This is a genomic window from Streptomyces sp. SCUT-3, assembly GCF_014083985.1.
GTDB lineage: Bacteria > Actinomycetota > Actinomycetes > Streptomycetales > Streptomycetaceae > Streptomyces_H > Streptomyces_H thermolineatus.
Window position 1 is genome coordinate 5263187 of sequence record NZ_CP046907.1, and the last position, 56765, is coordinate 5319951.

49 protein-coding genes and 7 tRNA genes (2 of these 56 running past the window's edge) are annotated in these 56765 nt (G+C 74.8%); 39 read left to right on the forward strand and 17 right to left on the reverse strand.

The window, feature by feature from the left end; all coding sequences use genetic code 11:
* Positions 1–767: the 3' portion of a MetQ/NlpA family ABC transporter substrate-binding protein gene (locus GQS52_RS23185; protein WP_182315267.1), read on the forward strand. It extends 67 nt beyond the left edge of the window; the window shows 767 of its 834 coding nt (coding positions 68–834); its start codon lies off the left edge, out of view; the stop codon is at positions 765–767.
* A 94-nt stretch (positions 768–861) separates the two neighbouring features.
* On the opposite strand, the gene GQS52_RS23190 is transcribed toward GQS52_RS23185, so the two are convergent.
* Positions 862–1632, reverse strand: coding sequence for a class I SAM-dependent methyltransferase (locus tag GQS52_RS23190; protein WP_182315268.1), 771 nt, complete (start codon positions 1630–1632; stop codon positions 862–864).
* A 137-nt stretch (positions 1633–1769) separates the two neighbouring features.
* Between GQS52_RS23190 and GQS52_RS23195 the strand changes: the two genes are divergently transcribed.
* The 5 genes from GQS52_RS23195 to GQS52_RS23215 all read left to right on the forward strand — a co-directional run bounded on the left by GQS52_RS23195 (position 1770) and on the right by GQS52_RS23215 (position 10910).
* Entirely contained in the window at positions 1770–2366 is a 597-nt protein-coding gene (locus GQS52_RS23195; protein WP_182315269.1) for a GNAT family N-acetyltransferase, read from the forward strand.
* Positions 2367–2565: 199 nt separating this feature from the next.
* Positions 2566–3786: a precorrin-6y C5,15-methyltransferase (decarboxylating) subunit CbiE gene (gene cbiE, locus GQS52_RS23200; RefSeq protein ID WP_182315270.1), complete on the forward strand. Its 1221-nt coding sequence runs from the start codon at positions 2566–2568 to the stop codon at positions 3784–3786.
* A gap of 306 nt (positions 3787–4092) precedes the next feature.
* A complete protein-coding gene (gene cobT, locus GQS52_RS23205; protein WP_182315271.1) occupies positions 4093–8379 on the forward strand; it encodes a nicotinate-nucleotide--dimethylbenzimidazole phosphoribosyltransferase in 4287 nt (1428 codons plus the stop codon).
* 334 nt (positions 8380–8713) lie between these two features.
* Positions 8714–9949: a uroporphyrinogen-III C-methyltransferase gene (gene cobA / locus GQS52_RS23210; RefSeq protein ID WP_182315272.1), complete on the forward strand. Its 1236-nt coding sequence runs from the start codon at positions 8714–8716 to the stop codon at positions 9947–9949.
* A gap of 115 nt (positions 9950–10064) precedes the next feature.
* Positions 10065–10910 (forward strand): RNA methyltransferase, encoded by an 846-nt coding sequence (locus GQS52_RS23215; protein WP_182315273.1) that lies wholly within the window; start codon positions 10065–10067, stop codon positions 10908–10910.
* A 40-nt stretch (positions 10911–10950) separates the two neighbouring features.
* Here GQS52_RS23215 and GQS52_RS23220 read toward each other — a convergent pair whose 3' ends face one another.
* The gene (locus GQS52_RS23220; protein WP_182315274.1) at positions 10951–11424 is read right to left on the reverse strand and encodes an Rrf2 family transcriptional regulator; all 474 of its coding nucleotides are present in this window, start codon (positions 11422–11424) and stop codon (positions 10951–10953) included.
* A 91-nt stretch (positions 11425–11515) separates the two neighbouring features.
* Here GQS52_RS23220 and GQS52_RS23225 point away from each other — a divergent pair, with 91 nt between their 5' ends.
* Positions 11516–12268: an NAD(P)H-binding protein gene (locus tag GQS52_RS23225; protein ID WP_182315275.1), complete on the forward strand. Its 753-nt coding sequence runs from the start codon at positions 11516–11518 to the stop codon at positions 12266–12268.
* A gap of 91 nt (positions 12269–12359) precedes the next feature.
* Here the strand turns inward: GQS52_RS23225 and GQS52_RS23230 are convergent, their stop codons facing one another.
* Together GQS52_RS23230 and GQS52_RS23235 are read right to left on the reverse strand one after the other, a co-directional pair.
* Positions 12360–12551, reverse strand: a complete 192-nt coding sequence (locus tag GQS52_RS23230; protein ID WP_182315276.1) for a DUF1059 domain-containing protein — start codon at positions 12549–12551, stop codon at positions 12360–12362.
* An 83-nt stretch (positions 12552–12634) separates the two neighbouring features.
* Positions 12635–13948, reverse strand: a complete 1314-nt coding sequence (locus GQS52_RS23235; protein ID WP_182315277.1) for a serine/threonine-protein kinase — start codon at positions 13946–13948, stop codon at positions 12635–12637.
* Positions 13949–14150: 202 nt separating this feature from the next.
* Here GQS52_RS23235 and GQS52_RS23240 point away from each other — a divergent pair, with 202 nt between their 5' ends.
* From GQS52_RS23240 to GQS52_RS23260, 5 genes are all read left to right on the forward strand, one after another.
* Positions 14151–14432, forward strand: a complete 282-nt coding sequence (locus GQS52_RS23240) for a hypothetical protein (RefSeq protein ID WP_182315278.1) — start codon at positions 14151–14153, stop codon at positions 14430–14432.
* 82 nt (positions 14433–14514) lie between these two features.
* Positions 14515–16356, forward strand: coding sequence for a penicillin-binding transpeptidase domain-containing protein (locus GQS52_RS23245; RefSeq protein WP_182315279.1), 1842 nt, complete (start codon positions 14515–14517; stop codon positions 16354–16356).
* 285 nt (positions 16357–16641) lie between these two features.
* Positions 16642–16845 carry a hypothetical protein gene (locus GQS52_RS23250; RefSeq protein WP_182315280.1) on the forward strand — a complete coding sequence of 68 codons (204 nt, stop codon included), beginning with the start codon at positions 16642–16644 and terminating at the stop codon, positions 16843–16845.
* Between the two features lie 174 nt (positions 16846–17019).
* Entirely contained in the window at positions 17020–18021 is a 1002-nt protein-coding gene (locus tag GQS52_RS23255) for an aminoglycoside phosphotransferase family protein (protein WP_259371185.1), read from the forward strand.
* Positions 18022–18060: 39 nt separating this feature from the next.
* The gene (locus GQS52_RS23260) at positions 18061–18342 is read left to right on the forward strand and encodes a zf-TFIIB domain-containing protein (protein WP_182316671.1); all 282 of its coding nucleotides are present in this window, start codon (positions 18061–18063) and stop codon (positions 18340–18342) included.
* Positions 18343–18468: 126 nt separating this feature from the next.
* Here GQS52_RS23260 and GQS52_RS23265 read toward each other — a convergent pair.
* The 5 genes from GQS52_RS23265 to GQS52_RS23285 form a co-directional block, all read right to left on the reverse strand.
* Positions 18469–18543: transfer RNA gene (locus GQS52_RS23265), tRNA-Val, on the reverse strand.
* 28 nt (positions 18544–18571) lie between these two features.
* Positions 18572–18643: transfer RNA gene (locus GQS52_RS23270), tRNA-Val, on the reverse strand.
* Between the two features lie 4 nt (positions 18644–18647).
* Positions 18648–18719, reverse strand: a tRNA-Val gene (locus GQS52_RS23275).
* 25 nt (positions 18720–18744) lie between these two features.
* Positions 18745–18815: transfer RNA gene (locus tag GQS52_RS23280), tRNA-Cys, on the reverse strand.
* Between the two features lie 24 nt (positions 18816–18839).
* Positions 18840–18912: transfer RNA gene (locus GQS52_RS23285), tRNA-Gly, on the reverse strand.
* A 145-nt stretch (positions 18913–19057) separates the two neighbouring features.
* Between GQS52_RS23285 and GQS52_RS23290 the strand changes: the two genes are divergently transcribed.
* From GQS52_RS23290 to GQS52_RS23300, 3 genes are all read left to right on the forward strand, one after another.
* Complete coding sequence (locus GQS52_RS23290) at positions 19058–20119, forward strand: chorismate-binding protein (protein WP_182315281.1); 1062 nt, start codon at positions 19058–19060, stop codon at positions 20117–20119.
* The gene (locus tag GQS52_RS23295; protein ID WP_182315282.1) at positions 20116–20937 is read left to right on the forward strand and encodes an aminodeoxychorismate lyase; all 822 of its coding nucleotides are present in this window, start codon (positions 20116–20118) and stop codon (positions 20935–20937) included. Before GQS52_RS23290 ends, GQS52_RS23295 begins: the two co-directional genes overlap by 4 nt.
* Positions 20938–21021: 84 nt before the next feature.
* Entirely contained in the window at positions 21022–21861 is an 840-nt protein-coding gene (locus GQS52_RS23300) for a GNAT family N-acetyltransferase (RefSeq protein ID WP_182315283.1), read from the forward strand.
* Positions 21862–21937: 76 nt separating this feature from the next.
* Here the strand turns inward: GQS52_RS23300 and GQS52_RS23305 are convergent, their stop codons facing one another.
* Complete coding sequence (locus GQS52_RS23305; protein ID WP_182315284.1) at positions 21938–22456, reverse strand: DsbA family protein; 519 nt, start codon at positions 22454–22456, stop codon at positions 21938–21940.
* A gap of 196 nt (positions 22457–22652) precedes the next feature.
* Here GQS52_RS23305 and GQS52_RS23310 point away from each other — a divergent pair, with 196 nt between their 5' ends.
* Positions 22653–23135 carry a hypothetical protein gene (locus GQS52_RS23310; RefSeq protein WP_182315285.1) on the forward strand — a complete coding sequence of 161 codons (483 nt, stop codon included), beginning with the start codon at positions 22653–22655 and terminating at the stop codon, positions 23133–23135.
* A gap of 340 nt (positions 23136–23475) precedes the next feature.
* On the opposite strand, the gene GQS52_RS23315 is transcribed toward GQS52_RS23310, so the two are convergent.
* Both GQS52_RS23315 and GQS52_RS23320 read right to left on the reverse strand, forming a co-directional pair.
* Positions 23476–24057 (reverse strand): CGNR zinc finger domain-containing protein, encoded by a 582-nt coding sequence (locus GQS52_RS23315; RefSeq protein WP_182315286.1) that lies wholly within the window; start codon positions 24055–24057, stop codon positions 23476–23478.
* 243 nt (positions 24058–24300) lie between these two features.
* The gene (locus GQS52_RS23320) at positions 24301–24714 is read right to left on the reverse strand and encodes an SsgA family sporulation/cell division regulator (protein ID WP_003959770.1); all 414 of its coding nucleotides are present in this window, start codon (positions 24712–24714) and stop codon (positions 24301–24303) included.
* Between the two features lie 189 nt (positions 24715–24903).
* Here GQS52_RS23320 and GQS52_RS23325 point away from each other — a divergent pair, with 189 nt between their 5' ends.
* Together GQS52_RS23325 and GQS52_RS23330 are read left to right on the forward strand one after the other, a co-directional pair.
* Positions 24904–25353: a TIGR02611 family protein gene (locus GQS52_RS23325; RefSeq protein WP_182315287.1), complete on the forward strand. Its 450-nt coding sequence runs from the start codon at positions 24904–24906 to the stop codon at positions 25351–25353.
* Between the two features lie 48 nt (positions 25354–25401).
* Positions 25402–25473, forward strand: a tRNA-Val gene (locus GQS52_RS23330).
* A gap of 112 nt (positions 25474–25585) precedes the next feature.
* Here GQS52_RS23330 and GQS52_RS23335 read toward each other — a convergent pair.
* Entirely contained in the window at positions 25586–28612 is a 3027-nt protein-coding gene (locus GQS52_RS23335; protein ID WP_220472787.1) for a collagen-like protein, read from the reverse strand.
* Between the two features lie 229 nt (positions 28613–28841).
* Here GQS52_RS23335 and GQS52_RS23340 point away from each other — a divergent pair.
* From GQS52_RS23340 to GQS52_RS23350, 3 genes are all read left to right on the forward strand, one after another.
* Positions 28842–28913 (forward strand) — tRNA-Val (locus GQS52_RS23340).
* A 257-nt stretch (positions 28914–29170) separates the two neighbouring features.
* Complete coding sequence (gene thrS, locus GQS52_RS23345; RefSeq protein WP_182315288.1) at positions 29171–31153, forward strand: threonine--tRNA ligase; 1983 nt, start codon at positions 29171–29173, stop codon at positions 31151–31153.
* A 134-nt stretch (positions 31154–31287) separates the two neighbouring features.
* Complete coding sequence (locus GQS52_RS23350) at positions 31288–31866, forward strand: HIT domain-containing protein (protein ID WP_182315289.1); 579 nt, start codon at positions 31288–31290, stop codon at positions 31864–31866.
* A gap of 84 nt (positions 31867–31950) precedes the next feature.
* Here GQS52_RS23350 and GQS52_RS23355 read toward each other — a convergent pair whose 3' ends face one another.
* Positions 31951–33579 carry a hypothetical protein gene (locus GQS52_RS23355; protein ID WP_330166922.1) on the reverse strand — a complete coding sequence of 543 codons (1629 nt, stop codon included), beginning with the start codon at positions 33577–33579 and terminating at the stop codon, positions 31951–31953.
* Positions 33580–33875: 296 nt separating this feature from the next.
* The gene (locus GQS52_RS23360) at positions 33876–36074 is read right to left on the reverse strand and encodes an elongation factor G-like protein EF-G2 (protein ID WP_182315291.1); all 2199 of its coding nucleotides are present in this window, start codon (positions 36072–36074) and stop codon (positions 33876–33878) included.
* A 329-nt stretch (positions 36075–36403) separates the two neighbouring features.
* On the opposite strand from GQS52_RS23360, the gene pgsA reads away from it, so the two are divergent.
* The 15 genes from pgsA to GQS52_RS23435 all read left to right on the forward strand — a co-directional run bounded on the left by pgsA (position 36404) and on the right by GQS52_RS23435 (position 52083).
* Positions 36404–37072: a phosphatidylinositol phosphate synthase gene (gene pgsA, locus GQS52_RS23365; protein ID WP_182316673.1), complete on the forward strand. Its 669-nt coding sequence runs from the start codon at positions 36404–36406 to the stop codon at positions 37070–37072.
* Positions 37069–38004 (forward strand): phosphatidylinositol mannoside acyltransferase, encoded by a 936-nt coding sequence (locus GQS52_RS23370; protein ID WP_182315292.1) that lies wholly within the window; start codon positions 37069–37071, stop codon positions 38002–38004. Before pgsA ends, GQS52_RS23370 begins: the two co-directional genes overlap by 4 nt.
* Complete coding sequence (locus GQS52_RS23375; RefSeq protein ID WP_182315293.1) at positions 38001–39155, forward strand: glycosyltransferase family 4 protein; 1155 nt, start codon at positions 38001–38003, stop codon at positions 39153–39155. The genes GQS52_RS23370 and GQS52_RS23375 overlap by 4 nt, the downstream gene beginning before the upstream one ends.
* A gap of 196 nt (positions 39156–39351) precedes the next feature.
* A complete protein-coding gene (locus tag GQS52_RS23380) occupies positions 39352–39906 on the forward strand; it encodes a hypothetical protein (protein WP_182315294.1) in 555 nt (184 codons plus the stop codon).
* Between the two features lie 122 nt (positions 39907–40028).
* Positions 40029–40943, forward strand: coding sequence for a pyridoxal 5'-phosphate synthase lyase subunit PdxS (gene pdxS / locus GQS52_RS23385; protein WP_182315295.1), 915 nt, complete (start codon positions 40029–40031; stop codon positions 40941–40943).
* Between the two features lie 118 nt (positions 40944–41061).
* Positions 41062–41673 carry a pyridoxal 5'-phosphate synthase glutaminase subunit PdxT gene (gene pdxT, locus GQS52_RS23390; protein WP_182315296.1) on the forward strand — a complete coding sequence of 204 codons (612 nt, stop codon included), beginning with the start codon at positions 41062–41064 and terminating at the stop codon, positions 41671–41673.
* A 48-nt stretch (positions 41674–41721) separates the two neighbouring features.
* Positions 41722–42474 carry a YebC/PmpR family DNA-binding transcriptional regulator gene (locus GQS52_RS23395; RefSeq protein WP_182315297.1) on the forward strand — a complete coding sequence of 251 codons (753 nt, stop codon included), beginning with the start codon at positions 41722–41724 and terminating at the stop codon, positions 42472–42474.
* A gap of 205 nt (positions 42475–42679) precedes the next feature.
* Positions 42680–43228 carry a crossover junction endodeoxyribonuclease RuvC gene (gene ruvC / locus GQS52_RS23400; protein ID WP_182315298.1) on the forward strand — a complete coding sequence of 183 codons (549 nt, stop codon included), beginning with the start codon at positions 42680–42682 and terminating at the stop codon, positions 43226–43228.
* Between the two features lie 101 nt (positions 43229–43329).
* Positions 43330–43953 (forward strand): Holliday junction branch migration protein RuvA, encoded by a 624-nt coding sequence (gene ruvA, locus GQS52_RS23405; RefSeq protein ID WP_182315299.1) that lies wholly within the window; start codon positions 43330–43332, stop codon positions 43951–43953.
* An 85-nt stretch (positions 43954–44038) separates the two neighbouring features.
* Entirely contained in the window at positions 44039–45106 is a 1068-nt protein-coding gene (gene ruvB, locus GQS52_RS23410) for a Holliday junction branch migration DNA helicase RuvB (RefSeq protein WP_182315300.1), read from the forward strand.
* A gap of 179 nt (positions 45107–45285) precedes the next feature.
* Complete coding sequence (gene yajC, locus GQS52_RS23415; RefSeq protein WP_182315301.1) at positions 45286–45744, forward strand: preprotein translocase subunit YajC; 459 nt, start codon at positions 45286–45288, stop codon at positions 45742–45744.
* Positions 45745–45876: 132 nt separating this feature from the next.
* Entirely contained in the window at positions 45877–47712 is a 1836-nt protein-coding gene (secD, locus tag GQS52_RS23420; RefSeq protein ID WP_182315302.1) for a protein translocase subunit SecD, read from the forward strand.
* Positions 47712–48797: a protein translocase subunit SecF gene (gene secF / locus GQS52_RS23425; RefSeq protein ID WP_182315303.1), complete on the forward strand. Its 1086-nt coding sequence runs from the start codon at positions 47712–47714 to the stop codon at positions 48795–48797. The genes secD and secF overlap by 1 nt, the downstream gene beginning before the upstream one ends.
* A gap of 25 nt (positions 48798–48822) precedes the next feature.
* A complete protein-coding gene (locus GQS52_RS23430; protein ID WP_182315304.1) occupies positions 48823–49383 on the forward strand; it encodes an adenine phosphoribosyltransferase in 561 nt (186 codons plus the stop codon).
* 150 nt (positions 49384–49533) lie between these two features.
* Entirely contained in the window at positions 49534–52083 is a 2550-nt protein-coding gene (locus GQS52_RS23435) for a bifunctional (p)ppGpp synthetase/guanosine-3',5'-bis(diphosphate) 3'-pyrophosphohydrolase (RefSeq protein WP_182315305.1), read from the forward strand.
* A gap of 97 nt (positions 52084–52180) precedes the next feature.
* On the opposite strand, the gene GQS52_RS23440 is transcribed toward GQS52_RS23435, so the two are convergent.
* Positions 52181–53413, reverse strand: a complete 1233-nt coding sequence (locus tag GQS52_RS23440; RefSeq protein ID WP_182315306.1) for a DUF349 domain-containing protein — start codon at positions 53411–53413, stop codon at positions 52181–52183.
* A 264-nt stretch (positions 53414–53677) separates the two neighbouring features.
* Positions 53678–54535 (reverse strand): peptidylprolyl isomerase, encoded by an 858-nt coding sequence (locus GQS52_RS23445; RefSeq protein ID WP_182315307.1) that lies wholly within the window; start codon positions 54533–54535, stop codon positions 53678–53680.
* Between the two features lie 179 nt (positions 54536–54714).
* Here GQS52_RS23445 and GQS52_RS23450 point away from each other — a divergent pair, with 179 nt between their 5' ends.
* The 3 genes in view from GQS52_RS23450 to aspS are tightly spaced (at most 13 nt apart) and all read left to right on the forward strand, a layout consistent with a single transcriptional unit that may run on beyond the window.
* The gene (locus tag GQS52_RS23450) at positions 54715–55425 is read left to right on the forward strand and encodes an MBL fold metallo-hydrolase (protein WP_182315308.1); all 711 of its coding nucleotides are present in this window, start codon (positions 54715–54717) and stop codon (positions 55423–55425) included.
* A 13-nt stretch (positions 55426–55438) separates the two neighbouring features.
* The gene (hisS, locus tag GQS52_RS23455; RefSeq protein ID WP_182315309.1) at positions 55439–56698 is read left to right on the forward strand and encodes a histidine--tRNA ligase; all 1260 of its coding nucleotides are present in this window, start codon (positions 55439–55441) and stop codon (positions 56696–56698) included.
* On the forward strand, positions 56695–56765 hold the 5' end (the start) of the coding sequence (aspS, locus tag GQS52_RS23460) for an aspartate--tRNA ligase (protein WP_182315310.1). It continues 1726 nt past the right edge of the window; 71 of the gene's 1797 nt are visible here — the first part of the coding sequence; the start codon lies at positions 56695–56697; the stop codon falls past the right edge of the window. Before hisS ends, aspS begins: the two co-directional genes overlap by 4 nt.

Here is a 56765-nt window from a genome sequence, read left to right on the forward strand (position 1 = left end):
CCTGCGGCGCCGGCTCCGGCTCCGGTTCCTCCGACGCGGCCGACGGCCCGCTCGTCGTCGCCGCCACCCCCGTCCCGCACGCCGAGGTCCTCACCTACATCAGGGACAACCTGGCGAAGGACGCCGGACTGGAACTGGAGGTGAAGGAGTTCCAGGACTACGTCGCCCCCAACACCGCCACCGACGAGGGCTCGGTCGACGCCAACTACTTCCAGACCGCCCCGTACCTGGAGGAGTTCAACAAGGAGAACGGCACGAAGCTGACCCCGGTCGCCGAGGTCCACCTCGAGCCGCTCGGCCTGTACTCCGACAGCATCCGGTCGACCGGCGACCTCAAGGCCGGCGCGACCGTCGGCATCCCCAACGACGGCTCCAACGAGGCCCGCGCCCTCAAGCTCCTGGACGCCAACGGCCTGATCGAGCTCAAGGACGGCGCGGGGGAGAACGCCACCCCCAAGGACATCGCGAAGAACCCGAAGAAGCTGGAGTTCAAGGAGCTCGAGGCCGCCCAGCTGCCCCGCTCCCTGGCCGACCTCGACGCCGCGGTGATCAACGGCAACTACGCGATCTCCGCCGACCTGAACCCGGCCAAGGACGCCCTGGTGCTGGAGAAGGCCGAGAACAACCCGTACACCAACCTGCTGGTGGTCAACAAGGGCAACGAGGACGACCCGCGGGTGAAGAAGCTGGCGAAGCTCCTGACCTCCGAGGAGGTCCGGAAGTTCATCGAGGACAAGTACGACGGCTCCGTCGTCCCCGCCTTCTGATCAACCAGCTCCCGAGCAACCAGCTCCCGGCCGCCGCCGGCTCACCGCCGGCGGCGGCCGGGGCCGTGCCCGCTGCCCCGGGCCGGGGCCGGCCTCAGCCCAGCCGCCGCAGCCAGTAGACGTCGGTGGTGCAGGGCATCTCCAGCCGGTCGCGGCCCCTGGTCTGCGGATCGCCGTCCAGCACCGCCTCGACCTCCGCCCGCACCCGCGCCCGCCGCTCCTCGTCCAGCACCGCGATGTGGCTGGAGGACATCATCCGCTCCACCACGTCCCGCCGGGTGGTGGAGTGGGGGTTGGGCAGGTGCCGCTCCTGCATCGCCGACCAGCCCGGACGGCCCTCGACGGCCCGCCGCCAGCGGTCGTCCAGCGGGCTGGGCAGGTCCCGGGGCGCCAGGCGGAAGAAGACCTCCTGGTAGGCGCGCACCCACGGCACCGAGGTGTCCCAGGTGTTCCACACCAGGCCCAGCCCCCCGCCCGGCCGCAGTATCCGCTCCACCTCGGCGAGCGCCTGCTCCTCGCGGAACCAGTGCCACGACTGCGCGGCCACCACGGCGTCGGCGGAGCCGTCGGGCAGTCCCGTGTCCTCGGCCGTGCCGGCGGTGACCGCGACCCGCGGCAGGAACTCCGACAGCCGGGCCCGCATCCGCTCCACCGGCTCCACCGCCACCACCCGGGCGCCGGTCAGCGCCAGCAGCCTGGTGAACTTCCCCGTGCCCGCGCCCAGGTCGGCCACCCTGGCCCCCGGCACCAGCCCCAGGCCGTCCGCCAACTCCGCCAGCGCCGCGATGGGATAGGAAGGCCGCGAACGCTCGTACACGTCCGCTGCCCGCTGGTACCCGACTCCTGCTGCGTGGTGGACCGTCACGCGGGCAGACGGTAGCAGGAACCGACGATCACGGCGCGGGTGCGTCACCGCCGCCGGACCGGCGGTCCCATGCACTGCACAGGCGGCCGGACTTGGTGCCATGCTGTGCGTTCCCAGCAGATCGGTGAGGAGAGCACATGTCGTCAAGCTTCCCGGAGATCGCCATCACCACCGAGCGGCTGGTGTTGCGCGCCTTCGAGGACGATGACGTCCCCGCCCTGGTGGAGATGATGAACGACGAACTCGTCACGGCCTGGACCTCGGTACCGCACCCCTACACGGAGGAGCACGCCCGCGACTGGGTGCACCGGGGATCGGTGCTCGAGCGCACCGAGGGCAGGGGGATCGTCTTCGCGGTCACCGAGTTCCTCACCCAGCGGCTGGTCGGCACCGTCCACCTGTGCAACACCGACTGGCGCTGCCGCACCGCCGAGGCCGCCTACGTCGTCGCCCCCTGGGCCAGGGGCGAGGGGTACGGCTCGGAGGCGGTCCACGCCGCCGCCCAGTGGCTCTTCGACGACCAGGGGTTCGAGCGCCTGGAGATACGCACCGCCGCGGGCAACACCGCCTCCCAGCAGCTGGCCCAGAAGGTCGGCTGCACCAGCGAGGGGGTCCTGCGCAACGCCTGGATCGTCCGCCAGCCCGAACCGGACGGCAGCTGGTCCGAGGTGCGCACCGACCTGATCGTCTGGAGCCTGCTCCCCGAGGACATCGAGTCCGACCCCGTGCGCTGACGCCGCCCGCGCCCGCACCCCGCACCCCGCTGCCCGCGCCCGCGCCCGCGCCCGCGCCCGACGGGACCGCCGCCCGCCGCCGTACCGGCCCCGCCCGCCCGTCGACGCGCCACAGGGTCCGTCGCCGCCCCGTCGGGATACCCTCCTTCCCTACGGACAGCACTGCCGGCACCCGACACTTCCAGGAGACGCGACACACATGGCGGACCGGGTCACGGTCATCGGCTGGGACGGGACACCGCTGACCGCCGCGGCGCGGTCCGCGGTCGCGGCAGCCACCCTCGTGGCCGGCACCCGCCACCACCTCGCCCTGCCCGACGTCCCCGCGGCCGCGGAGCGGGTGCTCGTCGGCAGCCTGGAGCTGGCCGCCCGCAGGATCGCCGCCCACCGCGGCACCGCCGTCGTCTTCGCCGACGGGGACCCCGGGTTCTTCGGCGTCGTACGGGCCCTGCGCCGCCCCGAGCACGGGCTCGAGGTCGAAGTGCTCCCCGCGGTCTCCTCGGTGGCCGCCGCCTTCGCCAGGGCCGGCATGCCCTGGGACGACGCCCGCGTCGTCGTGGCCCACCGGCGCACCCTGCGCCGGGCGGTCAACGTCTGCCGCGCGCACACCAAGGTCGCCGTCCTGACCGCGCCCGGCGCCGGCCCCGCCGAACTGGCCCTGCTGCTCGGCGAGGTGCACCGCACCTTCGTCATCTGCGAGGAACTGGGCACCGACCAGGAGCGGGTCACGGTCATCACCTCGGACAAGGTCGCCGACCACCTCTGGCGCGACCCCAACGTGGTCCTGGTCATCGGGGGCAGCAACACGCCGGCCGGGCAAGCGGGCTGGATCTCCGGCCACAGCCCCGAGTACCCCGGCGACGTCCGCGGCTGGGCCCTGCCGGCGCACGAGTACGACGGTGAACCGCACCCGCGCACCCCGGCCGACGAGGCGTCCTCGCCCCAGTTGCGCGCGCTGCAACTGGCCCGCCTGGGCCCGCGCACCGGCGACCTGCTGTGGGACGTCGGATCCGCCGGGGGAGCCGCGGCGGTGGAGGCCGCGCGGTTCGGTGCGGCCGTCATCGCCGTCGAGCCGGACGCCGCCGCCTGCGCCCGGACCACGGCCAACGCCCGCCGGTTCGGCGTGCAGGTGCAGGTCGTCCACGGGACGGCGCCCGCCGTCCTGGAGGACCTTCCCGAACCCGACCTCGTGCGGATCGGCGGCGGGGGCGCGGCCGTTGCGGCGGCCTGCGCGGCCCGCAGGCCCGAACGCATCGTCGCCAGCGCGCTGACCAGGGACGAGGCCGAATCCGTCCGGGCCGCACTGGAGTCCGCCGGCTACATCACGGAGTGCGAACTGCTGCAGTCCGTCGGCCTGGACGGGCAGTGGGCCGAACGGGAGCGCAGCACCGCCTTCCTGATCTGCGGCCAGCGCGGCTGAGCCCCCGTCCGCAGCACGGACCGGGGACCGGACGCGGCCCGCCTGGCGGTAGGCTGGCGGATCGGCGTGGAAGGGGGCCGGCCGGTACTGCTGTACCGGCCGTACGGTGCGGCCGCGGGCCGACGTGGCGCACCCCACAGCACGGGGCGAGCGGTTCGGTTGGCCGCAGGACCCTGCGGCCAGGAAGAATGCAGGACATCTCGGGACGGTCGTGCCGGTTACCGTGCATGCTCGTTGTTCATGAGGGCGGCGCGTGCGCCGCGGCCGCCCCGTCGGAGGTGCGAGACGGATGGGCGAGGGGCACGCATGACTGACACCGGTCAGTTCCCGGTAGAGGGGCAGCCGGAGGGCGCAGGCGGAGAGCCGGTTCCGCAGCATGGCGGGCTTCCCGCCGCCGAGGCGGAGCCGATGGGCCCCGGATGGGCGCCCGACCCGGCGATCCCCCCGGCAGCCCCCGCCTACACCTTCCTCGACCAGCCGGACGAGGAGGACGACCTCCTCCTGATGCCCGGCCCGCAGGGATCGTGGGGCGACCCCCAGGCGGCCCCGCCCGCGCCGGGGCAGGCGGGCGGCCCCGTGCACCCGCAGCACACGCCCTTCGAGGCGGACCCGCACGGCACCGGCGCCTACGCCGCCGGCCCCTACGACACCGGTGTCCACGACTCCGGTGTCCACGCCGCGGGACCGGCCGGCTTCGGGACCGTTCCGATGCAGCAGCCGTTCCCCGGGGCCGTCCCGCCCCCCGTGCAGCTGCCGGAGCAGCCGGCGCCCTACGGCGACCCGCTGAACGACCCCCTGCCCCCGCACGCCTTCGAGCAGGGCCAGGCACCGGGAGCACCGGCGCAGCAGGCGCCGGCGCACGGGCTGCCGCCCGAGATCCCGGCGCCGGACTTCCAGAACCCGGACTTCCAGAACCACGGCTTCCAGACGGCCCCGGCCCCGGTGCCGCAGCCCTGGACCGCGCAGGCACGCCACCCCCAGCAGACGGCCCAGCCCGCGCCGCGCCGTCCGCTCCACATGGGCCCGCCCATCCCCGAGCAGAACACCGGGGGCGTCGCCGTCCGCTCGCTGGCCGACCGCGGGCCCGCGGTCCCCGCCCCCACCAGGCAGCCCGCGCCCGCGGCCGAGCAGCCCGGGATCCCGGCGCAGCAGTCCGCCGAGCCGCAGCAGTCCGCCGAGCCGCAGCCGGTCCAGCAGCCCGCGGAGGCGACAGGCCCCGTGGAGGCAGCCGTGCAGTCGGAAGCCCCCGCCGTGGAGCAGCCCGCCGTGGAGCCGCAGCCGGTTCCCGAAGCACCCGCAGCACCCGCAGCTCCCGCCTCTGCTCCGGAACCGCAGCAGGTGGTCCCGGCCGAGCAGCAGGCGGCCCCGGCCCCCGAGGCGGCCGAGGCCGTCGAGGCGGGCACGGCCGTTCCGGCGGCGGACGACGCCGCCACGCCTGCCGCGCCGCCGGCCGAGCCAGGCGCACTGCCCGTCGAGCAGCCCGTGGCCGAGCAGCCCGTCGAACAGCAGGCGCAGCCGCAGGCCCCGCAGCAGGAGCCCCCGACCGCCGAGGCGGCGCAGGCCGAGGCCGTGGCGCAGGAAGTCCCGCAGCCGGACGGCACGCCCGAAGCCGCCGGACTGCCCACCGAGCAGCCCGTGGCCGAGCAGCCCGCGGCCGAGGTCGAGCCCGCAGCTGTGGCCGAACCCGCGGCCGAGGTCGAGCAGCCTGCGGCCGAGGCCCGGGCCTCGGTGCCGGACAACGCCCCGGCCGGGCAGCCGGAGGACGGTGCCGCGCCGCAGCAGGCCGTCGAACCGCAGCCGCCGCAGACCGCCCAGGAGGCACAGCCGGTCCAGGCCGGTGCGGAGGGGCAGACCGCTCCGCAGGCCGGAGAGGCCGCGCCCGCCGTTGCCGGGGAGCCCGAGGCCGCCGCTGGGGCCGGGCAGACCGCCGGAACCCCGGTGCCGCAGGAAGGTGCCGTCGAGGGCGAGGCGCAGGGCGACGCAGGCCCGGTGCCCGTCGCCGCTGCGGACGACGCCGCGGCAGTGGCGCCGTCCGACGCAGCAGCAGAGCAGGCGGAGCCGGTCGCGGCCCAGAGCCCGGAGACCCCGCAGGCCCCGCAGCCCGTGCAGGCCCCGGAAGCCGCCGTCCCCGCGACCGAGGACGCTGCCGCTGCCGCCGATTCGCCGGCGGAGGAGGGGACGCCTACCGAGGCCGGGGACGAGGCCGGCGACCCGGAAACGGCTCCTGCCGAGCAGCCCGCGGAGGCTGCCGGGGCGGACACCGCGCCGGCAGCCGACGGGCAGCCCGTGCAGGAAGCTCCGCCCGGTGCCGCCGCACAGCCGGAAGCCGCGCAGCCGGAGGCCGTGGAGCAGGGCACCCCGCAGCCGGAGCCGCAGCCCGCCGAGGAGACTCCCGCAGCACAGGAGCCCTCCGCGGCGGAGCCCGCACAGCAGCCGGAGTCCCCGGAGGCGCCCGCAGCCGTGGTGCGGCCCGGGACCGGGCGTCGCCGCCGGGCACCGCGCTCGCGCACCTCCGCCTTCCTCGAGGAGCCCGCGGCCCAGGCCGTGGCACCCGCCCCGGAAGCCATACAGCCTCAGGCCGAGGCAGCGCCCGAGCCGGTCGCCGAGCACCGGGCTGTCGCCGAACCGGCTGCCGCCTCCGAGCAGCAGGCCTCCGAACCGACCGCCGAGGAGCCGACCGTCGTCGAGCCTGTCGTCGAGGAGGCCGCGCCTGCCGAGCCGGTCGCCGAAGAGGAGCCGGCTGCAGGAGAGGAGCAGCCCGCCGCCGAGCAGTCGGCTGCCGAAGAGCCCGTCGCCGAGGAGCCGGCCGCCGAGGAGCCGGCCGCCGAGGAGTCGGCCGCCGAGGAGCAGTCGCCGACTGCCGCGGCGCCCGCGTACGACGAGCCCACCCGCGACGCCGTGCACCGTGTCATCCGCGAGCGCCGTGACATCCGCAACGGCTTCCGGAAGGACGCCATCCCGCACGAGGTGCTGATCCGCGTCCTCGAGGCCGCGCACACCGCGCCCAGTGTGGGCCACTCCCAGCCGTGGGACTTCGTCGTCATCCGGTCGGCGAAGACCCGCCGCAGGATGCACGAGCTGGCCGTGCGTCAGCGCGACGCCTACGCCAAGTCCCTCCCCAAGGCCCGGGCCAAGCAGTTCAAGGAAATCAAGATCGAGGCCATCCTCGAGACCCCGGTCAACATCGTCGTCACCGCGGATCCCACCCGCGGGGGCCGGCACACCCTGGGCCGCCACACCCAGCCCCAGATGGCGCCGTACTCCTCCGCGCTCGCGGTGGAGAACCTGTGGCTCGCGGCGCGGGCCGAGGGGCTGGGCGTCGGCTGGGTCAGCTTCTTCGACGAGCGGGAGATGGTCCGCGAACTGGGGCTGCCCGACCACCTCGAGGTGGTCGCGTACCTGTGCGTCGGCTACGTCGACGAGTTCCCGGACGAGCCCGAGCTGATGCAGGCCGGCTGGGCCAAGCGCCGCCCGCTGTCCTGGGCGGTCCACGAGGAGGAGTACGGGCGGCGGGCCCTGCCCGGCGAGGAGCCGCGCGACCTGCTCGACGAGACCCTGGGCCGGATCCGCCCCCTGGACGCCAAGGCGCTCGGCGAGGCGTGGGAGCGGCAGAAGCGGATGACCAAGCCGGCCGGTTCCCTCGGCATGCTGGAGATCATCTCCGCGCAGCTGAGCGGGCTGTCCCGCCACTGCCCGCCGCCGGTCCCGGAGCCCGCCGCGGTGGCGATCTTCGCGGGCGACCACGGCGTGCACGCCCAGGGCGTGACCGCCTGGCCGCAGGAGGTCACCGGACAGATGGTGGCCAACTTCTTGGCCGGCGGCGCGGTGTGCAACGCGTTCGCCAACCAGGTCGGGGCCGAGGTCTGCGTCGTGGACGTGGGCGTGGCGGTCGAACTGCCCGCCACGGCGGGGCTCCTGCCCCGCAAGGTGCGTCCGGGCACCGACGACTTCACGGTCGGCCCCGCGATGTCCCGCGAGGAGGTCCTGCAGGCGATCGAGGTCGGCATCGAGACCGCCCGGGACCTGGTGGCGGCGGGCAACAAGGCGCTGCTCACCGGGGAGATGGGGGTGGCCAACACCACCGCCTCGGCCGCCCTGATCTCGGTCTACACCGGGGTCGACCCGGCCGAGGTCACCGGTCGCGGCACCGGCATCACCGACGACATGCACGCCCACAAGGTGGACGTGGTGCGCCGGGCGCTGGAGCTGCACCGGCCCGACCCGGAGGACCCGATCGGCGTCCTGGCCGCGGTCGGCGGCCTGGAGCACGCCGCCATGGTGGGGCTGATGCTCGGCGGCGCCTCGCTGCGCACGCCGATCGTCCTCGACGGGGTGAGCACCGGCGCCGCGGCGCTGGTCGCCCGGGCGATTGCCCCCGAGGTGCTCGCGGCCTGCATCGCCGGGCACCGGAGCGCGGAGCCCGGGCACGTGGCGGCGCTCAACAAGCTCGGACTGCGCCCGCTGATCGACCTCGACCTGCGGCTCGGCGAGGGCACCGGCGCCCTGCTGGCCCTGCCGCTGGTGCAGAGCGCGGCCCGCGCGATGCACGAGGTCGCCACCTTCGACTCGGCAGGGGTCACCGAGAAGGAGTGACCGCCGGACGCGGGGCGACGGACCCGGGCCCTGCCCCGGACCCGTCGCCCCGCACCCGGACCCGGACCCGTCGCCCCGCACCCGGCCCCGGTCCCGCACCCGGTCCCGGGACCACCCCGGCCCCCGCCCCGTCCCGGCAACAGGACGGGGCGGGGGCGAGGACGTACCCCGGCGGACCGCCCGCCGGAGGCCGCTCCGAGGACGCAGCGGCCTTCCCCCGCCTCCCCGCAGGGCGCCCCGCACCCGGGCCCTCCGGCCCCGCCCGCCCGGCCCCGCCCCTCTGCCCGTCCCGCCCGCCCCGTCCCGCCCGCCCCGTTCGAGGAGCCGCACCGCCATGAACCCCTCCGCCGCAGCAGACCGGACCGCCTATCCCGTGGGCCTGCGCCTGGCAGGGCGCCGGGTCGTGGTCCTGGGCGCCGGCCAGGTCGCCCAGCGACGGCTGCCCGGCCTGATCGCCGCCGGCGCCGACATCGTCCTGGTCTCGCCGTCGGCCACACCCTCGGTGGAGGCCATGGCCGAGGCCGGGGAGCTGCGGTGGGAGCGCCGCCCCTACCGGCCCGGCGACCTCGACGGCGCCTGGTACGCGCTGATAGCGACCGACGACGCCGAGGCCAACGAGGCGGCCTCCGCGGAGGCGGAGCAGCGGCGCGTGTGGTGCGTGCGCAGCGACGACGCGCAGGCCGCCACCGCCTGGACCCCGGCGACCGGCCGCAGCGAGGGCGTCACCGTCGCGGTGCTGACCGGAGGGGACCCGCGGCGCAGTGCGGCCGTGCGGGACGCGGTCGTCGAGGGCCTGCGGAACGGCACCCTGGCCGCCCCCCGGCACCGCGACCGCGCCCCGGGCGTGGCCCTGGTGGGCGGCGGGCCCGGCGACCCGGACCTGATCACCGTGCGCGGCCGCCGGCTGCTGGCGGAGGCGGACGTGGTGATCGCCGACCGCCTCGGCCCGCGCGACCTGCTCGACGAACTGCCCCCGCACGTCGAGGTGATCGACGCGGCCAAGATCCCCTACGGCCGGTACATGGCGCAGGAGGCGATCAACGCCGCCCTGATCGAGCACGCCCGGGCCGGCAAGGCCGTGGTGCGGCTCAAGGGCGGCGACCCCTTCGTCTTCGGGCGCGGCATGGAGGAGGTCGAGGCCCTGGCCGGGGCGGGCATCCCGTGCACGGTGGTGCCGGGCATCTCCAGCTCGATCAGCGTCCCCGGCGCGGCCGGGATCCCGGTGACCCACCGCGGGGTGGCGCACGAGTTCACCGTGGTGAGCGGGCACGTCGCCCCCGGGGACCCGCGCTCCCTGGTCGACTGGCCCGCCCTGGCCCGGCTGCGCGGCACACTGGTCCTGCTGATGGCGGTGGAGCGGATCGGGGCGATCGCGGACGTCCTGGTCGAGAACGGCCGCGACCCCCGAACGCCGGTCGCCGTCGTGCAGGAGGGCACCACGGCGGCCCAGCGCCGGGTGGACGCCACCTTGGCCACGGCCGCCGAGGTGGTCGCCGCCGAGGGGATCCGCCCGCCCGCGGTGATCGTCGTCGGCGACGTGGTCGCCGTCGGGCCCGCCCGGGACCGGTGACCGCCGGGGCCCCGTACCACCGGGCCCCCGCCCCGCCGGGGCCGCCGGAGTCCCCGGTCCCGCCGGAGTCCCCGCTCCCGCACCGCACCGCACGTCACCGGAAGGTGGAACCCCCGTGGCCGTACCCGTCACCGTCGAGGACGCCGACGACCCGCGCCTGCACGACTACGTGTCGCTGACCGACGTGGAGCTGCGCCGGCGCCGCGAGCCCGCCGAGGGCCTGTTCGTCGCCGAGGGCGAGAAGGTGATCCGCCGGGCCCTGCAGGCCGGGTACGGGATGCGTTCGATGCTGCTGACGCCGAAGTGGACGCAGGTCATGCGGGACGTGATCGAGGACTCCCCGGCGCCGGTGTACACGGTCTCCCCCGAGCTCGCCGAGCGGGTCACCGGCTACCACGTGCACCGCGGCGCGCTGGCGTCGATGCGGCGCATGCCGCTGCCCGACCCGGCGCGGCTGCTCGCCTTCCCGGCGGGGGAGGACGGCCCGTCCGGCCCGGCGCGACGGGTCGCCGTCCTCGAGGACATCGTGGACCACGCCAACATCGGGGCGGCCTTCCGGAGCGCGGCGGCCCTGGGCGTCGACGCGGTGCTCGTCACCCCGCGGTGCGCGGACCCGCTCTACCGGCGCGCGGTCAAGGTCTCGATGGGCACCGTCTTCCAGGTCCCCTGGACCCGGCTGCCGTCCTGGCCGGAGGGGATGGGCATGCTGCGCGAGGCCGGGTACCTCACGGCCGCGCTGTCCCTGGGGGAGGACTCGGTCGACCTGGACGAGCTCGCCGCCCGCCGCCCCCGCCGGCTCGCGCTCGTCCTCGGGACCGAGGGCGACGGCCTCAGGCCGTCCACCGTCGCGGCGGCCGACGTGTCCGTGCGGATCCCGATGGCCGCGGGGGTGGACTCCCTCAACGTCGCCGCGGCCGCCGCCGTGGCCTTCTACGCGACGAGGCCCGCCGCCCCCCGCTGACGTCCTCCGGGGGCCTTCGGCGCCGGTCCGGGCGCCCGGGCTACGCGGTTCCCGTCAGGCGCAGCCGGGTGCGGGACGGCGCCGAAGGGGGCAGGGCGGCGAGGATGTCGGCGAGCGAGCTCCCGGCGAGGCTGTGCCGCCAGGCTTCGTGGGCGTCGGCCATCTTCCGGGCGAGGACGCAGGTGTTCCGGCAGTCCTCCGGGGGCAGTGCCCCCCGCCCGCGTCGGCGGATTTCCCGGCACTCGTACGGCGAGGACGTTCCGCCGACCGCCTCGACTATCTGCAGGAGCGTGATCTCGGACGGCTGCCGCGCGAGCCGGAAGCCGCCCCGGGGGCCCGTCGTCGCGGACAGCACGCCGGCTTTGACGAGCGTCTGCAGCTGCTTGGCGAGAGAGGCCGCCGGCAGGTCGTAGTACTGCGCGAGCTGGGCCGCCGAGGCGGTGGTTCCCGGCTCGAGCTGTGCCAGCGTCGTGGCGCAGTGCAGCAGCCATTCAGTGCTCACGGGCAGCTTCATGCATCCGATTCTATCCAAGTGATTGCGGACCTTTTTAATCCGGGATAGCGTTCGGGGGCCGAGGAGAAGAGGAGAGACCACCGTGCGGATCATGCGGATCGCCGTTGCCGGCGCCACCGGGAACATCGGAGCACTCACCGTCGCTGCCCTCGAACGGGCCGGGCACGAGGTCGTGCGCATCAGCCGCTCGCTGGGTGTGGACCTGGTGACCGGCGACGGCCTCGACGACGCCCTGGCCGGCGTCGATGCAGTGGTCGACGCCACCAACTGCACGGCCACCGACCCGGCGGAGGCGGTGGCGTACTTCGGCGCCGCCACGCGGAACCTGCTCGCCGCCGAGGAGCGGGCCGGCGTCCGCCACCACGTGCTGCTCTCGATCGCCGGGATCCATCGTCTCGAGGGCAACGCGCACTACGCCGGCAAGCGGGAGCAGGAGCGCCTCGTGGCCGCGGGCCCGGTGCCGTGGACGATCGTCCCGGCCGCGCAGTTCCACGACTTCGCCGCGACGGTGGCGGGCTGGACCGAGCGGGACGGCGTCGCCGAGGTCCCGCCGCTGCTGGTGCAGCCGGTCGCGCCCGCGGACGTGGCCGACGTCCTCGCCGGGATCGCGACGGGCGGGCCGCAGGGACACCATCCCGACGTCGTCGGCCCCGAACCGCAGGACCTGGTGGACATGGCCCGGCGCACCCACGAGGCGCGCGGCCGCACGGTGAAGCTCGTGCCGACCTGGTCGGCGCTGTTCGGCCCGGAGGCCGCCGGCAACGTGCTGCTGCCCGGCGAGGGCGCCCACATCGCGCCGACCACCTTCGACGAGTGGCTCGCGGAACAGCGGCAGGGCCGCTGAGCACGGCCCGGGCACCGTCGGGGGCCGCGGCGTCGGGCGCCGCCGCGGCCACGCGGGAGGGCGGGCGGACGGCGGCGCGGCGGGCAGTGGCTCAGGCGGGGACCCGCTCGTCCTCGAGGAACGCGCGGATCTGCTCCCTCAGTTCGGGGCTGTCGGTGTGCTCGTGCACGGAGACCGCATGTTCGACGGCCGCCCTCACGACCTCTTCCTCCTCACCGCTGATGGTGAGGGTGCAGCCGGAGACACTGGGGGACTTGCGGCAGTCGGCCACCTTCCTGGTCATCGCAACCTCCTCGGTCGGGACGTCCCCCCGCTGTCCAGGCTGGACCCGTGCCCGCCCGGAGGCAAGGCCGGAGGCGAGGGGCGTCAGCCGCCGGTCCGGCCCCCGTCGGTCTGCGCGGTGCCCGCCGCCGGGGGGTGCGCCGGGGCGCCCGGTCCCGGCCCCATCGACCTGTTCCCGCCCTGGCAGCCCTGTACCGCGGTGATGGCCAGCGCGGACAGCAGGGTGACCGTGACGAAGACGACGATCCGCTGCCGCAGCAGCCTGCGGTCCGGCCCGGGTCTGCGGGGGGCCGGGGTGCGGCTCCCGGTGCCGGCGGGCGTCCGGGGCGCGGACCGGGCGGGGGTGCGGGCCGGAGTGCGTGCGGGGGTGCGGGCCGGGGTCCGCTGCGCGTTCCCCGCCGGCGTGCGGCCCCCGGTGTCCCGCTGCAGCCCGCGGCCCGCACCGGCCTGCCCGGTGCCGCGCCGCGCCGCTCCGGGCCCGGTGCCCTGACCGCCGGTGCGCCGCCCCCCGGTCCGGGCGTCCCCGCCCTGCGCGGGCCGGGGCGGACGCACCTGCCCGCGCACGGAGTCCAGGCCGCGGGCCTCGCGGGCGTGGATCTCGGAGAGCCGCTCGTGCAGCTGCGCGGTGCTCGGCCGGTCCTCGGGCTCCTTGGCCAGGCAGGCGTGCACCAGGGGGGCCAGGGAGTCCGGAACCTGCGACAGGTCGGGCTCCTCGTGCACCACGCGGTAGAGCATCACCTCGGAACTTCCCTGCCCGAAGGGGGAGTCGGCCGTCGCCGCGTACGCCAGCGTCGCCCCCAGTGCGAAGATGTCGGTTGCCGGGGTGACCGGCGCCCCGCGGACCTGCTCGGGCGCGAGGAAGCCGGGGGAGCCGACGGCGGTCCCGACGTGCGTGAGGGTGCTGGCGCCGGTCGCCCAGGCGATCCCGAAGTCGATGATCCGGGGCCCCTTGGGGGACAGCAGGATGTTCGACGGCTTGAGGTCGCGGTGCACCACGCCCGCCTCGTGCACCGACAGCAGTCCCTCGGCCAGGGCCGCCCCGATCGAGGCCACGTCGGCGGCCGGCAGCGGGCCCTCCTCGCCGACCTTGTCGTACAGGGAGGGGCCGGGGACGTACTGGGTGGCGAACCAGGGGCGCTCGGCCTCCAGGTCGGCCGCCACCAGCCGGGCCGTGCAACCGCCGCGGATCCGCGAGGCGGCGGAGACCTCGCGGGCGAACCGGGAGCGGAACTCGGGGTCCTCCGCCAGTTCCGGGCGGATCACCTTCAGCGCCACCCGCTGCCCGCGCTTGTCGGAGCCGAGGTAGACCACCCCCATGCCGCCGGCCCCGATCCGGCGGTGCAACCGGAAGGAGCCGACGACACGCGGGTCCTCGCGCCGGAGCCGCATCATCGCCATGTCCATCCCCGCTGCCCGAACCGTGTGGTGTGGCACAGCTTACGGAAGCCCGCGTCCGCCGTGCCGGTACGCAACGCACGCGCGGCCCGGGCCGCTGTCAGTGCCGCGTGGGACCCTGGAGGATGTGCGGGAGTCTGCCCCGGCAGCGTCCGCGCACACCCCGGAAAGGTCAACTTCCCGTCGAACAAAGGAGTCTGACGGTATGAAAGGCGACCGCACGGAAATAGTCGTGGACGCGGGGGACACCACCCGCACCTACGAGGTCGTGGCGACCAGGGCCGGCCGGAGGGTCGAGTCGGCGGTGCGCCGGGGCGTGGTGGAAGTGAGTGAAGTCACCCGCAGCGGCTCGGTCGTGCGCACCGCGCGCTTCATGGCCAGCCGGGTGCTGGCACTGGTGGAGTACCCGGTTCCGCGGGAAGAGGGAGAGGAACGGGACGCCGGCGAGCCGTCCGCCGGATCCGACCGGGCCCGCCGTATACGGTGACCGCACCGAACCGCCGACCGCACCGACCGCACCGACACCGGGAGAAGAGGGCGCCGTGCGACACCACGGGATTCCGGCCGCCGTGACCGCCGCCGCACTCGTCGCGGCGCTCACGACCGGGTGCGGCGCACAGGAGGACGGCCCCGACGCGGTGGTGCGGGGCTTCCTGGACGCCTGGGCCGCGGGGGACGAGGCGGCCGCCGCCGGGTTCACCGACGAGCCCGTGCAGGCCCGCGCCCAACTCGCCCGCCTGGAGCGCGAGCTGGACATCACCTCCGCCCGTTTCGACCCGCAGGAGCCGCAGGGGGACGAGGACGGCCCGACCGCCCTCGTCCCCTTCCGGGCCTCCCTGGGCCTGCGGGGCGCGGGCACCTGGACGTACGGCTCCTCGGCCCGGGTGCACAAGGGCGAGGACGGCTGGAGGATCCGCTTCGAGCGCACGCTCCTCCACCCCGGGCTCGGCCCGCGCGACCACCTGGTCCGCAAGCGGCTGACGCCCCCCAGGGCCGGAGTCCTCGCCGCGGACGGCAGCGACCTGGCCCCCCGGTCCACGGTGTGGGCGGTCAGCATCTGGCCGGCGAAGCTCACCGACCCGGACCGGGCCTACGCCGCGCTCGGCGACCCCGCGCTCGGCGCCGACATCGACACCGGCGCGCTGCGCAAGAGGGTCGAGGCGGCCGACCCCGACCGGTCCGTCCCCGTGGTCACCCTGCGGGACGCGGTCTACCGCTCCGTCCGCGACACCCTCACCGCCGTTCCCGGCCTGCAGTTCCGCGACTCCACGAGGCCGCTGGCCGCCGCGGCGCGCCCGCTGGTCGGGTTGGTGCAGCCGGCCACCGCCGAGACGCTGGAGAACGCCGGGCGGCACGCCGCGCCCACCGACGAGGTCGGCGCGACCGGCCTGCAGCACCGCTACCAGAAGCAGCTCGCCGGAACCCCTGGCGCCGCCGTCGTCGTGGTGGACGAGGCCACAAAGGAGGCCGGCAGGACCGTGTACGAGCACCGCCCCCGGGCCGGCGCGGCGGTGCGCACCACGCTCGACCCCGAGGTGCAGAAGGCCGCCGAGGCGGCCCTGTCCGGTTTCGACGGCAACGCGTCCCTGGTCGCGCTGCGCAGCGCCACCGGCGAGGTCCTGGCGGTGGCCGACACCCCGGCCGACGGCGGGAACCGCGCCCTGACCGGCCGCTACGCCCCCGGCTCCACCTTCAAGGCGGTCACCGCAGCGGCCCTGCTGGACGCCGGGGTCTCCCCGGACACCGACGCGCCCTGCCCCCGCACCGTCACCGTCAACGGCCAGAGGTTCGAGAACCAGGCCGAGTTCGAGCTGCCCACCGGCACGACCTTCCGCGAGGACTTCGCCCACTCCTGCAACACCGGCTTCATCGGCATGCGGGACCGGCTTCCGGCCGGGGCCCTGACCGCCGCGGCCGCGAAGTTCGGCATCGGGGGCCCGTGGCAGGTCGGCGCGGCCGGCTTCGACGGCAGCGTCCCCGAGCCGTCCGGACCCAACGACGAGGCCGCCGCCATGATCGGCCAGGGCCGGGTCGAGGCGAGCCCCCTGGTGATGGCCTCGGTGGCGGCCACCGTCGAGTCGGGCCGCTTCCACCAGCCGGTGCTCGTCCCCGCGGCCGTGAAGGAGAAGCACCGCGCGCCCGGGCCGGGCGCAACCGTCGCGAAGCGGCTGCGCGAGCTGATGCGGGCCGTGGTCACCGACGGCTCCGGCAGGGCGCTGAAGGACCTGCCCGGCGCACCCGCGGCCAAGACCGGCACCGCCGAGTACGGCGACGCGGACCCGCCGCGCACCCACGCCTGGATCATCGGCTTCCGCGACGGCGTGGCGTTCTCCGTCCTCCTGGAGGACGGCGGGTCCGGCGGCAAGGACGCGGGCCCGGTCGCCGCCCGCTTCCTGCGCGCACTCGACTGACAGCCCGACGGCCCCGGAAGGGGCCGCATCCCGGGACGGCCGTCCCGGACGGCCGCCTCGGGGAACACCCGGGGGACACCCCGGTACGCACCGACGCCCCTTCTCCACCCAGGGGAGTACGCCGGCCCGCCCGCCCTCATCCCCGGGGAGGCGCGGAAGCGGTACGCGGGCATGACGACCGCTCCCCGCCCGGCTCCTAGATTGGTCCCACGCGGCGGGAGGAACGCTCGTCCCCCGAGGCAGTCCGCCCGCCGCACCACGACGAAGGACTGATCGGAGCAGACGATGGGCGGCCGGACGACCGCGGCAGCAGCTCGGAGCACGGGACGGCCGGGGCTCCTCCCCGGCCCCCGGCCCGGCGGAACCCGCCACCCGCTGGTCGCCGTGGCCATGGCAATGCCCCTCGCGGTGCTGCTGACCGTCGCCTTCGGCGGCTGGGACGCCGTGGTCGTCCAGGCGTCCTCCGTGGCAGGGCTGCTGGGACGCTGACCGGCGGCCCCTCCTCGGCAACGCCCCCGGCAACGGCCCCGGCAACGGCCTGCGGCGGCCGGCCCCGGCGTCCGGGAACCGTGGGGACGGCACCCGGCCCCGTGCTTGACTGTGCCGGTGGACGGCACCGCCAATAGCAGCACCAGCACCAGCACCAGCAGCGTCGCCGAGCGCCTGAGCGCCTTCGCCCGGGCGGTGTCGGGGGAGCCCCGGTCGGCCCTGCTCGCCGAGCGTGACGACGGGATCGTCGTCGGCAGCGGGGACGTCGTCGCCAAGGCCCACGCCGCCGACAGTGACCGCTCCGCCCTGGAGGCACGGCTGGCGGTCGCCGCCCACCCGCTGCTCCACGGCGTCCTGCTGCCCCCGCTGCCGCCGCCGCGCACGCCGCAAGAACCCGGACCGGCCCCGGCCCCGGCCGTGGCGGTCCCGCCGCCCCGCGAGGGGCGGCCCCCGGCCGTCCCCGCCGCCCCGGCCGCCCTGCACGACGTCCTGGACGGGCGGCCGGTGACCGTGTGGCCCCGGGGCGTACCGGTCGACCGCGACGACCCCGGGGCCGCGCCGTGGGAGGAGGCGGCCCGCCTGCTGGCCCGCCTGCACCGCACCCCCGTCGACGCGCTGCCCGGACCCCTGCCGCCGATGCGCGGCCCGGACAAGGTGGCCCGGGCCCTGCACCGGATGCGCGCGGCCGTGCCACCGACGCCGGCCTCCCGGGCAGTGCTGGCGGCCCACGCCCTGCTGCCCGCCTGGGCCCGCGCACAGGCCGCGCCGCCCCCGGCGGAGTTCCTGTGCCACGGAGACCTGCACCTCGGACAGCTCGTCAGGCACCCCCGGCCCGGGGGCCGGTGGCTGCTCATCGACGTCGACGACCTGGGGACAGGGGACCCGGCCTGGGACCTGGCCCGCCCGGCCTCCTGGTACGCCACCGGTCTGCTTGCGCCCGAGGAGTGGGGGCGCTTCCTGCACGCCTACCGCCTCGCGGGCGGGCCTGCCGTCCCCGCGGACGGCGACCCGTGGCCGCGCCTGGACGCCCCGGCCCGCGCCCTGACGGTGCAGTCGGCGGCACTGGCGCTCGCCCGGGCCGCCGACCTCGGCCGGGACCCGGACGAGGTCGAGCAGTGCCTGGTGGACGCCTGCGCCCGGATGGGAACCGCCGCGGCCCCTCCCGATGTCCTCTAGGGTGACGCCAGCAGGCGACAGAAGGAGTTGAGCACAGCGATGCAGTGCCCCAAGTGCCATGCGCCGATGCACACCTACAACCGGAGCGGCGTGCAGATCGAGCAGTGCAACGGCTGCCGGGGGATCTTCCTCGACTACGGCGAGCTGGAGGCGCTGACCCGCCTCGAGTCGCAGTGGACGGGCCAGGCCCCGCCGCCGGCCCCGCAGGCGTACCCGGCCGGCCACGCCGCTCCGCCGCCGCCCGCCTGGGGCGCCCAGCACCACGGCCACCACGGTCACCACGGCCACCGCAGCTTCGGCCGGATGCTCTTCTCCTCCTGAACATCCCGGAACCGGCCCCCGCCCCGACCCGGACCCACCGTGTCGGGCCGGGCCCGGCACGGTCCCGGCCCCGGACACTGCGACAGCACGAGAAAGCCCCCGGCCGGATCGGCCGGGGGCTTTCGGTGGTGGACGATACTGGGATTGAACCAGTGACCTCTTCCGTGTCAGGGAAGCGCTCTCCCGCTGAGCTAATCGTCCGGGAAGGCAGGGCCCGTGAGGACCCGAGTGCGCGATACTGGGATTGAACCAGTGACCTCTTCCGTGTCAGGGAAGCGCTCTCCCGCTGAGCTAATCGCGCCGAGTGGACGATACTGGGATTGAACCAGTGACCTCTTCCGTGTCAGGGAAGCGCTCTCCCGCTGAGCTAATCGTCCGTGGAAGCCCCGAGGGACTTCGCAGAGGTGGAGACGGGATTTGAACCCGTGTAGACGGCTTTGCAGGCCGTTGCCTCGCCTCTCGGCCACTCCACCACCGGAGGCCGGGAGCCTCCTTCGAGCGGACGACGGGATTCGAACCCGCGACCCTCACCTTGGCAAGGTGATGCTCTACCAACTGAGCCACGTCCGCGTGTGTCACTCTCCGGGTCACTTCCGTGCCCCGGCGACGTGTTGAACTCTAGCGGATTCTCGGGCCAGCTCAAATTCCGTTTCCGCAGGGTGCCGGGCGGACGCCGCCCGAAGTGCCCGTCCGGCGCCGGTCCTACACTCACCACGTGTCCCACCTCGCCCCCCTCGCCCGCTTCGGCGGCCGCGTCGCCACCGACCTGCGGGACGTCACCGACGACCCCGCCGCACTGGAGTCCACCGGCTTCTGGGCGGTCGTCGCCGACTTCGAAGGACGCCTGGTCTGCGCCCGCTTCGGGGACGTGCGGCCGGCGCCCGTCCCCCCGCCCGGCCGCTGGCGCGGACCCGCCCCGCACGAGTGGATCTCCTCCCTGGACCGCGCCGCCTACACGGCCGGGGTCCGCCGCGTCCGCGAGCACATAGCGGCCGGCGAGGTCTACCAGGCCAACCTGTGCAGGGTGCTGTCCGCGCCCCTGCCGGACCCGGACGCGGCCGACGTCGACGCGCTCGCCGCCCACCTGGCCGCCGGCAACCCCGCGCCCCACGCGGGCACGGTCCGCCTGCCCGCGCACGGGGTGGAGATCGCCACCGCCTCGCCCGAGCTGTACCTGCGCCGCGCCGGCCGCACCGTCACCTCCGGCCCCATCAAGGGCACCGGCCGCACCGCGGCCGACCTGCTGGAGAAGGACCACGCCGAGAACGTGATGATCGTGGACCTGGTCCGCAACGACCTCGGCCGGGTCTGCGAGACCGGCTCGGTCACCGTCCCGGGACTGTGCACGGTCGAGCAGCACCCGGGACTGGTCCACCTGGTCTCCACCGTGCGCGGCCGGCTGCGCGAGGACGCCGGCTGGCCCGAACTGCTCGCCGCCACCTTCCCGCCCGGCTCGGTCACCGGAGCCCCCAAGGCCAGTGCCCTGCGCATCATCTCCGCCCTGGAGAACGGCCCGCGCGGGCCCTACTGCGGGGGCGTCGGCTGGGTGGACGCCGACCGCGGCACCGGCGAGATCGCGGTGGGCATCCGCACCTTCTGGGTCGACCGCGCCGCCCCCGGCGGCCCGCAGCTGCGCTTCGGCACCGGCGCCGGCATCACCTGGGGGTCGGACCCGCAGCGCGAGTGGGAGGAGACCGAGCTGAAGGCGTCCCGGCTGCTGCGGGTAGCGTCTGGGGCACACCAACCGACAGACCTGGCAGAAGGGACCCCTCGGTGAGGATCTGGATCGACGGCGGCCTGCGTGACGCCGGCAGCGCCACCGTCTCCGTGTTCGACCACGGGCTGACGGTCGGCGACGGAGTCTTCGAGACGGTCAAGGTCGTGGAGGGGGCCGCCTTCGCGCTCACCCGCCACCTCGACCGCCTGGCCCGCTCCGCGAGCGGCCTCGGCCTTCCCGAGCCCGACCTCGACGAGGTGCGCCGGGCCTGCGCCGCCGTCGTGGAGGACAACCCGCTGCCGCTGGGCAGGCTGCGCATCACCTGCACCGGCGGGGTCTCCCCGCTGGGTTCCGACCGGGGCGACGCCGCCCCCACCCTGGTCGTCGCACTCGGCGAGGCCGCCCCGCGCCCGGCCACCACCGCCGTGGTGACCGCCCCGTGGGCCCGCAACGAGAAGAGCGCGGTCACCGGCCTGAAGACCACCTCCTACGCGGAGAACGTGGTCGCCCTGGCCCACGCCCGCCGGGCGGGGGCGAGCGAGGCGCTGTTCGGCAACACCGCCGGGCGGCTGTGCGAGGGCACCGGCTCCAACGTCTTCGTCGTCCTGGACGGCCGGCTGCTCACCCCGCCGCTCGCCTCCGGGTGCCTGGCCGGCATCACCCGCGAACTGGTCCTGGAGTGGACCGGCGCCCAGGAGGCCGACCTGCCGCTGGAGGTGCTCCAGCAGGCCGAGGAGGTCTTCCTCACCTCCACCCTGCGCGACGTGCAGGCCGTCCGCCTCGTCGACGGCCGGGAACTGCCGGGCGCCCCCGGCCCGGTCACGGCCAAGGCGATGCGGGTCTTCGACGAGCGCAGCGGCGCCGACCTCGACCCGTGACGGACCGCGCCCGTCCGCCCGGCGGGACCGCGTGACGCCGGAAACCGCGTGACGCCGGCCCGTGAAGAGGGGTAGAACGCGGGCATGACCACCACACTGCGGCCCTCGGGGCCCGAGGAACGCCTTCCCGGCGGCGGGCGCTCCCGCCGCTTCGAGATCATGGTCAACGGCCGTCCGGCGGGGGCCGTCGCCGTCTCCGCCGAACCGCAGGCGGGAGGCCTCACGGGCCTCCTGTCCGGCCTGCACGTCGACGCCCCCGACCGCCGTCGCGGCCGCGGCACGGTCGCGGTGCTGGCCGCGGAGGAGGTGCTGCGCGACTGGGGCTGCGTCCGCGTCGAGGCGTCGGTGCCCGCGGGAGCCGGCGCCGCGCTCGGCACGGCGGCCGCCCTCGGCTACACGGAGGGCGCCCGCAACATGATCAAGGCGCTCCCCGCCGAGCCGCCGGCCCTCCCCCCGGGGAGCCGGGCCCGCCCGCTCGGCGCGGCCGACTACCCGGCCTGGTCGGCCCACGCGCGGGCCGGCTACGCCGACAGCCTCGTCGGGGCGGGCGTGCCCCGGGCCGAGGCGGAGGCCAAGGCGGTGCGCGACCACGCCGTGCTCCTGCCCGACGGCCCGGACACCGCGGACACCGCGCTGCTCCTCCTCTCCCACGACGGCACCGACGTCGGACACCTGTGGGTCCGCCTGCGCAACGCCGCCCTGCCCCACGAACCGGCGTGGGTGTACGACGTGGAGGTGGCCGAGGAGCACCGCGGCCGGGGCCACGGCCGCACCCTGATGCTGCTCGCCGAGCGGGTCTGCGCCGAGGCCGGGGAGCGGGAGCTGAAGCTCAACGTCTTCGCCACCAACACCCCGGCGGTGCGGCTGTACGAGTCGCTCGGCTACGCGGTGACCGCGCACCACTTCTCCAAACGGCTGCTCTGACCCCGCGGGCCGCCGGGCCGCCGGGCCGCCGGGAGCGGGGGCGGCCCCGCCGGGCGCGGGGACGGGCCCCGCCCGGTCAGGCCCCCGGCCCCCGGCCGAGCAGGCCGTCGACGGCCTGCTCGATCCGCTCGCGCAGGCCCTCCTGGCTCTTGCTGCCGTCGAGGACCTGCCCGCCGACCACGTACGTCGGAGTCCCCGCGATGCGCATCGCCTTCCCCTCCGCCTGGTCGGTGTCGACCACCAGGATGTGCCGGCCGTCGATCAGCGAGGTCTCCAGTTCCCCGGCGTCCAGGCCGAGGTCGCGGGCGGTCTCTACCAGCACATCCTCCCCGCGCGAGGCCAGCTCCTCCACCCGGGCCAGCAGGGCCTCCACGTAAGGCCAGGCGCGCCCCTGCACGGCGGCCTCCTCGGCCGCCTGCGCCGCGGCGAAGGCGTACTTGTGCTTCTCCAGCGGGAAGTGCCTCAGCTGGATCTCCAGGGCGCCGCCGTAGCGGGCGCGAAGGGCGTGCAGGTCCTCCAGTGCGCTGCGGCAGTCGGGGCACTGCAGGTCGCACCAGATCTCGAGGAGTACGGGACGGGGATTGGCTTCACTCATGGAAGGAAGTCTCCCAGCCGGCGGCGTGCCCTTCGCCCCCCGGGAACGCTTCGCCCGTTCCTGGTCCATTCCCGGTCCGCCGTGGCGTCGGCGCCCGCCCGCGGGGCAGGATGGAGGAAGGCACTGTCCACGGGGGTCGGGAGGTCCGGGTGTCCGCGAGTCGCGCAGCCGCCGGCTGCGGAGAAGGGGGTCCGCCGTGCTGACCTCGACCGTGTGCGTCGCCCTGTCCGCGGCGGGCCTGGTGGTGGCCCTGCTCACCGCGTGGCGGAGGCGTTTCTCCGCGGCGGCGCGGATCGCCGCAGTGGCCCTGCTCCCGGTGGGCCTCTACCTGACCGGGCTGGTCTCGGTGGCGAGCCGGATCGTCTCGGCCCTCGGCCGCTGGGCCGCGGACCTGGTCCTGGACCCGGGCGTGTGGGCGGGCTTCGCGGTGCTGGCGGTCTCGGTGCTCCTGTACACGGCGGGCCGCGTCGGACGGCGGCGCACCGCACGGCGCACCGCGGGCGAACGGGGCGCGGGCGCGGTGACGGCCGCCCCCGGCGCCTCCGCGCAGGCGCTGGGCCGCGGCGCGAGCCCCGCGGCCGAATCCGCGCCGAAACCGGGGCGCAAGGCGCCGAAGGACGATGATCCTCTCGCCGGGTTCGAGGAGATCGAGGAGATCCTGCGGCGCAGGGGAATCTGAGCCGGACGACCGGCGGCCCCGGGCGGGCGGTGCCGGCCCGCCGTGCGGGCCGGTCGCCCCGGGGGGAGGCCGGCCGTTTCACCGGGTGATCACGGCTGGGCCATGATGCGGCGCGGAAGGGCACCGCCCGCCGCCCGCAGCGGCGCACCCGGGCCCTCCGCACCGCACATCCCATGACACCGAAGGCCGAGTTCAATGAACGACGAGCCGCGCGGGTGCCTCTTCGCGCTCTCCCAACCGCCCCTGATGCTGTTCCTCGGCGTGATCAGCAGCCTGCTGTTCTGCGGAGCGGCCTACGACATGCTCCTGCTGTGATGCCCACTGCCGCGACCGGGCCGGTTCAGGCCCCCGGGCCCGCGGGGGAGGGGACCGCCGCGCTCCGCCTGCGGGCCCGGTAGGCCGCCACGTGGAGACGGTTGCCGCAGGTGCGGCTGGAGCAGTAGCGGCGCGAGCGGTTGCGGGACAGGTCGACGAAGATCCGCCGGCAGTCCGGGGCCTCGCACCGGCGCAGCCGCTCCCGCTCCCCGGCGACGACCAGGAAGGCCACGGCCATGCCGCAGTCCGCCCCCAGGTGGTCGGCGAGGGAGGCCCCCGGGGCGAAGTAGTGCACGTGCCAGTCGTAGCCGTCGTGGTCGGTGATCCGGGGGGTGGTGCCCGCCGCGGCCACCATGGTGTTGAGCAGCCGGGCCGCCTCCCGGTCGGAGTCGGCCCGGAGCACCTCGGCGAACCGCTCGCGCAGCCCGCGCACCGCCTTCAGGTCGGTCTCGTCCAGCACTCCGACGTCGCTGATCCGGTTGTTCCGCACGAACTCCCTCAGCGCGCCGACGTCGGTGAGCAGGTCGCCTCCGCCGGACTCGGGTGCGGTGTTGAGCAGGTCCACCACGCAGTCGAGGGCGCACCGGGTGTCGTGGCTGATCAGCACGGGCGGCTCCCTGGCCGTTCGGGCAACGTCGACCCGCGACTCTATCCGTTGTCCGCGTCCGTTGTCCGCCGTGCGCCGACACCCGCGCGATCCTGCCCCCGGCCGTGCCGGAACCGCCGCCGTGCCCGCACGGCGGCGGTTCCCCGGCGACTGCCGGTGTGGCCCGACTCGAGCCGTACCCCCGAGTAGGACGGCAACGAGCGGTGGTCCGTGGCCGGCGGCGGCGAGACCGCCGGGGGACCGTCAGCTCTCGGCGAGGATGTGGGAGAGCTCGGTGTCCAGGTCGAAGTGGCGGTGCTCGGTACCGGGGGGAACGGCGGCGTCGGTCCTCTTCAGGAACGATTCCAGGGCTCGGGCGGGGGCTTCCAGGAGTGCTTCGCCCTCCGGGGAGCTCAGGGCGATGCAGACCACCCCCTGGCCGTGGCTGCGCGACGGCCAGACGCGGACGTCGCCCGTGCCGGTGGGGCGGTGCAGCCCCTCGGCCAGGAGGTCGCGGGCGAAGACCCACTCGACCGTCTCCTCGGCACCGGTGTGGAAGGTGGCGTGCACGGCATAGGGATCGGCCGTGTCGTACCGCAGGCCCGCGGGCACGGGCAGTGACGACTCGCTCGACACAACGAGGCGCAGGTGCAGCTCACAGCTGACCGTGGTGTTCATAAGCGCCAGGGCCTTTCGCTCAGTGTGCGCTCGGGGATTCGCACGTCGGCGAAATCGACATGCCACCTGCGGGGACGTTGTAAACCCCTCTGAGACGATTGCCGGGCTTCGGGTACCTCGTCCGGCCCAGTACTCCTTTGGGACGCAACCGCCGTTCCGGTGATGGCGCCCCTCCGGTAGGTTTGGGGCATGACTGCGGAGAGTGATCGGCGGGTGGTGCCTGTGGGAGAAACCGAGACGGGGAGGCCCGAGGAGGTCGAGGGGGTGGCGAAGATCGAGAAGGTCCACGGCTCGCGCGCGCCACTGATCGTCCGCCGGTATCCGGCGCTGCACATGACCTGGCAGATCGGCGTCTTCCTGGTGGGGGTCGCCATCATCGTCGCCGGCCTGGCCATGCTGGTGCTGCCGGGGCCGGGCTGGGTGGCGATCTTCCTCGGGCTGGCCGTACTGGGCACCGAGTTCGTCTGGGCGCAGCGGGTGCTGCGCTGGACGAAGAAGCAGGCCCAGAAGGCGGCGGGCAAGGCCCTGGACCCCCGGGTGCGGCGGCGCAACACGATCGTCCTGATCGTGGGACTGGTGCTGATCGCCGCGGGCGTGGGCATCTACGTCCAGCAGATGGGCCTGCGTATGCCCTGGTAGGGCCGTGCGGAGCAGGCCCGCGGGTGCGGTAGTGTTGTCCCCGCACCCGGGCGATTAGCTCAGTGGGAGAGCGCTTCGTTCACACCGAAGAGGTCACTGGTTCGAACCCAGTATCGCCCACCCGGACCGAGGGGCCCGGAAGCCGCAAGGCTTCCGGGCCCCTCGTCGTCGTGCCGGGCCCGTCGCCCCCGCACTGCCGGGACGCCGCCGCGGTGCCCCGGCACGGCGAGGGTCAGCGCATCCGGCCCAGGGCGGCCCGCACCCGGCGCGCGTCGCGCAGCCGCTGCTCGTACCGTGATCCCAGGGCCAGGAGCAGGAGGCCGACCAGGGCGGGGACCACCCAGCGCGGCAGGGCGTCCACCACCTGCACGACGTACGGGGCCAGCTCGTGCAGCACGTCCAGCGCCAGCACCGCACCGCCCAGCAGCAGCGGGGCCTGGAGCCGGTGGCGCGCGCCGACCAGCGTCACCACGAGGGCGGCGGCGCCGAGCAGCAGCGGGCGCAGCCAGTGCGCGTCGCCCCAGGCGGCGGCCAGGCTCGGCAGCAGGGTCACCGACAGGCCGGGCCCGTACGACGTCCACGAGGAGGCCGTGGCGTCCCTGCGCCGCCGCAGCGCGCCGACCAGCAGGGCGGGCACGGTCACCGGCAGGGTGTACGCCTCCGGGGCCTCCACGTCCCAGGCCGCCAGGCGCACCCAGCTCGCCGCCACCAGCAGGGCGGTCGCGGCCCAGGCCGCCCGCCGCCGGTCCTCGCGCAGGGCTACGCCGCCCGCCACCACGCCGGCCAGCGCCAGGACCGTGGCCAGGGCCGTGGCGTCGCCCGCGGCCAGGGCCACCGCGAGCGCGGCCACCGCACCGGCCGCGCACTCCACGGCGGGCCCCGCCGGCTGCGCACGCAGGCGGAGTGCGAGGAACTCGCCCGCCGCGGCCACCGCGAGGACGGCGAACGCCGCCTGGTGGGCGGCCGCCCCGAGGCCCAGCGGCACCGCCCAGGCCAGCCCGGCGGCGCAGAGCACCGCGGCCGGGGCACCGACCGTGCGGGGGGCCGTGCGGGGCGCCGTGCGGGGGGAGAGCAGCGCCGTCCCGGCGAACACGGCGAGCAGCAGGCCCAGGGCCAGGTGGGTCATCGGCCGCTCGGCCAGGGACCAGGCCGCGGCCGTGACGGCGAGCACCGCCCCCGAGGCCGACGCGGCCCGGGCCGGGCCGGTCGCCTCCAGGACCGCGGCCGCGGACAGCGCCACGGCCGCGAGCGCCACCAGCAGCACCACGGCCACGGCGTACGGGAGGTCGAGCGCCACCGGCAGCACCCCGGCGGCCCCGGCGGCGAAGCCGACGGCGCCGCAGCCGGCGGCGGTACGGGCCGCAGCGGCACGGGGAACCCGGGTGCGCAGGTCCGCGGCGCGGGCGCCGGGCGGCGGGGCGGAACCCTCCCCGGCGGCGGCCGGGCCAGGCCCCGCGGCCTCCGCTGGCAGGAACCGGCGTGCCGCGGCGAGGACCGCGGCGGTCACCGCCAGCACCACCGGCACCGACACGGACCAGCCCCGGGCCTCGACCCATGCGGCGCCCGAGGAGGTGAAGGCCCGCGCCGCGCCGCGCGGAGCGCCGCTCCACGGGTCCCCGGCCCAGGAGAGCGGCCCCAGCAGGGCGGCGGCCGTCAGCGGCAGCACCAGCAGCACGCACAGGGCGTGCACCGCGGCCGCGGCCGACCCCAGGCCCCCGCGGACCGGCCGGGGCAGCCCCGCGCGGGCGGCGGGCAGTGCGACGGCGGCGAGGAGGGCGACCGCCCACCCCAGGACGGCGGTCACGTCCAGGCCCGGGGGCGTCAGACGGGCGGTGAAGCCGCCGCACGCCACGAGCACGGCCAGCCCCGCCGTGCCGGAGAGCAGCCGCGCGGCCACGGCGGAGGCGCCTGCCCCCGGTGCGCCCGCCGGCAGGCCCGCGGCCTTCCACCGCCCGGGGGCACCGGCTGTCCCGGAGGCCCGGGGCGCACCGGGAACGCCGGACGCACCGGGAACGCCGGACGGGCCCGGGAGGCCGGGCACTCCCGGCGCGCCGGTCCGGCCGGACGGAGCGGAGGGGCCGGAGGGCGCCTGCCAGGGGGCCGGCCGGACGCCCGCACCGGGCGCCGGGGGCTCCGGGGCGCGCTGCGGCCGCAGCACGAGGCGCCACGCGGCGCCGAGCGCGACCGCCGCCCCCGCGAGGAGCAGACCGCCGCCTCGGGCGCTCCCGGCGAGCGTCCCGGCGGACGCCACCACGGCCGCGGCGGTGAGCAGCGCGGGCCCGCCGGAGACCACCGCCGTGACCGCCGCGGTGGTGCGCACCGCCCTGCCGCCGGAGCGGAAGGCCAGGACGGTGTCCGCGGCGGCCGTGCCGAGGAGGGCCGCGGCCCAGCCGGCGGCGTCCGCCCCGGCGGCCAGGGCCCACAACGGCAGCGGGAGCTGCGCCAGGCACACGGCGACCGGTGCGGGCAGCCGCAGCCCGCGCCGGGCCCGGGGCCCCGCGGCCGGGGCCGCCGTTCCGCCCGCGCTCTTCCCCGTCTCCTTGCCCCCGGTCCCGGTCCCGGTCCCGGTCGCGGCCGGGGCGAGGCGCGAGGTGAGGGCGCCGTACCCGGCCCACCCGGCGGAGAGGACCGCCGCGGCGCCGGCCGCGTACCCCGTGCCCGGCAGGTGCGGCAGGGCGACCGCGTGCAGTGCGTAGGCGTCCAGGAACAGCAGCACCAGGGCCAGGCAGGCGACGACCTCGGCCGTCGCGGCCAGGCCCCGGCGCAGCAGCAGCACCGGGGTGCCCAGGGCGACCAGGGTGACGGCCGAGAGGACCGCGGCCCGGCCGGCTATGCCCATGCTGCCCCAGCTGACGACGGTGAAGACCACCGCGGCCACCGCCAGCAGCACCCCGCCCAGGGCGAGCAGCAGGTTCTGCACGGTGGGCGCCGAGGTCTCGCGCTGAGTCCGCGCCGGACCCGCCCACCGCGCGGGGCCGACCGCGGCAGGACCGGCAGCGGGGACGGGGGCAGCGGTGCCGGGGGCGGCCGGCGGGCCGGGCGTCCGCAGGGCGGCGAGCAACTGCGCGCGCCGTGTCAGCAGGCGGGTTCGCTCGGCGTCCATGCGGGCCAACGCGGTGTCGACGTGCCACAGTTCGGCGGCCTCCGGGCCGGCGAGCCGCAGCGCGCACGCAGGGCAGGCGGCCGGGCTGCCGGCGGGCGGGAGGGGCGCGCCGCACCCGGGGCAGCGGGACGGGGACGGCGGCGGGACGGTGCTCATACCGGCCGAGTGTCCTCCCCGGGCGGGGGCGCCGCATGACGCGGGGTACTCAGGGTCTTCTGAGTACCCCGTCCCGGCGCGGAGCGCCCCCGCCGGGACGCACCGGCCGGGACGCACCGGCGGGGCCGGGGGGCGGACGTGCCGCGGGCGGCGCCGTTTGAACACCGCGCCGTGATCCCTGTATTGTTCACGTCGTGCCGGGGGAGACCCCGGACGGCACGAACCGCAGGGGCGATTAGCTCAGTGGGAGAGCGCTTCGTTCACACCGAAGAGGTCACTGGTTCGAACCCAGTATCGCCCACGCCCCGAAGGAAGCCCCGGACGCCACCGAGTGTCCGGGGCTTCCTCGTCTTCCTGCACGTCCCCGGCACCCGGTCCGCTCCCGGTCGCCTTCGTGCCCGGCCCGGCTGACGGCGGCTCAGGAGTTGGCAGGCCAGGGTGCCGGCCCGCATCCCCGGTGCTCCCGCTCCGTCGCTTCGCCGCGGGTCGGCCCGGATCGGTACGATTGCCGTTGCGCAGCATCCGCTGTCGCGCGTGCTTCCAGTCAGGAGAGATCCGGTGTCAGACGTCCGTGTGGTCATCAAACGCGATTCCGCCGAGCGGGAAGAGCGCGTGGTGACGACGGGCACCACCGCAGCCGACCTCTTCGAGGGGGACCGCAGCGTCGTCGCCGCCCGGATCGCCGGGCAGCTGGTGGACCTGGCCCGCCCGGTCGCCGACGGCGACGAGGTGGAGCCGGTCGCCGTCGACAGCGAGGACGGCCTGAACATCCTGCGGCACTCCACCGCGCACGTCATGGCGCAGGCGGTGCAGGAACTGTTCCCGGAGGCCAAGCTCGGCATCGGCCCGCCCATCAAGGACGGTTTCTACTACGACTTCGACGTCAAGGAGCCGTTCCACCCGGACGACCTCAAGCGCATCGAGAAGAAGATGCAGGAGATCGTCAAGCGCGGGCAGCGGTTCTCCCGCCGCGCGGTCACCGACGAGGCCGCCCGCGAGGAGCTGGCCGACGAGCCGTACAAGCTGGAGCTGATCGGGCTCAAGGGCTCGGCGGCCGAGGCCGCCGAGGGCGCGTCCGCCGAGGTCGGCGCCGGCGAGCTGACCATCTACGACAACCTCGACGCGAAGACCGGCGAGCTGTGCTGGAAGGACCTGTGCCGCGGTCCGCACCTGCCGACCACCCGCCTGGTCCCGGCGTTCAAGCTGATGCGCTCGGCCGCCGCCTACTGGCGCGGCAGCGAGAAGAACCCGCAGCTGCAGCGCATCTACGGCACCGCCTGGCCGTCCAAGGACGAGCTCAAGGCGTACCTGGACTTCCTCGTCGAGGCCGAGAAGCGCGACCACCGCAAGCTCGGCGCCGAGCTCGACCTGTTCTCCTTCCCCGACGAGCTGGGCCCCGGCCTCGCGGTCTTCCACCCCAAGGGCGGCGTGATCCGCAAGGTCATGGAGGACTACTCCCGCCGCCGGCACGAGGTCTCCGGCTACGAGTTCGTGAACACCCCGCACCTCTCGAAGGAGCGCCTCTTCGAGATCTCCGGGCACCTGCCGCACTACGCGGAGGGCATGTTCCCGCCCATCCAGTTCGACGAGCAGAACTACCGCCTCAAGGCGATGAACTGCCCGATGCACAACCTGATCTTCAAGTCCCGGGGCCGCTCCTACCGCGAGCTGCCGCTGCGCCTGTTCGAGTTCGGGACCGTGTACCGGTACGAGAAGTCGGGCGTCGTGCACGGCCTGACCCGCTCGCGCGGCTTCACCCAGGACGACTCGCACATCTACTGCACCAAGGAGCAGATGCCCGAGGAGCTGGACACGCTCCTGACCTTCGTCCTCGACCTGCTGCGCGACTACGGCCTGACCGAGTTCGAGCTGGAGCTGTCCACCCGCGACGACTCCGACAAGTTCATCGGCTCGGACGAGGAGTGGGAGGAGGCCACCGAGGCGCTCCGGCAGGCCGCCGAGAAGCAGAACCTGCCGCTGGTCCCGGACCCGGGCGGCGCCGCCTACTACGGGCCGAAGATCTCGGTCCAGGCCAAGGACGCCATCGGCCGGTCCTGGCAGATGTCGACCGTCCAGGTCGACTTCAACCAGCCCAAGCGGTTCGGCCTGGAGTACACCGCCGCCGACGGCTCCCGGCAGCAGCCCGTCATGATCCACCGGGCGCTGTTCGGCTCCATCGAGCGCTTCTTCGGCGTGCTGCTCGAGCACTACGCCGGTGCCTTCCCCGCGTGGCTGGCGCCGGTCCAGGCCCTCGGCATCCCGATCGGCGACGCCCACGTGCCGTACCTGCAGGAGTTCGCCGAGAAGGCCCGTGCCGCCGGGCTCCGGGTCGAGGTCGACGCCTCCTCCGACCGCATGCAGAAGAAGATCCGCAACGCCCAGAAGCAGAAGGTGCCCTTCATGGTCATCGCGGGCGACGAGGACATGGCGAACGGCGCCGTCTCCTTCCGCTACCGCGACGGCTCGCAGAAGAACGGCGTGCCCGTCGACGAGGCGGTCGCCGAGATCGTCAAGGCCGTGCAGGACCGCGTGCAGGTCTGACGCGCGGCCCGCGCGCGGAACGCGGGGGAGGGCCCCGGGGCGGAGGCGATCCGCCCCGGGGCCCTCCCGCGTCCCGGGGCCGTCCCCGCCCCCGGCCGTCGCCCCGGCGGCACGCGACGGGGCCCGCGGGTCCTATGCTGCACAGCATGACCAGTGAGCCGGAACTGCAGATCGGTGTCGGGACGGCGGACGCCTTCCAGCGACTGTGGACGCCCCACCGCATGGCCTACATCCAGGGGGAGAACAAGCCGACCGGTCCGGGCGCGCAGGACGGCTGCCCGTTCTGCACGATCCCGGGGAAGTCCGACGAGGACGGCCTGGTCGTCGCCCGCGGCACCCACGTGTACGCGGTGCTCAACCTGTACCCGTACAACGGCGGGCACCTGATGGTGGTGCCGTACCGGCACGTGGCGGACTACACCGACCTGGACCACGACGAGACGGTGGAGCTGGGCGAGCTCACCAAGAGCGCGATGACCGCCCTGCGCACCGCCTCCGGGGCGCAGGGCTTCAACATCGGGATGAACCAGGGATCCGTCGCCGGCGCCGGGATCGCCGCCCACCTGCACCAGCACGTGGTGCCGCGCTGGGGCGGGGACACCAACTTCATGCCGGTCGTCGGCCACACCAAGGTGCTGCCGCAGCTGCTCGGCGACACCCGCAGGATGCTCGCCGACGCCTGGCCGGCCCCCGCCGCGGGCAGCGGCGAGTAGCGGCACGCGGCGACGGCCCTGCCCGCCGCCGCGTGCCGGCCGCCGCGTGCCGCCGCACCCCGCCCCGGCGGCCGGCGGTCGCGGTCAGAGGCCGTAGTCGTCCGTCTTGCCGGGCTTGGCGTCCGGCGCCCCGCCGAGGGCGAACTTGTCGGTGTTCACCCCGTGCTCGTGCAGCACCTCGACGGTGGCCGCGTGCACCGCGCGCAGCACGGGGGTGACGGCGCGCAGGGCGTCGTCGGCCATGAAGCGGTGGTTCCAGGGGGTCTCGGTCCACGCGTGGCGCAGGCCGAACGGCTCCGGCAGCGCCAGCTTGCCGCCGATCTCGTCGAGGATGTGCGGGAACCAGGTGAACGGGGCCCGCACCGACAGCCGGACGACCTCGTCCATGTCCACCAGCGGCAGCTGGACGGTCCGCTTCTCCCAGGGCTTGAACGCCTTGTCCACCGACTTTGTCTTGGCGGAGGGCCCTCCGGTGAGCTTCCCGGAGACCGGGCCGAGGGAGTAGGCGCTGATCTCCACGCGCAGGGTGTTGTACAGCACCGAGATGTTGACCAGCAGGTTGTTGACCAGCTTCCCGTCGTACAGGACGAACTGCACGCCCAGGTAGTGCCGCGGGCCGTTGTCGAAGTGCTGCTCGTTGCAGATCCGCTGCACCTCGAAGGGCTTGACCGAGTAGGCCTCGGTCTCCGAGCCGGTGGGCCGCTCGATCTTGTCGGCGCCCTCGCCCACGGGCACCACCACCCAGTGCCGGACGTCCGGCTTGGGGAAGCCGCCGGTGTGCAGCGGTCCGCGGTCCAGCTGCGTCAGCCGGTCCTGGATCGCGCGCGCCACGTCCCAGCTGCGGAAGGGGTCGATGCTCCCGGTGCCGGGGCGCGGCTCCAGGGTCTCGGCCATCTGCCACACGCCCCAGCGCGGGCCCATGCCGAGGATCCCCTTGCGGCCGGCGTAGAAGAGCACGTTGCTGTTCTGCTCGGCGCCGAGCCGGACGTACTCCTTGCGCAGCTGCTCGGCCTTGTGGTCGTTCGGCTTGGAGGGAACGGCCTCGGGCACGGTGGCCGCGCCCGAACCGGCCAGCACGCCGCTCCAGCGCTCCCGCAGCACCCTGGCGGTTCGCTCGCAGATCTGCTTCGCCAGCAGCCAGCCGGCGACCGGGGCCACCAGGACGAGGCGGAAGTACAGCGACCAGAAGCCGGTGAACGGCGGGACCAGCAGGAACAGGGCGGCGAACATCGCCACCACGAAGAGCACGACCCCGCCCACCGCGCCCGCGCCCGGCCCGGTGCGCTTGGCAGCGAGGATCCTGCGCAGCTGGAAGGCGCCCAGCCACACCAGGGTGCCCGGCAGGAAGAGCACCGCGCACGCCAGCATGACCGCGGTCAGCCGGGAGTCGCGCTCGCGGCGGATCCGGGAGGCCGCCATGCAGTGGTCGACGACGGCCTTCGGGTCGATGCCGAACGCCTGGACCATCTCCGGCCGCCCGGGGGCGAGGAGCCGCTTCTGGACGGCGCGGGAGAACGCCTCGCCGAGGTTGGGGACGAGGAGGCTGTAGCGGGCTCCGGAGAACTTGGCGTCGGGGTTGGCGGCCGTCAGCTCGTCGACCGGGGAGTCCCGGTAGGCGGCCGAGGCCAGCGCCTGGGTGGGCGCGGTCCCGCCCGCGCCGCCCGCCACCGGGACTTCCGCCCCGGGACTGAAGTCGAACATCGTCGCGGACAAGGCCGCCCCCATCTTCCTCACCAACGCCCGGCCCGGTGTCCCGGAGCCGGCCCCTCGGACCCTGCGTCAACTCCTGTGCGCGCCGAACCGGTTCGCCGGAGCGCACACCTGCGCACAGCATTCCCGGCAGGCCCCGGCGGCACACCCGCGAACGCTGCGCGACCAGCCTAGTCACGGACCGGGGGCCGCCGGGCGGAGTCGAGGGGGCGCACGGCATCACGCGGCGTGCGCCCGGCCCGTCACCGCTCCCTCACCGCTCCCTCGCCGTTCCGTCCCCGCCCGGCGGCCCCCGGCCCTCACTCCGCGGACTCCGCCGCCGTCACCTTCGCCGCCAGCTGCGGCGGCATCGGCTCGTGGCGCGCGTAGGCCCGGTCGAAGCTGCCGCTCCCGTGCGAGAGGGAGCGCAGGTCGACGGCGTACCGGTCGATCTCGACGCCGGGGACCTCGGCCTGCACGCAGGTGCGGCCGCCCTGGACGGGCTCGGTGCCCAGCACCCGCCCGCGGCGGCCGGACAGGTCGCTCATCACCGGCCCCACGTACTCGTCGGGGACCACGACCCGCACCCGGTCCACCGGCTCCAGCAGCAGGATCCGGCTGCCGGCGGCCGCCTCCCGCAGGGCCAGGGCACCCGCGGTCTGGAAGGCGGCGTCGGAGGAGTCCACCGAGTGGGCCTTGCCGTCGACGAGGGTCACCCTGATGTCGACCACGGGGTGGCCGGTCGCCACGCCCCTGGCCATCTGGGCCCGCACGCCCTTCTCCACGGAGGGGATGAACTGCCGGGGCACGGCGCCGCCGACGACCCGGTCCACGAACTCGAAGCCGGCGCCGGTGGGCAGGGGCTCCACCTCGATCTCGCAGATCGCGAACTGCCCGTGCCCGCCGGACTGCTTGACGTGCCGGCCGCGGCCGGACGCCCGCGTCGCGAAGGTCTCCCGCAGCGGCACCCGGTGCGGCACGGCGTCCACGGCCACCCCGTAGCGGGTGCGCAGCCGCTCCAGCAGCACGTCCGCGTGCGCCTCGCCCATGCACCACAGCACGATCTGGCCGGTGTCCGGGCTGCGCTCCAGGCGCATCGTCGGGTCCTCGGCGACCAGTCTGGCGAGCCCCTGGGAGAGCCGGTCCTCGTCGGCCCTGCCGTGGGCGCGGACGGCGACCGGCAGCAGCGGCTCCGGCATCGGCCACGGCTCGATCAGCAGCGGGTCGTCGGCCGCCGAGACGGTGTCGCCGGTCTCCGCGCAGGTCAGCCTGGCCACGGTGGCCAGGTCCCCGGCGACGCACTTGGCCACGGTGTGCTGCTGCCTGCCGAAGGGGACGGACAGCGTGCCGATCCGCATGTCCTCGTCGTGGTCGACGTGGCCGCGCTCGGCCAGGCCGTGGCCGGAGACGTGCACGGTCTCGTCCGGGCGCAGGGTCCCGGAGAACACCCGCACCAGGCTGACCCGGCCGACGTAGGGGTCGGAGGAGGTCCGCACCACCTCGGCGGCCAGCGGCCCTTCGGGGTCGCAGGCCAGGGGCGCGTGCGGTTCGCCGCGCACGGTGGTGACGGCGGGCGACGGCCGCTCGGGCGGGCCGGGGAAGCCCCGGGTCACCAGTTCCAGCAGCTCCACGGTCCCCAGGCCGTGCCGGGACCCGTCGGCGGCCGGCGCCGCGGCCAGCACCGGGTGGAAGTCGCCGCGGGCGACGGCCCGCTCCAGGTCCTCGAGCAGCATCTTCGGGTCGAGTTCCTCACCGGAGAGGTAGCGGTCCATGAGGGTCTCGTCCTCGCTGCCGGCGATGATCCCCTCGATGAGCGCCGCGCGGGCCTGCTCCAGAGCGGGCGCCAGGCCCGGATCGGGATCGCCCGCGGCCCGCTCCCCGGAGGAGTAGTCGTACGCCCGCCGGTCCAGCAGGGCGGCCAGCCCGGTCACCGGCCGGTGGCCGTCCGCGGCCGGGGCGCCGTGCAGCGGCAGGTGGAGGGGGAGCAGGGTGTCGGGGCGGTCGCCGCCGAGGACGTCGCGGCAGCTCTCCACGGTCTCGTCGAAACCGGCCCGCTCCGACTCCAAATGGGTGACCACGACGGCCCGCGGCATGGTCACGGCCGCGCACTCCTCCCACAGCGTCCGGGTGGCGTCGTCCACGCCGTCCGCGGCCGAGACGACGAACAGCGCCGCGTCCGCGGCCCGCAGCCCGGCCCTCAGTTCCCCGACGAAGTCGGCGTACCCGGGGGTGTCCAGCAGGTTGACCTTGACGCCGTCCCAGGCGACGGGGACCAGCGACAGCTGCACCGAGCGGTGCCGCCGCTGCTCGGTCTCGTCGTAGTCCGAGACGGTGGTGCCCTCCTCGACCCGCCCGGCCCGGTTGACCGCGCCCGCGGTCAGGGCCAGGGCCTCGACCAGCGTCGTCTTGCCCGTGCCGCTCGGGCCGACCAGCGCGACGTTGCGCACGGTGTCGGGCCGGTCGGCCACCGGTACCCTGCCGGCGGCTCCGGGACGGTTCTCACTCCTGTTGTCGGCCATGTGCGCGCCTCCGCATCACCGCGTCGGGGCCTGCCCCGCTGCGAACGGGCGTCCTACGGTGCCGCACAGGCGGCCGGCGCCCGCGGTTGTCCTTCGAGCTTTCCACGCGGGTGCGCCCGCGTCCACGGAGAGCCGTTCCGCACCCGCTGCGGGCGGACGTGCCGGTACCCGCCGCCGACGCCTTCCCGCTTCACCCGCACGGCGGTGGCTACGATGGCCCAGGCTCCCGACGGGAAGCCGGCCCGTGCGGACGGCCCGGCCCGGACCCGGCGGGGGCCGCGCCGGTGGCCGACGTGGCCGCACGGCCCCTGTCGACCTCCGGGAAGGCCATGCTCAACAAGTACGCGCGTGCATTCTTCACGCGTGTCCTCACGCCGTTCGCCGCCCTGCTGCTGCGGATGGGGGTCAGTCCCGATGCGGTCACCCTCGTCGGCACCGCCGGGGTGATGGCGGGCGCGCTGGTCTTCTTCCCCTCCGGGGAGTTCTTCTGGGGCACGATCGTCATCACCCTCTTCGTCTTCTCCGACCTGGTCGACGGGAACATGGCGCGGCAGTCGGGCCGCTCCAGCCGCTGGGGCGCCTTCCTCGACTCCACCCTGGACCGTGCGGCCGACGCGGCGGTCTTCGCGGGCATCGCCCTGTGGTACGCCGGCCGCGGCGACGACCTGCTCCTGGTCGGCCTGGCGATCTTCTGCCTGGCGAGCGGCCAGGTGGTCTCCTACACCAAGGCACGGGGCGAGAGCCTGGGCATGCCGGTGAACGTCTCCGGCCTGGTGGAACGGGCCGAGCGGCTGGTGATCACCCTGGTCGCGGCGGGCCTGTCCGGCCTGCACGCCTTCGGCGTCCCCCACGTGCAGGTGCTGCTCCCGGCCGCCCTGTGGATCGTCGCCGTCGGCAGCGCGGTGACCCTCGGGCAGCGGGTGGTCACGGTGCGCCGGGAGGCCGCGGAGGCCGACGCCGCCGGCCCCGGCCCCGGCAGCCCGGAGGGCGCCCGGTGACCGCCCTGAGGGAACGCGCCGTCGACGGCCTGTACGGGCTGGGCTGGTCCGCCGTCCGCCGCCTGCCCGAGGCGGCCGCCGTCCGCCTGGGGCGCACGGTCGCCGACGCCGCGTGGCGCCGGCGGGGCGCGGGAGTGCTGCGGCTGGAGGCCAACCTGGCCCGGGTGGTGCCCGACGCCGGCCCCGAGGAGCTGGCGCGGCTCTCCCGCGCCGGGATGCGCTCCTACCTGCGCTACTGGATGGAGTCCTTCCGCCTGCCGGCCTGGAGTCCCGAGCGGATCCGCGACGGCGTGGAGGTCGAGGACGTCGACCTGCTCCACGCCGCGGCGGCCGAGGGGCGGGGCGTGATACTGGTCCTGCCGCACATGGCCAACTGGGACCTTGCCGGGGCCTGGCTCAGCACCGCGGGGGGCCACCCCTTCACCACCGTCGCCGAACGGCTCAGGCCGGAGTCGCTCTACGACCGGTTCGTCGCCTACCGCGAGGGACTGGGCATGGAGGTCCTCCCGCACACCGGGGGCGCGGCGTTCGGCACCCTGGCGCGGCGGCTGCGCGCGGGCCGGGTCGTCTGCCTGGTCGCCGACCGCGACCTGTCGGCCTCCGGCGTCGAGGTCTCCTTCTTCGGCGAGGCCGCGCGGATGCCCGCCGGGCCCGCGATGCTGGCGCAGCAGACCGGGGCGGCCCTGCTCCCGGCGACGCTGTGGTACGACGGGTCGCCGGTCATGCGGGGCCGGGTCCACCCGCGGATCGAGGTCCCGGCGGACGGCACCCGCGCGGAGCGGACCGCGGTGATGACCCAGGCGGTGGCGGACGCCTTCGCGAAGGGCATCGCCGAGCACCCCGAGGACTGGCACATGCTCCAGCGCCTGTGGAGCGCGGACCTGCAGGGGAACGGACGCCGGCCCGCCGGCGGAGGGACGGGGGAGAGTTGAGGATCGGGATCGTCTGCCCGTACTCGTGGGACGTGCCCGGAGGGGTGCAGTTCCACATCAGGGACCTCGCCGAGCACCTGATCGGCCTCGGTCACGAGGTGTCCGTCCTGGCGCCCGCCGACGACGACACCCCGCTGCCGGAGTACGTGGTCAGCGCGGGCCGCGCGGTCCCGGTGCCCTACAACGGCTCGGTGGCCCGGCTGAACTTCGGCTTCCTGTCCGCCGCCCGGGTGCGCCGCTGGCTGCACGACGGCTCCTTCGACGTGCTGCACATCCACGAGCCGGCCGCGCCGAGCCTGGCGCTGCTCGCCTGCTGGGCCGCCTCGGGCCCGATCGTCGGCACCTTCCACACCTCCAACCCGCGCTCGCGGGCGATGATCGCGGCCTACCCGATCCTCCAGCCCGCGCTGGAGAAGATCAGCGCCCGGATCGCGGTCAGCGAGTACGCCCGGCGCACCCTGGTCGAGCACCTGGGCGGCGACGCCGTGGTCATCCCCAACGGCGTGGACGTCGGCTTCTTCTCGCGGGCGGAGCCCGAACCGGCCTGGCAGGGCGGGACGATCGGCTTCATCGGCCGGATCGACGAGCCCCGCAAGGGGCTGCCCGCACTGATGCGGGCCTTCCCGCGGATCCTCGAGGCGCACCCCGGTACCCGGCTGCTGGTGGCCGGCCGCGGCGACCAGGAGGAGGCCGCGGCCGGCCTGCCGCCGGAGGTCCGCGGGCAGGTGGAGTTCCTCGGCATGGTCAGCGACGAGGACAAGGCGCGCCTGCTGCGCAGCGTCGACCTGTACGTGGCACCCAACACCGGCGGGGAGAGCTTCGGGATCATCCTGGTCGAGGCGATGTCGGCCGGCGCCCCGGTGCTCGCCGCCGACCTGGACGCCTTCCGGCAGGTGCTGGACCGGGGCAGGGCGGGGGAGCTGTTCCCGGTCGGGGACGCCGACGCGCTGGCGGACTCGGCGGTCCGCCTGCTCGGCGACCCCGCGGCCCTGGCCCGGCTGCGCGAGGCGGGCAGCCGGCACGTGCGCCGCTTCGACTGGGGCACGGTCGGCGCGGACATCCTGGCGGTCTACGAGACGGTCACCGCGGGCGCGGCCTCCGTCGCGACGGACGAGCCCTCCGGCTTCCTGGCCCGCTTCGGCCGCGGCTAGGGAGGCGGCCGGAGGGCCGTCCCCGGCCGGGGACGGCCGCCGAACCGAGCCGCCCCGCGCCGAACCGAGCCGCCCCGCGGCGCCCCGCCTCCGCACGCCCGCGCCGCGCCGCGGCCGTGCGGGGGCGTCCCGGAGTGGCGGGTGTCACCCGCGTCCGCCACCGGAGGGACGCCGCGCGCCGGTAGCCTGACCCGTCGTGACCGAGACCTTGATCTGGATCGCCGTGGCGCTGGCCGCCGTCGGGGTCTACCTCAGCTGGACCGCGGGCCGCCTGGACCGGCTGCACGCCCGCATCGACGCCGCCCGCGCGGCGCTGGACGCCCAGCTGCTGCGCCGGGCCTCGGTGGCGCAGGAACTGGCCACCTCCGGCGTGCTCGACCCGGCGTCGTCCATCGTGCTCTACGAGGCCGCGCACGCGGCCCGCAAGGCCGAGGACGACCAGCGCGAGGTGGCCGAGAGCGAGCTGAGCCAGGCGCTGCGCGCGGTCTTCGCCGACAGCTCCCAGCTGGAGGCGGTGCGCGAGGCGCCCGGGGGCCCCGCGGCCCTCGGCGAGCTGACCTCGGCGGTGCGCCGGGTGCCGATGGCCCGCCGCTTCCACAACGACGCGGTGCGGGCCGCCCGCGCGGTGCGCGCCCACCGGGTGGTGCGCTGGTTCCGGCTGGCCGGGCACGCCCCGTTCCCGATGGCCTTCGAGATGGACGACGAGGTCCCGGACGCGCTCGGCGCCGACGCGCAGTTCGACGCCGGGTGAACCACCTGCTACGCAACGGCGAACCCGCCGTTCCGACTCTTCCGGGACGGCGTGTTCGAACCTGAGTTCACGGGCCTACGATGGGCCCATCGCACTTATTCATCCCCAAGTGAGGTCATACCGTGTCCAGCTCGTCCCCCACCCCCTCCCAGAGCCCCGAGACCGGCACGGCGCGTGTCAAGCGCGGCATGGCCGAGCAGCTCAAGGGCGGCGTGATCATGGACGTCGTCACCCCCGAGCAGGCGAAGATCGCCGAGGACGCCGGCGCCGTGGCCGTCATGGCGCTGGAGCGGGTGCCCGCCGACATCCGCAAGGACGGCGGCGTGGCCCGCATGTCCGACCCGGACATGATCGAGGGCATCATCGACGCGGTCAGCATCCCGGTCATGGCCAAGTCCCGCATCGGCCACTTCGTCGAGGCGCAGGTCCTCCAGGCGCTCGGCGTCGACTACATCGACGAGTCCGAGGTCCTCACCCCGGCCGACGAGGTCAACCACAGCGACAAGTGGGCCTTCACCACCCCCTTCGTCTGCGGTGCGACCAACCTGGGCGAGGCCCTGCGCCGCATCGCCGAGGGCGCCGCGATGATCCGCTCCAAGGGGGAGGCGGGCACCGGCAACGTCGTCGAGGCCGTCCGCCACATGCGCCAGATCCGCGCCGACATCCGCCGCCTGTCCACCCTGGACGAGACCGAGCTGTTCGTCGCCGCGAAGAACCTCCAGGCCCCGTACGAGCTGGTCAAGGAGGTCGCCACGCTCGGCAAGCTCCCGGTGGTGCTCTTCAGCGCCGGCGGCGTGGCCACCCCGGCCGACGCCGCGCTGATGATGCAGCTGGGCGCCGAGGGCGTGTTCGTCGGCTCCGGCATCTTCAAGTCCGGCGACCCGGCCAAGCGCGCCGCCGCCGTCGTGAAGGCCACCACCTTCTACGACGACCCCGACGTGATCGCCAAGGTCTCCCGCGGCCTGGGCGAGGCCATGGTCGGCATCAACTGCGACACCCTCCCCGAGACCGAGCGCTACGCCAACCGCGGCTGGTAGTCCCGGCCGTGCGGACGGCGGCCCGCCCGGCCCGACCGGGCGGCCGCCGTCCGCCCCCGCCCCGCCGACGGAGCCCGGCCCCCGCGGCCGCGGCAGCACACCGCAGAAGAGGTACCCCGTGCCCAGCACACCCGTGATCGGCGTGCTCGCCCTCCAGGGCGACGTGCGCGAGCACGCCACAGCCCTCGCCGAGGCGGACGCGCTGGCCCGCCCGGTCCGCCGTCCCGAGGAGCTCGACGAGCTCGACGGCCTGGTGATCCCCGGCGGCGAGTCCACCACCATGTCCAAGCTCGCCGTGGCCTTCGGCCTGCTCGGGCCGCTGCGCGAGAAGGTCCGCGAGGGCCTGCCGGTCTACGGCTCCTGCGCCGGGATGATCATGCTCGCGGACAAGATCCTGGACGGCCGCGACGACCAGGAGACCGTCGGCGGCATCGACATGACCGTGCGCCGCAACGCCTTCGGGCGGCAGAACGACTCCTTCGAGGCGATGCTCGACGTCGAGGGCGTCGAGGGCGGCCCGGTCCAGGGCGTCTTCATCCGCGCACCCTGGGTGGAGTCGGTCGGCGCGCAGGTGCGGGTGCTGGCCACCGTGCCCTCCGGCCCGGCCGCCGGGCACATCGTCGCGGTCTGCCAGGACAACCGCCTGGCGACCTCCTTCCACCCGGAGCTGACCGGCGACCACCGGGTGCACGCGATGTTCACGGACATGGTGCGGTCCGCAGCGCGTTAAGATCTCCCCCTGTCCGAATTCCTGGTCGTCGTCGAATGGAGCAAGGCTGTGTCCGGCCACTCTAAGTGGGCTACCACAAAGCACAAGAAGGCCGTGATCGATGCCAAGCGCGGCAAGCTCTTCGCCAAGCTGATCAAGAACATCGAGGTCGCCGCGCGCACCGGTGGTGCCGACCCCGACGGCAACCCGACCCTCTTCGACGCGATCCAGAAGGCCAAGAAGAGCTCCGTCCCCAACGACAACATCAACCGCGCGGTCAAGCGCGGCGCGGGCCTGGAGGCCGGCGGCGTCGAGTACCAGACCATCATGTACGAGGGCTACGGCCCCAACGGCGTGGCGGTCCTCATCGAGTGCCTCACCGACAACCGCAACCGCGCCGCCTCCGAGGTGCGCGTGGCCATGACCCGCAACGGCGGCTCCATGGCCGACCCCGGCTCGGTGTCGTACCTGTTCAACCGCAAGGGCGTGGTGATCGTCCCCAAGGACGGGCTGACCGAGGACGACGTGCTCGGCGCGGTCCTGGAGGCCGGCGCGGAGGAGGTCAACGACCTCGGCGAGTCCTTCGAGGTGCTCAGCGAGGCCACCGACCTGGTCGCGGTGCGCACCGCGCTGCAGGAGGCCGGCATCGACTACGACTCGGCCGACGCCAACTTCGTTCCCACCATGCAGGTGGAGCTGGACGAGGAGGGCGCGCGCAAGATCTTCAAGCTGATCGACGCCCTCGAGGACAGCGACGACGTGCAGAACGTCTTCGCCAACTTCGACGTCTCCGACGAGGTCATGGAGAAGGTCGAGGCCTGACGCACCCGCCGTGCCCGCCGCGCCCGTGCGCGCGGCGGTCGCCGGACGGAGGTTGGATCGGCCGCGGGCCGGCGGGGCACACCGCTGGCCCGCGGCCGTTGTCGGTGCGGGCCGGTACGCTGCGGCAGCAGTGTTCGAGGGTTCGGGGAAACGGTGTCCGCGCAGGCGGCGGGTGCCGTCGGCGAGGCGAGGAAGGCGGCGGCCCGTGCGGGTTCTCGGCGTGGACCCGGGACTGACCCGGTGCGGCATCGGAGTGGTGGACGGCGCCCCCGGCCGCCCGTTGAGAATGGTCGCGGTCGGCGTCGTGCGCACCCCCGCCGATGAGACGGTCGACCGCCGGCTGGTCCGCATCGAGGAGGGCATCGAGGCGTGGCTGGACGAGCACCGCCCCGAGGCCGTCGCGGTGGAGCGGGTCTTCGCCCAGCACAACGTCCGCACCGTCATGGGCACCGCCCAGGCCAGCGCGGTGGCCATGCTGTGCGCCGCCCGCCGCGGCCTGCCCGTCGCCCTGCACACCCCCAGCGAGGTCAAGGCCGCCGTCACCGGCAGCGGCCGGGCCGACAAGGCGCAGGTCGGGGCCATGGTCACCCGGATCCTGAGACTGGACGCGCCACCGAAGCCGGCCGACGCCGCGGACGCCCTCGCCCTGGCCGTGTGCCACATCTGGCGCGGCGCGGGCAACGGCCGGCTCGCCGCGGCCGTCGCGGCCCACGGCCGCACCGCCCCCCGCCTGCCCCCCGGCACCCGAAGGTAGGGTCCACGGCGGGGCCCTCCCGGACCTGCCCGGCCCTCCGCCGGGGCCGGTGCCCCTCCCGCCGCACCACGACCACGAGCACCACGAGGAAAGAGCTGCAGATGATCGCCTTCGTCAGCGGCCGGGTCGCCGCACTGGGCCCGGACACCGCGGTGGTCCAGGTCGGCGGCGTCGGGATGGCCGTGCACTGCGCCCCCCGCACCCTGGCCAGCCTGCGGGTCGGACAGGACGCCACGCTGTCCACCTCCCTCGTGGTCCGCGAGGACTCCCTCACCCTCTACGGCTTCGCCGACGACGACGAGCGCCAGGTCTTCGAGGTCCTGCAGACCGCGAGCGGCGTCGGCCCCCGCCTCGCCCAGGCGATGCTCGCCGTGCACGCGCCCGACGACCTGCGCCGCGCCTTCGCCACCGAGGACGAGAAGGCGCTGACCGCCGTCCCCGGGATCGGCAAGAAGGGTGCCCAGCGGCTCCTCCTCGAACTCAAGGACCGCATCGGCGCGCCCGTGGGCGCCGCGGCCCCGGCAGGGGGAGCCCCGCGGGCCGCCTCCTGGCGCGACCAGCTGCACGCCGCGCTGGTCGGCCTCGGCTACGCGGCCCGCGAGGCCGACGAGGCGGTGGCCGCGGTCGAGCCGCAGGCCGAGGCGGTCGCCGCGGAGACCGGCGCCCCGCCCCAGGTCGGGTCCCTGCTGCGCGCCGCCCTGCAGACCCTCAACCGCGCCCGCTGACCCGCGGCGGCCGCCGCCCCCGAGATCCCGCCCCGAGATCCCGCCCCGAGATCCCGCCCCCGATACCGCTAAGGACCGAACCCCCATGAGCTGGGACGAGACCGCAGACCGCCTCGTCGGCGCCGGCGCCGACGGCGAGGACCAGGCGGTGGAGGCGGCACTGCGCCCGAAGGACCTGGACGAGTTCATCGGCCAGGAGCGGGTGCGCGAGCAGCTCTCCCTGGTGCTCAGGGCCGCCCGCCACCGCGGCGCCACCGCCGACCACGTCCTGCTCTCCGGCGCCCCCGGCCTGGGCAAGACCACCCTGTCCATGATCATCGCGGCCGAGATGGGCGCACCGATCCGGATCACCTCCGGTCCCGCCATCCAGCACGCCGGCGACCTGGCGGCCATCCTGTCCTCCCTCACCGAGGGCGAGGTGCTCTTCCTCGACGAGATCCACCGCATGTCCCGGCCCGCCGAGGAGATGCTGTACATGGCCATGGAGGACTTCCGGGTCGACGTGATCGTCGGCAAGGGGCCCGGAGCCACCGCCATCCCCTTGGAACTGCCGCCGTTCACCCTGGTCGGGGCCACCACCCGGGCCGGCCTGCTGCCGCCCCCGCTGCGCGACCGTTTCGGCTTCACCGGCCACATGGAGTTCTACGCCCCCCACGAGCTGGAGCTGGTCGTCCACCGCTCGGCACGCCTGCTCGACGTGGAGATCGAGGCCGACGGCGCGGCCGAGATCGCCGGCCGGTCCCGCGGAACCCCGCGCATCGCCAACCGCCTGCTGCGCCGGGTCCGCGACTACGCCCAGGTCAAGGCCGACGGCGTGGTCACCCGGGAGATCGCCCGGCAGGCCCTGGAGGTGTACGAGGTGGACGCCCGGGGCCTGGACCGCCTGGACCGCTCGGTCCTCGACGCGCTGCTGCGGCTCTTCGGCGGCGGACCGGTGGGCCTGTCCACCCTGGCCGTCGCCGTGGGGGAGGAGCGCGAGACCGTCGAGGAGGTGGCCGAGCCGTTCCTGGTCAGGGAGGGCCTGCTGGCCCGCACCCCGCGCGGCCGGGTGGCCACCCCGGCGGCCTGGGAGCACCTGGGCATGACCCCGCCGGCGGACCGGGGGGCCGGGCAGGGGCCCGGGGCCGCGCAGCAGGGCCTGTTCGGAGCCTGAAGGCGGGGTGCGGGCGGCGCGTGACCTCGCGCGGGAAGGAACCGTGGTGCCATGCTTGGCGTTGTTCCAGCGGTGGAGCCTCCCTTAGACTCCGCCGATGCCTCCCGACGGGAGGACACCCCCACAATCCGCACCCATGAGGCTGCCGGCGGCGGCCGCGTTAAGGACTTCCTGAGACCGTGGACATCGTCACTCTCCTCCCCTTCGCCCTCCTGATCGGCGTCATGTTCCTGATGACGCGCTCGGCCAGGAACAAGCAGCGCCAGGCCATGCAGATGCGCGACCAGATGCAGCCCGGCACGGGCGTGCGCACCATCGGCGGCATGTACGCCCTGGTGGAGGAGGTCAACGACGACACGGTCGTCCTGGAGATCGCCCCCGGCGTGCACGCCGTCTACGCGAAGAACGCCATCGGCGCCGTCCTGGACGAGGACGAGTACCGGCGCATCGTGCACGGCGAGCCCGCCGTGGCCAAGGACGGCGACCTCCCGCCGGTGCTGCCCGACGCCGACGAGCGCGCCGGCGAGGACCGCGTCGGGCTGACCAAGGGCGAGCCCGCCGACAGGCCTGCCGACAAGGGCGCCGACGAGGACGGAACGACGGAGAACGGCCCCGGGGACGGCCCCGCCGCCAAGTAGCCCCGCGCTCTCGGGAGGGTGCCTGGACAGGGCCCGCCCGGGCCCGTACATCCTCATGACATCGCGTGACCGCTGCCGCGGCGCCGGCCCCGGCCGGCGGGCGGGGCGGTCATTACAGGGAGAGACGAGAAGGTGGCAGCACCCAAGAAGGGTAGGCCGCAGGGGAGGCCGGGGCGTGCCCTGGCACTGATCCTGGTGGCGATGGTGGCGATGGTGGCGACCATGTTCCTCACCGGTCACACCACGCCCCGCCTGGGCATCGACCTCGCAGGCGGCACCAGCATCACGCTGACGGCCAAGAGCGACCAGGCATCGGCGATCAACCCGACCAACATGAACACCGCGGTCGGGATCATCGAGCGGCGCGTCAACGGCCTGGGCGTCTCCGAGGCCGAGGTGCAGACGCAGGGCGACCGCAACATCATCGCCAACATCCCCAAGGGCACGGACGAGAAGCAGGCGGTCGACCAGGTCGGCACCACCGCCCTGCTGTACTTCCGCCCCGTCCTGACGATGGTCCAGGCCGCGCCCGCGGCCTCGCCCTCCCCGTCCGGCAACGCCTCCGGGTCGGGCACCGCCTCCCCGGAGCCGAAGGGCACCGCCTCCCCGGAGCCGAAGGACAGCGGCAAGCCCAAGGGGGCCGACGAGTCCGTCGCCGCCGAGCCCTCGGCCGGGGCAACCACCCAGGGCCGGGCCGTCTCGGACGCGCTCAGGGCCGACGCGCCGAAGTCACCGGAGGCCTCCGCCTCCGCGAAGCCGCCGGAGGCGTCCGGGGCCGCGAAGGCGTCCGAGTCGGCCGCGCCGGCCGGCTCCGAGCCGCCCGCCGCGCCCTCGGCCCCCGCCTCCCCGGGCGGTCTGGACACCGCGGTCCCGGCGGACCTGCAGAAGAAGCTCGAGGCGCTGGACTGCACCGACCCCAAGTCGGTGGACGCGGCGACCAAGGGCGTCAAGCCGGGCGAGAAGATGGTCGCCTGCGACGAGGACGGCCTGTACAAGTACGCGCTGGGCCCGGCCGCCGTCCAGGGCAGGGACGTGGACAAGGCCTCCGCCGTCCTGGACACCCAGAGCGGTGCCGGGTGGATGGTCACCATGGACTTCAACTCCGCGGGCACCGAGAAGTTCGCCGAGGTCACCGGCAAGCTCGCCCAGCAGGCCCCGCCGAACAACCAGTTCGCCATCGTCCTGGACAACGAGGTGGTCTCCGCACCCTCGGTCTCCAGCACCATCGGCGGCGGCCAGGCGCAGATCACCGGCAACTTCGACCAGAAGAGCGCCGAGGAGCTGGCCAACGTCCTGTCCTTCGGCGCGCTCCCGCTGTCGTTCTCCGTCGACGAGGTCACCTCGGTCTCCCCGCAGCTCGGCGGCGAGCAGCTCGAGGGCGGCCTGATCGCCGGCGCCATCGGCTTCGTGCTGGTGGTCGTCTACATGCTGGTCTACTACCGGGGCCTGGCGTTCATCTCGATCATCAGCCTCTTCGTCTCGGCGATCCTGACCTACGCCATCATGTGCCTGCTCGGCCCGGCCATCGGCTTCGCGCTCAACCTCCCCGCGGTCTGCGGCGCCATCGTCGCGGTGGGCATCACGGCCGACTCCTTCATCGTCTTCTTCGAGCGGATCCGCGACGAGGTCCGCGAGGGCCGCTCGCTGCAGCCGGCCGTGGCCCGTGCCTGGCCGCGCGCCCGCCGCACCATCCTGGTCTCGGACTTCGTCTCCTTCCTGGCCGCCGCGGTGCTGTTCGCCGTCTCGGTGGGCAAGGTGCAGGGCTTCGCCTTCACCCTCGGCCTGACCACGCTGCTCGACGTCGTCGTGGTCTACCTGTTCACCAGGCCGCTGATGACGATCCTGGCCAAGAACAGGTTCTTCTCCTCCGGCCACCCCTGGTCCGGGCTCGACCCCAAGCGACTGGGGGCCACCGTCCCCCTCCGCGGTCGCCGCCGCCCCGTCCGCACCGCCGTCAAGGAGGCCTGATGTCGCGTCTGGGAAACATGGGCGCACGGCTGTACCGCGGCGAGGTCTCCTTCGACTTCGTCGGCAAGCGCAAGATCTTCTACGGCATCGCGGTACTGATCACCGTGCTGGCGGCGGTCGGCCTGTTCAAGCCCGGCCTGCACTACGGCATCGAGTTCTCCGGCGGCGGCGTCTTCACCACGCCCGCCACGAGCATCTCCGCCTCCGAGGGCAAGACGCTCACGGAGAAGGCCCTCCAGGGCGAGCACGAGGTGATCGTCCAGAAGCTGGGCACCGGCGGCCTGCGCATCCAGGTCAGCGACGTGGACGCGGGCAATGCCGAGGAGATCAAGAACAAGGTCGCCGACGGCGTGGACATCGCCCCCGACAAGGTCGACCCGCAGGTCGTCGGGGCCAGCTGGGGCGAGCAGATCTCCCAGAAGGCCCTGACGGGCCTGGGGATCTTCATGGTCCTGGTCGTGGTCTACCTGGCGATCGCCTTCGAGTGGCGCATGGCGGTCGCGGCCCTCGCGGCCCTCGTCCACGACCTCACCATCACGATCGGGGTCTACGCCCTCGTCGGCTTCGAGGTCACCCCGGGCACCGTCATCGGCCTGCTCACCATCCTCGGCTACTCCCTCTACGACACCGTCGTGGTCTTCGACGGACTGAAGGAGACCACCCGCGGCATCACCAAGCAGGCCCGCTGGACCTACAGCGAGGCGGCCAACCACAGCCTCAACCAGACCCTGGTGCGCTCCATCAACACCACGGTCGTGGCCCTGCTGCCGGTCGGCGCCCTGCTGTTCATCGGCGGCGGCCTGCTCGGCGCCGGCATGCTCAACGACATCGCCCTGTCCCTGTTCGTCGGCCTCGCCGCGGGCGCCTACTCCTCGATCTTCCTGGCCACCCCGATGGTCGCGGACCTCAAGGAGCGCACCCCCGAGATGCGGGCGCTGGCCAAGCGGGTCGCCGCCCGCCGGGCCGCCGAGGCCAGGGGCGAGAATGTCGCCGGGCCGCGTGACGCGGCAGAGGACGACCAGCCGGCCGGCGCCGCCGCCGGCGACCACGGCGACCGCGACCGGGCATCCGGCAAGCGGCGCTGACCACCACCGTCAGGAGAAACACCCCATGAGCACCCTGGACGCCACCGCGGACGAGCTGCGCTCCCTGCTGCTCGGCTGCATCCGGGACGTCCCCGACCACCCGAAGCCGGGCGTCACGTTCAAGGACATCACCCCGCTGCTCGCCGACCCGCGGGCCTTCGGTGCGATGACCGACGCCCTCGCCCTGCTGTGCGCGCGGCACGGCGCGGACAAGGTCGTGGGCCTGGAGGCCCGCGGCTTCATCCTCGCCGCGCCCGTCGCGGTCAAGGCGCAGATCGGCTTCGTCCCCGTCCGCAAGGCGGGGAAGCTGCCCGGGGCCACCCTGGCCCAGGCGTACGACCTGGAGTACGGCAGCGCCGAGATCGAGGTGCTCAAGGACGCCTTCGCCCCCGGTGAGCGGGTCCTGGTCATCGACGACGTCCTGGCCACCGGCGGCACCGCCGAGGCGTCGCTGCAGCTGATCCGCCGCGGCGGCGCCGAGGTCGCGGGCCTGGCGGTCCTGATGGAGCTGGGCTTCCTGGGCGGCCGCGCCCGCCTGGAGCCCTCCCTGGCCGGGGCCCCGCTGGAGGCGCTGGTCACCGTCTGACCACCGCCGCGCCGGACGGCGCGCACGGACGGGCCCCGCGGCCGGCAGCCGCGGGGCCCGCCGCGTTCCGGGATCCGGGGACGGGCGGGACGCGCAGCGCGCGGCCGCGGGTGGCTACGATGGATGTCCGGAACCGCTTGAGGAGTGCCCTTGCCCGAAGAGGTCCAGCCGCTCACCGCCGCGAACCGGGAGGACCGCACGCCGGCGGCCGCCGCCCCGGCGACCGGTTCCCCCGATCCCGCGCGCCGTCCGGGCGCGTCCGTCGCCGGGGCCTCCGCCTCCGGGACGTCCGGGACGAAGGCCGCGGCCGGATCCTCCGCGGGCACCGCGCGGCCCCGCGGGCCGGAGGACCCGGAGGCCCGCGCCCCCGCCCCCCCGGCCCGCACCCCCGCCCCCGCGGCACCCACCGCCCCCCGGCCCGCCTCCTCCAACCGGGTCCGCGCCCGCCTCGCCCGCCTGGGCGTCCAGCGCTCCAGCCCCTACAACCCGGTCCTGGAACCGCTGCTGCGCATCGTCCGCAGCAACGACCCCAAGGCCGACCTGCGGCAGATCGAGCGCGCCTACCAGGTGGCCGAGCGCTGGCACCGCGGGCAGAAGCGCAAGAGCGGCGACCCCTACATCACCCACCCGCTGGCGGTCACCACCATCCTCGCCGAGCTGGGCATGGACCCGGCGACCCTGATGGCCGGCCTGCTGCACGACACGGTCGAGGACACCGAGTACGGCCTGGAGGCGCTGCGCCGCGACTTCGGCGACTCCGTCGCCCTGCTGGTGGACGGCGTCACCAAGCTGGACAAGGTCAAGTTCGGGGAGGCCGCGCAGGCCGAGACGGTGCGCAAGATGGTCGTGGCCATGGCCAAGGACCCGCGCGTGCTGGTCATCAAGCTGGCCGACCGGCTGCACAACATGCGCACCATGCGCTACCTCAAGCGGGAGAAGCAGGAGAAGAAGGCCCGCGAGACGCTGGAGATCTACGCCCCCCTGGCGCACCGGCTGGGCATGAACACCATCAAGTGGGAGCTGGAGGACCTCGCCTTCGCGATCCTCTACCCCAAGATGTACGACGAGATCGTCCGGCTGGTCGCCGAGCGCGCGCCCAAGCGCGACGAGTACCTCGCGGTGGTCACCGACCAGGTGCAGCAGGACCTGCGCGCCGCCCGCATCAAGGCCACCGTCACCGGCCGCCCCAAGCACTACTACAGCGTCTACCAGAAGATGATCGTGCGGGGCCGCGACTTCGCCGAGATCTACGACCTGGTGGGCATCCGGGTCCTCGTCGACACCGTCCGCGACTGCTACGCGGCGCTGGGCACCATCCACGCACGGTGGAACCCGGTGCCGGGGCGGTTCAAGGACTACATCGCGATGCCCAAGTTCAACATGTACCAGTCGCTGCACACCACGGTCATCGGGCCCAGCGGCAAGCCGGTCGAGCTGCAGATCCGCACCTTCGACATGCACCGCCGCGCCGAGTACGGCATCGCGGCGCACTGGAAGTACAAGCAGGAGGCCGTCGCCGGAGCCTCCAAGGTGCGCACCGACACCCCCGCCCGCCCCCGCAAGGGCGACACGGTCAACGACATGGCCTGGCTGCGCCAGCTGCTGGACTGGCAGAAGGAGACCGAGGACCCGGGGGAGTTCCTGGAGTCCCTGCGCTTCGACCTCTCCCGCCACGAGGTCTTCGTCTTCACCCCCAAGGGCGACGTGATCGCGCTGCCAGCCGGGTCCACCCCGGTGGACTTCGCCTTCGCCGTGCACACCGAGGTCGGCTACCGCACCATCGGCGCGCGGGTCAACGGCCGCCTGGTGCCGCTGGAGAGCACCCTGGACAACGGCGACCTGGTGGAGGTGTTCACCTCCAAGGCAGACAACGCCGGGCCCTCCCGCGACTGGCTGAGCTTCGTGAAGTCCCCGCGGGCGCGCAACAAGATCCGCGCCTGGTTCTCCAAGGAGCGCCGCGAGGAGGCCATCGAGCAGGGCAAGGACGCCATCGCCCGCGCGATGCGCAAGCAGAACCTGCCGATCCAGCGGGTGCTCACCGGGGACTCCCTGGTCACCCTGGCGCACGAGATGCGCTACCCGGACATCTCCGCCCTCTACGCGGCCATCGGCGAGGGGCACGTCACGGCGGCCTCCGTCGTGCAGAAGCTGGTGCAGGCGCTCGGCGGCGAGGAGGGCGCCACCGAGGACATCGCGGAGATCACCACCCCGTCCCGCAGCCGCGTCAAGCGCCGCTCCGGCTCCGACCCCGGCGTGGTCGTCAAGGGCGTCGACGACGTGTGGGTCAAGCTCGCCCGCTGCTGCACCCCCGTACCCGGCGACCCGATCATCGGGTTCGTCACCCGCGGCAACGGGGTGTCGGTGCACCGGGCGGACTGCGTCAACGTCGAGTCGCTGTCCCAGCAGCCCGAGCGGATCATCGAGGTCGAGTGGGCCCCCACCCAGTCCTCGGTCTTCCTGGTCGCCATCCAGGTCGAGGCGCTGGACCGCTCCCGGCTGCTCTCCGACGTCACCCGGGTGCTGTCCGACCAGCACGTCAACATCCTCTCGGCCGCCGTGCAGACCTCCCGCGACCGGGTCGCCACCTCGCGGTTCACCTTCGAGATGGGCGATCCCAAGCACCTGGGGCACGTGCTCAGGGCGGTGCGCGGGGTCGAGGGCGTCTACGACGTCTACCGCGTCACCTCGGGCCGCCAGTAGCGCCGACGGCCCGGGGCGGCGGAAGCCCGGGGCGGACGCGCCGCGGCCCCGGGACCTCCTCGGTCCCGGGGCCGCGGCGCGCACCGTACGGCCGGCGTCAGCCGCCGAACTCCTGGAGGCCCTTGAGCGCCTGCTCCAGCAGCTCCCGGCGCCCGTCCAGCTCGCGCTGGAGCTTGTCCGCCTTGGCGGTGTTCCCCGCCGCGCGGGCCTGCTCCACCTGCTTCTCCAGCTTCTCGACCGCGGCCTGCAGCTGCCCGGCCAGGCCGGTCGCCCGGGCCCGCACCTCCGGGTTGGTGCGCCGCCACTCGGCCTCCTCGGCCTCCTGCAGCGCCCGCTCGACCGCGTGCATCCGGCCCTCGACCTTCGGCCGGGCGTCGCGCGGCACGTGGCCGACGGCCTCCCAGCGCTCGTTGACCGAGCGGAAGGCCGCCCGCGCCGCCTTCAGGTCGGTGATCGGCAGGAGCGCCTCGGCCTCGGCGGCCAGCTCCTCCTTCACCCGCAGGTTCTCGGCCTGCTCGGCGTCACGCTCGGCGAAGACCGCGGACCGGGCCTGGAAGAAGACGTCCTGGGCACCGCGGAAGCGGTTCCACAGGTCCTCCTCGGCCTCGCGCTGCGCGCGCCCGGCGGCCTTCCAGTCGGCCATCAGCTCGCGGTAGCGGGCCGCGGTGGGCCCCCAGTCGGTCGAGCCGGACAGGGCCTCGGCCTCGGCGACCAGCGCCTCCTTGCGGCGCCGGGCCTCCTCGCGCTGGGAGTCCAGCGACGCGAAGTGCGCCTTGCGCCGCTTGGAGAAGACCGAGCGGGCGTGCGAGAAGCGGTGCCACAGCTCGTCGTCGGTCTTGCGGTCCAGGCGGGGCAGGCCCTTCCAGATGTCGACCAGGGCGCGCAGCCGGTCCCCGGCCACCCGCCACTGCTCGCTCTCCGCCAGCTCCTCGGCCTCGGCGACCAGGGACTCCTTGGCCTGGCGGGCCTCGTCGGCCGCCTTGGCGCGGGCGGCCCGGCGCTCGTCGCGCCGCTTCTCGATGTCGACGACCAGGTCGTCCAGGCGCTTGGACAGGGACGCCAGGTCGCCCACGGCGTGGCCCTCGTCCACCGCCGCCCGCAGGTGCTCGACGGCGGCCATCGCGTCCTTGGCGGACAGGTCGGTGGTGCGGACCCGCCGTTCGAGGAGGCCGATCTCGACGGCCAGCCCGTCGTACTTGCGCTCGAAGTAGGCCAGTGCCTCATCGGGAGAGCCGGCCTGCCACGAACCGACCACCCGCTCGCCGCCGTCGGCCGTACGCACGTACACGGTCCCCGTCTCGTCGACGCGGCCCCACGGATCGCTGCTCACAGCGCCTCCTCAACGTGATGCCGCCCGGCGCGGGCCCGCGGCATCGTCCACAGTTTCCTCCGGCCGGAACAGGATCCGGCCCGGCGCAGGCACCCTACACAACGCAAACATAGGCGAACGGCGGCCCGGCCGCCGGTGTCCGGCACGGCCCGGCGGCCCCGCCGCGGGGTCCGGACACGCCGACGGCACCGCGCGGCGCGCCCCTGGGCGCCCCGCGCGGCCCGCGGTCCCGTCCTCCCGCCGGCGGTCTCCCCGCCGGACCGGTCAGGCCTTCTTCACGGTCGCTTCGTCGATCACGACCGTGGCGACCGGGGCGCCGTCGCCGCCGCCGCCCTGCACGCCCGCGTCGGCGATCTTCTTCAGGACCTTCATCCCGTCCTCCGAGACCGTCCCGAAGGGGGTGTAGCTCGGCGGGAGCTCGGTCTCCCGGTAGACGAGGAAGAACTGGCTGCCGCCGCTGTCCTTCTGGCCGGTGTTGGCCATGGCGACGGTGCCGGCCGGGTACTTCACGGTCCCGGTGCCGCCGGGCTTGCCCAGGGCGTCCAGGTTCTCGTCGGGGATGTTGTAGCCGGGGCCGCCGGATCCGGAGCCGGTGGGGTCGCCGCACTGCAGCACGTAGATGCCCGAGGTGGTCAGGCGGTGGCACTTCGTGTGGTCGAAGTACTTCTCGCCGGCCAGGAAGGCGAAGGAGTTCACGGTGTGCGGGGCCTTCTCCGCGTCCATCGTGAACGAGATGTCGCCGCAGGTCGTGCGCAGCTCCATCGTGTACTTCGCGGAGGCGTCGACGTCGAGGGCCGGCTCCTTCTTCCAGGTCTTCGTCGCCGCCTTGCCCTTCGCGGGCTTCCCGCACGGGTCCTGCTCGAGCCGGGCCGAGGGGCTCGCGCTCGCCTCCGCGCTCGCCTCCGCGCTCGCCTCCGCGGACGCGTCAGTGAGGGTCTTCTCCTCCTCGGTCAGGCCGACCGACGCCCACGCGGCGCCGCCGGCGACCAGGACCACGGCGAGGCCGGCGGCGACGGCGGCGTTGCGCTTGCGCGCCTTCTTCTGCTGCTCGGCCCGCCGCTGCTGCTGGCGCTCGTACTTCTCGCGGGCCAGCTGCCGCCGCCGCTCGTCCTTGGTGACCACCGGTCGTCTCCTGTTGTCCTCGAACGCGGTTCCGTTCGGCGCAGATCCTCGCGCCCCGCACGACCGCTCGTCCAGTACCCCCGCCGCGAAACGACGGATACGGGTTCGCGATCGCACATGCCCCGCCGGTAGGCTTCTGGTCTGCCGAAACCACCCGCGGACTTCAGTTAAGGACGAACGTGCTCATTGCCGGGTTCCCCGCCGGGGCCTGGGGGACCAACTGTTACCTGGTCGCCCCCGCCGCCGGTGAGGAGTGCGTGATCATCGACCCGGGCCACGAAGCGGCCCCCGGAGTCGAGGAGACCATCGCCAGGCATCGGCTCAAGCCCGTTGCCGTCGTCCTCACCCACGGCCACCTCGACCACGTGGCCTCGGTGGTTCCGGTGTGCGGGGCGCACGACGTGCCCGCCTGGATCCACCCCGAGGACCGCTACATGATGAGCGACCCGGCGAAGGCCCTGGGGCGCTCGATCGGGCAGCAGCTGCTGGGCGACCTGACGATCGGCGAGCCGGACGACGTCAAGGAGCTGTCCGACGGCGCCGTCCTCGACCTGGCGGGACTGCAGTTCTCCGTGGCCCACGCGCCCGGCCATACCAGGGGGTCGGTGACCTTCCGGACGCCGGAGACCGCCGAGGTGCCCTCGGTGCTGTTCTCGGGCGACCTGCTCTTCGCCGGCTCCGTCGGACGCACGGACCTGCCCGGCGGCTCCCACGCCGAGCTCCTGCAGTCGCTGGCGCGCGTGTGCCTGCCCCTGGAGGACTCGACCGTGGTGCTGTCCGGCCACGGCCCCCAGACCACCATCGGCCGGGAACGCGCCACCAACCCCTTCCTGCAGCAGGTGGCGCAGGCCCCCGGAGCCCCCACCGGGGCTCCGCGACGAGGATTGTGACGAACCCACTCCCGTGAGCACCTTCTCCGCCCCCAAGGGCACGTACGACCTGATCCCGCCGGAGTCCGAGACGTTCCTGGCCGTGCGCGAGGCGATCGCCGCCCCGCTGCGCCGCGCCGGGTACGGCTACATCGAGACCCCCGGCTTCGAGCACACCGAGCTGTTCGCGCGCGGTGTCGGCGAGTCCACCGACATCGTGACCAAGGAGATGTACACCCTCACCACCAAGGGCGGCACCGAGCTGGCGCTGCGCCCCGAGGGCACCGCCTCCGTGCTGCGCGCGGCCCTGCAGCGCAACCTGCACCGCGGCGCCCTGCCGGTGAAGCTGTGGTACTCCGGCTCCTACTACCGCTACGAGCGCCCCCAGGCCGGCCGCTACCGGCACTTCTCGCAGGTCGGCGCCGAGGCGCTGGGCGCGGAGGACCCGGCGCTGGACGCCGAGCTGATCATCCTGGCGGTCGACGCCTACCGCTCGCTGGGCCTGCGCGACTTCCGGCTGCTGCTGAACTCCCTGGGCGACCGGGAGTGCCGGCCCGTCTACCGCGCCGTCCTCCAGGACTTCCTGCGCGGCCTCGACCTCGACGAGGAGACCCGCCGCCGCATCGACATCAACCCGCTGCGGGTGCTGGACGACAAGCGGGAGGAGGTGCAGAAGCAGCTGGACGGCGCGCCGATGATGCGCGACCACCTGTGCGACGCCTGCCGGGAGTACCACGAGCAGGTGCGCTCCCTGCTGACCGCCGCCGGGGTGGAGTTCACCGACGACCCCAAGCTGGTGCGCGGCCTGGACTACTACACCCGCACCACCTTCGAGTTCGTCCACGACGGCCTGGGCTCGCAGTCCGCGGTCGGCGGCGGCGGGCGCTACGACGGCCTGTCCGAGATGATCGGCGGCCCCGCGCTGCCGTCCGTCGGCTGGGCCCTGGGGGTGGACCGCACCGTCCTGGCGCTGAAGGCCGAGGGCGTGGAGATCGAGGTCCCCGCCCGCACCGAGGTGTTCGCCGTGCCGCTGGGCGAGGAGGCCCGCCGTGCGCTGTTCTCGGTGGTCACCGAGCTGCGCCGGGCCGGCGTCGCCGCCGACTTCGCCTTCGGCGGCAAGGGCATGAAGAACGCGATGAAGTCCGCCAACCGCTCCGGCGCCCGCTACGCGGTCGTCGCCGGCGAGCGCGACCTGGCCGAGGGCCAGGTCCAGCTCAAGGACCTCGACAGCGGCGACCAGAACCCGGTCGCCCTGGAGTCGGTCGTCACCACGATCAAGGAGAAGCTGCAGTGATCCGCACCCATGACGCCGGCACGCTCAGGGCCGAGCACGCCGGCAGCACCGTGACTCTGGCCGGGTG

What these genes read in the sequence shown, in the direction of transcription:
- GQS52_RS23195 (WP_182315269.1), top strand. Translation starts at nt 1,770, where the DNA reads ATGTCGTCAAGCTTCCCGGAGATCGCCATCACCACCGAGCGGCTGGTG.
- cbiE (WP_182315270.1), top strand. Translation starts at nt 2,566, where the DNA reads ATGGCGGACCGGGTCACGGTCATCGGCTGGGACGGGACACCGCTGACC.
- cobT (WP_182315271.1), top strand. Translation starts at nt 4,093, where the DNA reads ATGACTGACACCGGTCAGTTCCCGGTAGAGGGGCAGCCGGAGGGCGCA.
- cobA (WP_182315272.1), top strand. Translation starts at nt 8,714, where the DNA reads ATGAACCCCTCCGCCGCAGCAGACCGGACCGCCTATCCCGTGGGCCTG.
- GQS52_RS23220 (WP_182315274.1), bottom strand. Translation starts at nt 11,424, where the DNA reads ATGAAGCTGCCCGTGAGCACTGAATGGCTGCTGCACTGCGCCACGACG.
- GQS52_RS23225 (WP_182315275.1), top strand. Translation starts at nt 11,516, where the DNA reads ATGCGGATCGCCGTTGCCGGCGCCACCGGGAACATCGGAGCACTCACC.
- GQS52_RS23230 (WP_182315276.1), bottom strand. Translation starts at nt 12,551, where the DNA reads ATGACCAGGAAGGTGGCCGACTGCCGCAAGTCCCCCAGTGTCTCCGGC.
- GQS52_RS23235 (WP_182315277.1), bottom strand. Translation starts at nt 13,948, where the DNA reads ATGGCGATGATGCGGCTCCGGCGCGAGGACCCGCGTGTCGTCGGCTCC.
- GQS52_RS23240 (WP_182315278.1), top strand. Translation starts at nt 14,151, where the DNA reads ATGAAAGGCGACCGCACGGAAATAGTCGTGGACGCGGGGGACACCACC.
- GQS52_RS23250 (WP_182315280.1), top strand. Translation starts at nt 16,642, where the DNA reads ATGGGCGGCCGGACGACCGCGGCAGCAGCTCGGAGCACGGGACGGCCG.
- GQS52_RS23260 (WP_182316671.1), top strand. Translation starts at nt 18,061, where the DNA reads ATGCAGTGCCCCAAGTGCCATGCGCCGATGCACACCTACAACCGGAGC.
- GQS52_RS23300 (WP_182315283.1), top strand. Translation starts at nt 21,022, where the DNA reads ATGACCACCACACTGCGGCCCTCGGGGCCCGAGGAACGCCTTCCCGGC.
- GQS52_RS23305 (WP_182315284.1), bottom strand. Translation starts at nt 22,456, where the DNA reads ATGAGTGAAGCCAATCCCCGTCCCGTACTCCTCGAGATCTGGTGCGAC.
- GQS52_RS23320 (WP_003959770.1), bottom strand. Translation starts at nt 24,714, where the DNA reads ATGAACACCACGGTCAGCTGTGAGCTGCACCTGCGCCTCGTTGTGTCG.
- GQS52_RS23325 (WP_182315287.1), top strand. Translation starts at nt 24,904, where the DNA reads ATGACTGCGGAGAGTGATCGGCGGGTGGTGCCTGTGGGAGAAACCGAG.
- GQS52_RS23335 (WP_220472787.1), bottom strand. Translation starts at nt 28,612, where the DNA reads ATGAGCACCGTCCCGCCGCCGTCCCCGTCCCGCTGCCCCGGGTGCGGC.
- GQS52_RS23350 (WP_182315289.1), top strand. Translation starts at nt 31,288, where the DNA reads ATGCTGCACAGCATGACCAGTGAGCCGGAACTGCAGATCGGTGTCGGG.
- GQS52_RS23360 (WP_182315291.1), bottom strand. Translation starts at nt 36,074, where the DNA reads ATGGCCGACAACAGGAGTGAGAACCGTCCCGGAGCCGCCGGCAGGGTA.
- pgsA (WP_182316673.1), top strand. Translation starts at nt 36,404, where the DNA reads ATGCTCAACAAGTACGCGCGTGCATTCTTCACGCGTGTCCTCACGCCG.
- ruvA (WP_182315299.1), top strand. Translation starts at nt 43,330, where the DNA reads ATGATCGCCTTCGTCAGCGGCCGGGTCGCCGCACTGGGCCCGGACACC.
- ruvB (WP_182315300.1), top strand. Translation starts at nt 44,039, where the DNA reads ATGAGCTGGGACGAGACCGCAGACCGCCTCGTCGGCGCCGGCGCCGAC.
- secF (WP_182315303.1), top strand. Translation starts at nt 47,712, where the DNA reads ATGTCGCGTCTGGGAAACATGGGCGCACGGCTGTACCGCGGCGAGGTC.
- GQS52_RS23430 (WP_182315304.1), top strand. Translation starts at nt 48,823, where the DNA reads ATGAGCACCCTGGACGCCACCGCGGACGAGCTGCGCTCCCTGCTGCTC.